Here is a 57,671-nt window from a genome sequence, read left to right as displayed (position 1 = left end):
AGTACGACCAGACCCGTGGCCGTGGCCGCTCCGGCATGATCGACGAGTACGCGCTTCAGGAGAAGTCCAGGCGGCTCAAGGAAGGCAAGAGCGGCCCGTGGAAGCCGACGAGCAGTGAACTCGAGCACGCCGAGGAAGTGGCGATGGACACCGATCCAGACAATTTCGACCCGCCGCAGGTGCTGCGTGCACCCCATTCGGTGCGCCAATGGTTCCGTGTGGTGTCGTGGGTGCTCATCGTGGTTTCGGCGATCCTGTTCTTCGTCGTCATGTGGATCCCGAACCGCCCCATGTGGTCCATCATCACCATCGCCGCCGTCTTCGGTGCAGGCGTGGTGAGCCTGTTCTTCACGGCCGGAGACCCCAAGAACAACCCGAACCTGGACCAGAACGGCACCGCTGTCTGACCGGTCGGCCCCATAACCGACCGATGGCCGGCTCCTCTCAGCAGCGGGGGAGCCGGCCATCGTAGTTGGTCAGCCGTGGTGACGGGCGTGATGCACCGTCACCGGTGGCGCATCACTTGAGCGCTTCGAGCTTGGCGAGCACACGGTCGACGTGGCCCTTGTAGTCGACGTCGTATTCGGCGTCTTCGATTGTGCCGTCGCCATTGATGATGAAGGTGGAACGGATCGGCGTGTATGCGCGCTTGCCGTCCTTCTCCGACTCCTCAACGGTGCCGTAGAGCTTGTGGACCTCGTATTCGGGGTCGGACAGCAGCACGAAGTTGAGGTGTTCCTTCTCGCGGAACTCCTGCAGCGGGCGCACATCGTCACCCGACACGCCGATCACGGTGTAGCCGGCGGCCTCGATGCGGTTGAGATTGTCACGGAAGTCGCAGGCCTCGGTGGTGCAGTACGAGCTCATGGCCTGCGGGTAGAAATACAGCACAATGTTCTTGTGCTTGAAATCGGCGAGTGCATAGTGCTTGTACTCGTCGGATTCCAGTTCGAAGTTCGGTGCGGTGTCGCCTTTAGCCAGGCGAATGGGCTTAGTTGATTCACTCATGACCTCCACGTTAGCCCTCGTGCTCGTGCTACCGTGGAAGAATACGCGTTGGGAGAATACCATGGTGGATGGGAGCGGCATATGACAGTCGGGAACACGGCGGGCGTACAGGCTGCATTGCGGTTGCAGGGCGTGGAGTTGCGCCGCTACGGGCGCACGATCCTCACCGAGGTCGACCTCGAGGTGCCCCGGGGCGGCAAATGGGTGCTGTTCGGCCCCAACGGCATCGGCAAATCGAGCCTTGTGCAGATGATGGCCACGCGCGCGTTCCCCTCACGCGGCACGGTCGATGTGCTCGGCCGCAGGCTCGGCAAGACCAACGTGTTCTCATACCGCCATCTCATCGGATTGAGTTCCGCGGAACTCGCCCGCGCCTTCCCGCCCAGCGAGGATCCGCTCGACGCGGTCGTCACGTCGCTGACGGCCACAACCGGCCGCTGGCGTGACCAGTACACCGATGACGAGTATGCGCAGGCGCGTGCGCTCATGCGCCGGTTCGGCATCGACTATTTGGAAGGCAAGGCCATGCGCGCGCTTTCGGAAGGCGAACGCACGCGGGTCATGCTGTGCCGCGCGCTCATGGCCCGTTCCGAACTGTTGATTCTTGACGAGCCGACGACCGGGCTCGACTTGGGCGGCCGGGAGATCACACTGCGCGCGTTGGGGCAGATTGGGCGGGACGACCCCGAACGCACCGTCGTGCTCGTCACCCACCGTCTTGAGGAGATTCCACGTGGGTTCGACCATGTGGCGATCATGGGGCGTTTGAACGGCAGCGAAGCGGACGCACACGCCGCACAGGGCGACGGCGCCGACCCGGCGCCGGGCACGATCGTGTATGCGGGCGCCTTGGGCCAAGGGTTCACCGATGCGCGTCTGAGCGCGGTGTTCGGCCTTGACCTGCACGTACGCCACGACGACGGCCGGTGGAGTGCCGTGGCACGGTGAGGGGCGCCCCGCACCGTGGCGTGTGCCGCGGTCGTGTAAGCTGGGGCGGTGGTGTGCCGCCGCGCGCCAACCATCACAGAACGGTAAGGAGTCAGCATGCGTCGAGGGCCGTTGCAGGCAGGGGAGAAGGTGCAGTTCACCGACCGCAAGTCGAACAAGATCACCGACCAGTTGATGCCGGGCGGGTCGACCCAGACCTCGCATGGGCTGATTCTGCACGACGACGTGATCGGCTCTCTTGAGGGGAGCGTCGTCACAAGTGTGACCGCGAAACGTGAGGCGCAGATCAACGCGGAGCACCCTGAACGCGATGCGGGCAAACCGTGGAAGGGCACGCGGGCGATCGGCGGATGGCAATTCACGGTGATGCGCCCGCGGCTGGCGGACTACGTGCTGTCCATGCCGCGCGGCGCGCAGATCATGTACCCCAAGGACATCGCACAGGTCATCCAGCTCGGTGACATCCGCACCGGCATGCGCGTGCTGGAATCCGGCGCGGGGTCGGGCGCGATGAGTCTCAACCTGCTTGACGCGGTCGGCCCCGACGGGCAGGTGACGACGATCGAACTGCGCCCCGAATTCGCGCGCGTCGCCGAGGCGAACGCGACGCTGTACTATGGGGCGCGCCCGCAGTGGTGGACGTTGCTCGTCGGCGACTTCGATTCGCGGGCCGCCGGATTGCCGGAACACTGGTTCGACCGCATCGTGCTCGACATGCTCGACCCGTGGAACCGGCTTGACGCCGCATGGCGTGTGCTCGCGGCGGGCGGCGTGCTCACCGCATACGTGACGACGACGACGCAGATCTCCCGACTCGCCGAGGCGTTGCGCGCCTCGAACCAGTGGACCGAACCGCAGATCATGGAGACGCTCGAACGCAACTGGAAGGCGCAAGGACTCGCGATTCGCCCCGATCACCAGATGATCGGCCATACCGGGTTCCTTGTGGTGGCGCGGGCCATGGCGCCGGGCGTGGACGCGCTGCGCAAACAGGACCGCGCCACGAAAGACACGACGAGCGACATCGACGCCCTGAGCCCGCAGGAACGCGAACGCATGTGGGAGGACCTCGAACTGCGCGACATCTCCGACCGCAAACTGCGCAAGGTGCTGCGCGACCTGGACGCGCAGGTGCGCGCCGTGCAGGCGGATGATGCCACGGCGCCGGGCGATGCGGTATAGTGGCGTTCCAGTACGACCACCCAAGCGCAGCAAGGACGGGAACGCCAATGGCTTCGAACCTCAAGAGCATCGCCAAGCAGGCGAAGGACTACAAGTACATCCTGTTAGTGATGCGGCACGCGAAGACCGAACCGTTCAACGCGCACGGCGATTTTGAACGCTGCCTGCTCGACAAAGGGCTCAAGCAAGCCAAACGTGTGGCCAAGGGGCTCAAGGGCATGGGGCTCGTGCCCGACGCGATCGACTGTTCGAGCGCAGTGCGTGCCCGTCAGACGTGCGAACGCATGCTCAAGGTGTTCGGTGACGACCCCAAGGTGCATTATTCGAAGGCGTTGTACGCCGACGGCATGCAGGCGGTGTTCGACGCGCTCGCCAATACGAAGGACAAGCGGCATACCCTCATGGTGCTCGGCCATGAGCCCACCGTGTCGATGGCCTGCCAGTGGCTCGCCGGTAAACGCAGCGACCCGGGCATGCTCGACCTGTTGAACCTTGGTATGTCCACCGCGTGCGTGGCCGTGTTCGGCTCGGAGGCGCCGTTGCGCAAATGGGGTGTGCATGAGGCGGAGCTCATCGCGGTGCTCAGCCCCAAGGATTTCGACTGACCACCACAGGGTATAGGCTGGGCGGCCGAATACGAACGCCGTTATAAGCTCAGGTTATGGCGATATCTCAATAACCGCTATGGCCTCCTGCAAGATTTCGCATGTCCCACACCGGTTTGTTTGGTAGCGTAAAGCACGTTGCAGTTGAAACCACCCCCTGTTGGAGGCATCATGAGCGTATTGACGTCGATTTCCGGGTTCCCGCGCGTGGGCAGGAACCGTGAACTCAAGAAGATCATCGAAGCGTATTGGAAGGGCAACGCGACCCTCGACGACGTGCGTGGCGTGGGCCGTGAACTGCGCGCCGAGCATTGGAAGCTCGAACAGGCGGCCGGCATCGACCTGCTGCCGAGCAACGATTTCAGCCTCTACGACCAGATGCTCGACACGGCGATCCTGCTCAACGTGATCCCCGCACGGTACCGCCGCCTGTCGTTCAAGGAGCCGGAGGAGACGCTGTTCGCGATGGCGCGCGGCTACCAGGGGGAGCGCGGCGACGTGACCGCCCTGCCGATGAAGAAATGGTTCACCACGAACTACCATTACCTCGTGCCGGAGTTCGACGAGGCGACCGAAGTCAAGCTCAACGGCAGCAAGCCCTTCGACGAGTATGAGGAAGCGAAGGCGTTGGGCTATGAGACCAAGCCCGTGCTGATCGGCCCGTACACGTTCCTCAAGCTCGCCCGCAACAGCGAGGCGCAGGAACTGGACATCGACGAAGGCCTCATCGACGCGGTCGCCGGCGTCTACGCGCAGGTCGTGCGCCGGTTCGCCGATCTGGGCGCCCAGTGGCTGCAACTGGACGAACCGTATCTCGTCATGGACAAGAGCGACGCGGACGTGCGCCTGTTCAAGGCCCTGTACTCGCGCATCCTGCCGGCCCGCGAAGACCGTGTGAAGATCCTGCTCAACACATATTTCGGCAATATCGCCGACATCTACGAGACGGTGAAGCTGTTCGAATTCGACGGCGTGGGCCTCGACCTGGTGGAGGGACGCGACGAGAACCTCGCCGCGGTGCACCAGCATGGCGTCGCCGCACGCACCACGCTGTTCGCCGGCGTGGTCAACGGCCGCAACATCTGGCGCAACAACTACGCCACCAGCATCGGCCTGGTCGACGCCCTGCGCCAAACGACCGACCGTGTGGCCGTGGCCTCCGCCTGTTCGCTGCTGCATGTGCCGTTCAGCACGCAGGGTGAAGAGGCACTCGGCGAGGATGTGCTCAAGCATTTTGCGTTCGCCGCGGAGAAGCTCGACGAAGTACGCCAGATCGCCGACCTGGTGGAGCTCGACGACGACGCCAAGCGCGCGTCCAGTGCGCTCGCAGCCAACCAGCTGCTGTTCGACGGCAGCCGTGTGGCGCGCGACGAGGCCGTGGCCGCCCGTCTGGCCGCGTTGAGCGACGCCGACTTCACGCGTCTGCCGGCGCGCGCCGAACGCCAGCGCGCCCAGAAGGAGGCGCTCGGCCTGCCGGCGCTGCCCACCACGACGATCGGCTCGTTCCCGCAGACCAAGGAGGTGCGTGCGGAGCGTGCGCGCCTGCGTAAGGGGGAGATCAGCCAGGACGAGTACGACGCGTTCATCCGTGGCCGGATAGACGAGGCGATCCGCCAGCAGGAGCGGATCGGCTTGGACGTGCTCGTGCACGGCGAGTTCGAACGCAACGACATGGTGGAGTATTTCGGGCAGAACCTCAATGGGTTCCTGTTCACCAAGAACGCGTGGGTGCAGTCCTACGGCACCCGTTGCGTCAAACCGCCGATCGTGTGGGGCGACGTGTCGCGCGCCCAGCCGATCACCGTGGCGTGGAGCACGTACGCGCAGTCGCGTACCGACAAGCCGATGAAGGGCATGCTCACCGGCCCGGTGACAATCCTCAACTGGTCGTGGCCGCGTGAGGACATCTCCAATGAGGAGCAGACGCAGCAGCTCGCGCTGGCGATTCGTGACGAGGTGCTCGACCTGCAGAACGCGGGCATCACGATCATCCAGATCGATGAGGCCGCGCTGCGTGAGAAACTGCCGTTGCGTCGCTCCGACTGGCATGCGAAGTACCTCGACTGGGCGGTGCCGGCGTTCCGTCTGGTGCACTCCGCGGTGGAACCGACCACGCAGATCCACACGCACATGTGCTATTCGGAGTTCAACGACATCATCGAGGACATCGACGCGATGGACGCGGACGTGATCTCGTTCGAAGCCTCCCGCGGCGACCTCGTGGTGCTTGACGCGATCCATGACGCACAGTTCGAAACCGAAGCGGGCCCGGGCGTCTACGACATCCACAGCCCGCGCATCCCCTCCACCGACGAGATCGAGGAACGCATCGGTGAGATCCTCGACAAGATGGACGTGGACAAGGTGTGGATCAACCCCGACTGCGGTCTCAAGACCCGCGGCAACGCGGAAACCTGGCCGAGCCTCGAACACATGGTCGAAGCCGCGCGCCGTGTGCGCGCACGCCTGTGACCGCACCAGACCACATGACCCCAACTCGGGCCGTGGACGGGCGCATCTGACACGCCCGTCCACGGCCCGAGCCGCAAGACCCCCAGACCGCATGCCATATCATTCGTAAGAAGCGAGAGACGACGATGACCATTTTCTCGTTGGAGGTGTTCCCTCCCAAACGCACCGCGCCGGTAGGCACGATCTACGACACGCTCGACGGATTGACCGGGTTGAGCCCGCACTTCATCTCCGTGACCTACGGCACCGGCAAAAGCGCCGACCGCACCGCCACCGCGCGCATCGCCCACACCGTGCGCGCCGAATACGGCATCCCCGCCGTGGCGCACCTGACCGCCCAATACCTCACCGAAGACAGCGCCGAAGAGGCGCTCGCCATGTTCGACGAGGCGAAGGTGGCCGGCGTGCTCGCCCTGCGCGGCGACCGCAACCCGGACCGTGAACCGGCCGGCGTGTTCCACTACGCGAACGAACTGACCGCGTTCATCCGCGAACGCCGCCCCGACATGAAGATCTACGGCGCCTGTTACCCCGAAAAACACCCGCAGGCCGACACGTTGGACCACGACATCGACAACCTCAAACGCAAGGTCGACGCCGGTGCGACCCACCTCATCTCGCAACTGTTCTACGACAACAGCGACTTCCTGCGTTTCCTCGACAAAGCGCGCGCCGCGGGCATCACCGTACCGATCGAAGCGGGCATCATGCCACCGGTCAACGCACGCTCCGTACGCCACATGGCCGGCATGTGCTCCTCGAAGATCCCCGAACGGCTCGCCACATTGCTCGACCGTTGGCAGGACGACCCGAACACGTTGAAAACCGCCGGCATCCTCTACGCCTCCGAACAGATCAACGACCTGCTGGCCCGCGGTGTGGACGGCATCCACCTGTACACGATGAACCATCCGTGCGTCACCCGGCGCATCTGGGCGAACGTGCAGGACCTGTTCGCCTGAACCCGTAACCCGCCGCGTCACCAAACCCCTGTACATTGGAACGGTATGGAAGCCAACAGCACACACACCGTGAGCACCCGAGACATCATCCATGCGGGATTCCAGGAGATTGGGCGCGCCAAAGAACGCCTGAACGCCCTGGGCGAGCAGACGGGCGGCCGTGTGGACCCGCCGGCGTTGCTGGCACGCCTCGCGCACAGCATCGACCCCGACACCGCGCTCGCCAACCTCGCCGGCATCATCCAGGTGATGCCCGGCGAACCGCTCACGTCAATCCTGGACGACGGGCCCGCACTGCAACGGCTCATCGACGTGCTCGGCGCCTCCAATGCGCTCGGCGTGCTCATGCGCACCCGCCCGGACCTCGTCGCGGCGGCCACCGCCGACCCGGCCCGCACCGTGATGGTCACCGCCGCCGAACGCCGCACGCAACTACTCGACGCGGTCGGAGCGGACAGTGCAGGCACTGCGGGCAGTGACGGGCCAGCGCAGGAATCCTCCCTGCCCCTCGCGCAGGCGGCGAGCGCCCTGCGCCGCGCATACCGCGAACAACTCGCCGCGATCATGGCGCAGGACGTGGTGGCCGATGACCCCATCGACATCCAACCCACGATCAGCCGTGAACTGTCCGCCCTGACCGACGCCACCTTGGAGGCGGCGCTCGCGATCGCGCGCCATGAGGTGCAGGGCAGTAGCATGGTGCGCTTCGCGATCATCGGCATGGGCAAGCTTGGCGCGGGAGAACTCAACTATGTGTCGGACGTGGACCTGATTTACGTGGTGGAGCCGGCGCAAGATGATGTGGACAACACGGTGCTCACGCGCGTGGGCACCAAGATGGCCACCATGATGCAACGCGTCTGCCAGTCGGTGATCGCCGGTGTGGCCGAACCCGCCCTGTGGCAGATCGACGGCGCGTTGCGCCCCGAAGGCAAGGATGGCCCGCTCGTGCGCCGCTTGGAGTCGCATCGCGCCTATTATGAGCAGTGGGCGCAGAACTGGGAGTTCCAGGCGTTGCTCAAAGCGCGCGCCGTGGCCGGCGACGCCGCATTGGGCCAGGAGTACATGGATATGGCATCGTCGTTCGTGTGGACGGCGGCGAGCCGGGAGAATTTCGTGAACGACTGCCAGCGCATGCGTGAACGTGTGGAGAACCTCATCCCCGCCAATCTCAAGGACCGCGAGATCAAACTCGGCCGCGGTGGCTTGCGCGACGTGGAGTTCACCGTGCAGATGCTGCAGCTCGTGCACGGGCGCACCGATCCCGCATTGCGCACCCGCTCAACCCTGAACGCGTTGCAGGCATTGTCCGAAGGCGGGTATGTGTCACGCGTGCAGGCACGGCAGTTGAGTTGGGACTACCGGTTCGAACGCGTGCTCGAACACCGCCAGCAGATGTGGCAGCTCAAACGCACCCACCTGTTCCCCGACCTGGGCGCCGGCAACGACGGGGGACTCGAGAAGAAACGCACCCTCAACACCGACGAACTCAACCAGAACCCCGAACTGCACCGGCTGGCGCGCGCCGTGCACATGCACCCCGAGGAGCTCGTCGAACACTACGATGAGACACGCCAACAAGTGCGCCACCTGCACAACGACATCTATTACCGGCCCATGCTGCCGATCAGTGCGACCTCACCAGACGAATCGGTGGCGTTGAGCGAAGAGGCCACGCTCGAACGCTACGAGGCGATCGGGTTCGCCGACCCGCAGGCCGCGTTGCGCCATGTGCGCGCCCTGACCGACGGTGTGACACGCGCCGCGAAGATCAACCGCATCCTCCTGCCGGCGGTCCTGCGCTGGCTCGGGGAAGGGCAGAACCCCGACATGGGCCTGCTGTACTGGCGCACCCTCGAAGAGCACTTCGGCGGCGAACACGAATACCTCGGCTTCCTGCGCGACTCGCCGTCCGCTGCGCAACGCCTGTGCCACGTACTGTCCAATTCACGCTACCTAGGTGACGCACTCAACAAATCATTGGAATCTATCACATGGCTCGGCGACGACGCCCAACTGCACGCCCGCTCACGCGCCAGCCTCGACACCCAATGCACGGCGATCATCGACCGCCACTCCCACGCCGCCAAAGAAGCGGCCACCGCCTTGCGCGCCCTGCGCCGCCACGAGATCGAACGCATCGGACTGGGCTGGATGAGCGGCGTCGTCTGGGGCCCCGAAATGCTCAACGGCATGACCGACGTATATGACGCGATCCTCGACGCCGCGCTGCGCTGGTCCATCGCCGGCCAAATGCGTGAAGACAACGTGCAGGAGGCGCCCGCGGCCATCGCCATCATCGCGATGGGCCGCTACGGCGGGCGCGAAGTCAACTTCAGCTCCGACGCGGACGTCATCATCATCTACCGCCCCTCCGGCGGCGCCGACGACCAGAGTGCGAACCGGTTCGCCCGCAAAGTCCAGGAACAACTGCGCATGCTCGTGCAAGGCCCCATCAGCCTCGAACCGAAGATCGAACTCGACATGGACCTGCGCCCCGAAGGCAAGAACGGCCCACTCGTGCGCTCCTACGCGTCATGCGAGGAATACTACCGCTCATGGTCCAGCACATGGGAACGCCAAGCCCTGCTGCGCGCACGCGCCGCAGCCGGCGACATGGCGCTCGCCAACGACTTCCTGACACACATCGCCGACCCGCTGCGCTACCCGGACCGGGCCCTGACCGACGAGGAGATCGGGCAGATCCGCAAGCTCAAGGCGCGCATGGAAGCCGAACGCCTGCCGCGGGGCGTGCGCCGCGAACGGCACCTCAAACTCGGCAAAGGCGGGTTGAGCGACGTCGAATGGACCATCCAACTGCTGCAACTGCAACACGCGCACAACGACCCGGACCTGCGCGTCAACTCCACCACGGCGGCATTGGGCGAGCTCGTGGCCGATGGCGTGATCTGCGAAGAAGACGCAGATACCCTCGGCGAAGCATGGCAGATGTGCACCGACGCGCGCAACGGTAACTACCTGTGGAGCGGGCGCGCCAACCAGGCGGACATCCTGCCCACCGACGTGTATTCGCTCGGCGGCATCGCCGTCTACCTCGGCTACGACGCGAACCACGGCCAACGATTCGAAAACGACATCCTCGCCGTGATGCGCCGCGCCCGAGAAGTCACCGACCGCCTCTTCTACGGCATCGAACCATGAGCCGTTGGCCCCAGCATTCGGTCACCGATTCGCCACAGGGGTGGCATACGGTTATAGTTGGTGAGGTCAAACATGGCCACCTTGCCATACGAGCGAAAGGTGAACCGTTGGATATGCATTCGCACACGCCGGCTGAACAATCAATGGTGGGCATGAGCGTCATCACATTGGACGATCTGTCCGTAGCGAACATCACAACCCTGCTCAACAAAGCCAGATACATCGACACCCACCGGCGCGAAGTCGCCCACACATGCGACGGCCGGGTGCTCGCCACCCTCTTCTACGAACCCAGCACCCGCACCCGCCTGAGCTTCGAAACGGCAATGCTCAGGCTCGGCGGCCAGGTCATCGGCTTCGCCGGCGCGCAACTCGCCTCCGTCACCAAAGGCGAATCCATCAGCGACACCCTCAAAACCGTCTCCAACTACGTGGACGTCGTCGCCATCCGCCACCCCAAGGAAGGCGCTGCCCTTGTCGCCGCCGAAGCCGCTTCCGTGCCGGTCATCAACGCCGGCGACGGCGGCCACATGCACCCCACGCAGACCCTCGCCGACCTCGCCACCCTCCAATCACGCTTCGGCCGTGTCAACGACCTGACGATCGGCCTGTGCGGCGACCTCACCTTCGGACGCACCGTCCACTCCCTGATTGAAACCCTGTGCCGGTTCGGCAACGTGCGCTTCATCCTCATCTCACCCAAGGAACTGCGCACACCCCAATACGTGCTCAACCGCATCAACGCCACACCCAGCTGCTCCTACGAGGAAGTCAGTGACCTGACCTCCGTCATCGGCGACCTCGACGCCCTGTACATGACCCGCGTGCAGAAGGAACGCTTCTTCAACGAAGACGACTACCTGCGCCTGCGCGACACCTACATCCTCGATGAGGCGAAACTCGCGCTCGCCAAACCCGATATGGCGGTGCTGCACCCGTTGCCGCGCGTCAACGAGATCGCCAAGGACGTCGACAACGACCCGCGCGCCGCGTATTTCGAGCAGGTCAAGAACGGCATGCTCATGCGCATGGCGTTGGAAAGCTCCGTGCTGGGAGACACCCTGCCCGGTTTTGACGCGTTCGAGAACAAGGAGGTCGCGGCCTGATGGAAGTCACCAGCATTCAGGACGGCATCATCATCGACCATGTGCCGGCGGGCACGGCGCTCAAGGTGCTGGATTATCTGAGCATCAATCCGGCGTCCACGAAGCTCGCGCTCATCATGAACACCGATTCGCACCGGTACGGCACGAAAGACATCATCAAGATCGAGGACCCGGACACGGCGATCGACCTTGATGTGCTGGGGCTGGTGGCGCGATCGGCGACCGTGGATGTGATCCATGGCGGCCGGATCGTCGACAAGATGACCCCCACGCTGCCCGAACGCGTCGTCAACGTGATCACCTGCGTCAACCCGCGCTGTGTGACGACCACGGAGCCCGGCATCGATCAGGTATTCTACCTCGACCGCACGGATGGCGAGGCGTACCGTTGCCGTTACTGCGATGAGGAGGCCGAGTTCTGATGGCAGTCACCTTCACCAACATCCGTGTATGGGACACAGGCGAGCGCATCGACCTGATCGTGCCCGACGAAACCCGGGATGTGGCGCTGGATGCGTCCGCGCTCACCGTGGCGCCGGGCCTTGAGGACCCGCATGTGCATTTCCGCGACCCGGGCCAGACGTACAAGGAGTCGATGGTCTCCGGGTGTGCGGCCGCGGCATCCGGCGGCTACACGAACGTGCTCATCATGCCGAACACCGTGCCGGCGATGGACGGGCAGCGCGTGCATGAGGGTGAGCCGGGCGCCCAGGAGATCCTCGACGCAGGCTGCAGCAATGTCATCGACTACCTGCAGCACTATGAGCAGATCCACGATGTGACGCTGCCGGTGCGCTATGAGCTGTGTGTATGCGCGACGAAGGACCGTGCGGGCAAGGTGCCGAGCGATCCGGCGGACTGGGCGTGGTATATGCCCGACCATGACGGTGAGAAGGACGCCGCGCAGATCGCCCACCCGGTCACCGCGATGAGCGACGACGGGGCCGCCGTGCCTGCGCCAGTGTTGCGCGCCGTGTTCCAGAACGTCAAGGATACCGGATTGTATCTGATTGAACACTGCGAACACCATGATGTCGGCGCCGTCAACGAGGGTCCGGTGTCGCGGGTGCTTGGCGTGCCGGGCATCCCGGAAGACACCGAGCTGGCGATTGTGCAGCGCGACATCGATCTGGTGCGCGAAACCGGAGTGCACGTGCACTTCCAGCATGTGAGCACGGCGATCAGTTTCGACGCGATCCGCCGCGCGAAGGCGGAAGGCCTGCCGATCACCTGCGAGACCGCCCCGCACTATCTGGCGCTCAACGACGAGGCGCTTCTCACATACGGCACGCTCGCGAAGATGAACCCGCCGTTGAGGAGCGAACAGGATCGGCAGGCCACGATCGCGGCGATCGCCGACGGCACGGTGGACATGATCGCGACCGACCATGCGCCCCACACGCTCGACGAGAAACGTCTCGGGTTCCTTGAGGCGCCGAACGGCATCATCGGCCTCGAATGTGCATTCGGCGTATGCCACAGGATCCTCGTGGACGGCGGCTACATCAGCAATGAGCGGCTCATCGAATTGATGGCGCTCAACCCGGCGTCCCTGATGGGCCGGCATTCGACCGACATCGCAGGCCTGCTCAACACGAGTTCGACGTGCGCCACCACACGCACCCTCGACCTCGCCGCGACCGAGCACCCCGAATCCAATGACCTCGTCATCCTCGGATTGGACGACGAGTGGACCGTCACGGCGGACGAATTCCAATCCAACGCGCGCAACACGCCATTCGACGGCTGGCAGGTCACCGGACGGCCGTACGCGACGATCATCGGGTCACGGCTCGTGTTCACCCGCCTGGACGCGCTGGACTGACCCAAGATACAGCCGGCGCATAAGGCCGGCGATACGGACGAAGGAGCAGTATGGACCATCTCATTGAAGCCATCGAATCCAAACAGAACCCCAGCGTCGTGGGCCTCGACCCCACACCGGCGCTCGTGCCGGCGCAGGTCATGGGCGCCTACGCCGTCGAAGCCGGAGAATACGTCGAAGACGATGACGACAACCTCGCCGCGACCGGCGCGGCCGCCGCCTACTTCGAATTCAACCGCGCCATCATCGACGCCGTCGCCGACATCGTCCCCGCCGTCAAACCACAGATCGCGATGTATGAGGCGCTCGGGCCTGCGGGCATCGACTGCTATACGATGACCTGCCAGTATGCGCGTGAAAACGGCCTCTACGTGATCGGCGACATCAAACGCGGCGACATCGGGTCGACCGCCGCCGCCTACGCGAAGCACCTCACCGGCTTCAACGGATCGGACGTGTGGCATGAGGACGCCGTGACCGTCAACCCATATCTTGGTTCAAACGGCATCGAACCCTTCACCGCCGCCGCGCAGGAAGCGGACCGCGACCTGTTCATCCTCGTACGCACGTCCAACCCATCCAGCGCACAGATCCAGGAACTCGAACTCAACGGCGGCACGCGTGTCTATGAGCATGTGGCCGACCTCGTCGAGCAGTGGGGCGCGGACACGATCGGGCGTTTCGGTTACTCACGCACCGGCGCGGTCGTCGGCGCTACCCATCCTGAGGAAGGTGCTGCACTGCGCGCGCGCATGCCGCACACCTTCTTCCTCGTGCCCGGCTACGGCGCGCAAGGCGGCACCGCGCAATCGGTCGCCGGCATGTTCGACCGCGACGGCTCCGGCGCGATCGTCAACTCGTCGCGCGGCATCATCGGCGCATGGCGCAACGACCCGCGGTACAGCGAGAGCCTCGAACCGGAGACCGCGCTCGAGATCGTCGCCGACAACGCGCGCGCAGCGGCGGAGGACATGCGCGACCAGTTGCGCGTCGCACTGGCCTGACACACGGAAAGATGCGCAACCACCGATTATCAGCAGAGCAGAAGAAAGAACAAGGAGACCCATGCCAACCACAGCGTTTTCCCACACAGTGGAACAGGCCGAGCAAGCCGGCCGCATGCCCACGAGGCGCACTGTCACCGTCACCGACGTGCACGAGCTTGCGCCGGGCATTGTCCGGTTCACGTTCCGTGACGAGTTCATCGCGCGGAACGTCAAACCCGCGCAGTTCGTCAACCTGTATTCGAGCAACCCACAGCATCTGATGCCGCGCCCGTTCGGCGTGAGCGACGTGGACGGCGACAAGGTGAGCCTCATCTTCGCCGTCGTCGGCTACGGCACCGAGGAATTCGCCACGCTCAAGGCTGGCGACCATGTGGATGTGCTCGGCCCGCTCGGCAAACCTTTCGACATCAGCGCCGACGCCGACTATCTGCTCGTCGGCGGGGGATTGGGCATTCCACCGCTGCTCGAAACCGCGCAAGCACTGGCCGGGCGCGCCGACTGCCGTGCGCTCGCCGTGCTCGGCTACCGCAGGGAGCATTTCGCCGATGTGTATGCGGCGAAATACGCGGACGAGGTGCACAGCATCGACGAGTCGGAAGGCAATGTGCTCACGCTGCTCGAACGCCTGTGGCCCAAGCTGCAGGAGGGTGGCCGTGAGCTCATCATCCTGTCGTGCGGTCCGACGCCGATGATGAAGGCGGTCGCCGAATGGGCGGCGAAGCGCGGTGTCGACGCGCAATTGTGCATGGAGCAGCGCATGGGCTGCGGGTACGGCACCTGCGTCGCCTGCACGGTCGACACGCGCGACGGACGCGAGAAGGTGTGCGAGGCCGGCCCGGTCTTCACCGCACACCAGCTGGGATGGGACAACAAGTGAGGGAAGACACCGTGAACATCGAACAGGAACTCAACGAAACCCCGACGAATCTGTACGCCCCGCACGAATGGCGCCACGGCACCGTGGTGGCCGGCGTACCGTGGAAGAATCCGGTCGGCACCGCCTCGGGCACCTTCAACGTGGACGCGTGCGGCCAGTTCTATGACGTCGCCCAGCTGGGCTCGGTCACGACGAAGGGCGTCTCACCGGTCGAATGGCTCGGCAATCCGGGCGTGCGCACGGCGGAAAGCCCCGCCGGCACCGTCAACGCGGTCGGCCTGCAGAACCCCGGCGTCGACCATTACCTCGAATACGACCTGCCGAAACTCAAGGGGCTCGGCGCGACCGTCGTCGCGAACGTCGCCGGCCATTGCGACGACGATTACGCGCAGGTCGTCGAGAAGCTCGCCGATTCAGCCGCGGACATGCTCGAGATCAACGTGAGCTGCCCGAACGTGACGCATGGCGGCATGTCCGTCGGCACCGACCCGGTCGCATTGGGGCGCCTGATGGACCGTCTGCGCCCGATGACCAACAAGCCGATGATCGTCAAGCTCACGCCGAACGTGACCGACATCGCGGCGATCGCACGCGCGGCAGCCGAGGGTGGCGCGGATTGCCTGTCGATGATCAACACATTGGTCGGCATGCGCATCGACATCCGCACCGGTGAGCCAATCATCGCGAACCGCACCGGCGGCGTGTCCGGGCCGTGCGTGTTCCCCGTCGGGCTCGCATGCGTGTGGCGTGTGCGCGCGGCATTGCCGGACATTCCGATCATTGGCATCGGCGGCATCGACTCGGGTGAAAAAGCACTCGAATACCTGTACGCGGGCGCCAACGCCGTCGAGGTCGGGGGAGCGGCGCTCTACGACCCGACCGCGCCGATTCGCGTGGCGCGCGAACTCGAGGAACTGCTCGACGCGCGCCCCGAACTGACCGAAAAACTCGCGAAGGGCGACACGTGGCGCTGAGCCGCGCGCCCGGCACACCCATGATTGTTAGGAGACAGGATGTTTGATTCACTCGACCATCGATTCACCAAGTTCCTCCTCGAGTCGAACGCGCTCAAATTCGGCGACTTCACGTTGAAGTCCGGCCGCCGGTCGCCGTATTTCATCAACGCGGGCGCGTTCGACGACGGCAAGAAGATCGCCACGCTCGGCGGCTTCTATGCGGAGAAGATCCAGACCGAGATCGACAACGAACAGCTGCCGATCCGTATCGACACGATCTTCGGGCCGGCGTACAAGGGCATTCCGCTCGCCGTGGCCACGTCGATCGCGCTCGAACTCAACTACGGTGTGACCGTCGGCTACACCTTCGACCGCAAGGAGAAGAAAGACCACGGCGATGGCGGCACGATGGTCGGCAAGCCGCTCGAAGACGGCATGAACGTGCTGCTCGTGGACGACGTGATGACCGCGGGCACCGCAGTGCGCGAAGTCGTGCCGAAGCTCAAGGCGCAGGCCGACGTCAACATCGTCGGGCTTGTGCTCTCCGTCGACCGCATGGAGAAGACGAAGGGTAGCGACCTGTCCGCTGTGCAGGACGTGCAACGCGAATTCGGCTTCCCCGTGCTCGCGATCGCGAACGTCAAGGAGATCTTCGCCGCCGGCCGCCAGCTCTCCACCGCCGAAGGCGTCCCGTATGTGACCGACGAGATCGCCGGCGCCGCGGAGGAGTACCTGACACAGTACGGGGCATGAGCGGACAACCCGCAATACTGACATACGTTCATCATGGCCCGTACGGCTCATCGCTCCATTGGGAACGAGCCGTGCGGGCTTTTGCCATCACTAAACCATGGGGCAGAACAATGGAAGCCGATATCGCACTCTACGACGTACTCAAGGGGTTCGACGGCGAAACAAGCTAATGCACCGGTTTCATCTATATTGCTGTCCATCATCAGCACCGTATTCGCAGACAGCCGATGGAACCCCCGTTTGAACTCAACGACACCGAACCTGCAGTATTCCACGGAGACCAAGGAGGACGCAACGGTGCCATTCATGCACCAACGGTGTGAGGACGTCTCCTATCTATGCGATGAGACCTTCGGATGGGAACGCGTGGATATCCCCTTCGACGATGACAGCGAGCTGCGCATAGTCCTGCCCGACCCAGAGACCCTCGAGACATTGGTGCACGACCCCATAGCACTGCGCCGAGCGTTCAGCACAGAACTGGCGGAGACCATCCCGCAGGAAGACAAGCAGGAACTCACCGGCATGGACAGGCTCAAAGCCAAACTCGCCGCACGCAAGAACCCCACAAGCATGCCCATCTATGCCAACACGGTCACCGCTACAGTGGCATTGCCCCGGTTCGAAATCGACAGCGCCATCAACGCAAGAACACTGGTCGGCATCCTGCGTTCATTGGGCATCACCGATGCATTCGATCCCACATGCGGATTTCTCTGGTATATGCGAAGGGGCGCTCGCCATCAGCGGCATCATGCAGGGCACGCACATCGAAGTCAACGAGCATGGGGCGCGAGCCGCCGTGTACACAGGCATCGCCGTGGCAGGCGCAGCACCACAATGGGGCCCTGAAATCACCTTCACCGTGGACCGCCCATTCATGTATGCACTCATGACACGAGACCGACTGCCATTGTTTGTCGGAGCCGTACGCAATCTGTGATGGCCAACGAGATATTGCCGATTACTAGAGCATGGTCGCTGTCATACTGTCAATGCTACATTCCATACCTGTGGGTTTCGTTTTCCCCTTCTCCTATACGATAGCAACCACTGACGCATATCCATACACCTGAGAAGGACCCACATGATCCGCATCATGACCCCCGACGACTACGATGCCGTACACGCATGCTGGATGGCATGCACCTGCATGGGACTCAACACCATCGACGACTCACGCGAAGGCATCATCAGATACCTCGAACGCAACCCCAACACCTGCTTCGTCGATGAGCAAGAGGGAACAATCACCGGCGCCATCCTCGCAGGACATGATGGACGACGTGGATATATCTACCACACCGCCGTCACCCCCGCATACCGGCACCAAGGCATCGGCACCGCACTCGTCAACGCCGCACTGCATGCGCTCGCGAACGAAGGCATCATCAAAGTCGCACCCTCGTCGCCTTCTCACGCAACGATGCAGGCAACGCCTTTTGGGAGCGCCTCGGCTTCACTGCGCGCGGCGATCTGACCTACCGCAACAAAGCCCTGTGCTCCATCACTCGCATCGACACATGAAAACGCACCGATCTGCATGACAGCCAAGTGAACTTATCCGCACATGAGCATAGAAGTACTCGACACCAAGCTAGCTTGACAAAATGTATCCTGTAGAATACATTTAACCCATGGAGATTCGTACTACTGAGCAATTCGATAAATGGTTCCGCAAGTTGCGGGACCGCAAAGCAAAAGCCAAAATCAGCGCACGGCTCAGACAATGCGAAATCTCCGACCATATCACTGGAGATCATCATGGCATCGGCGGTGGCATAAGTGAAATGAGATTCCATTTTGGACCGGGATATCGTATCTACTACACCGTTGACAATGATGTGCTTGTTATTTTACTGATCGGAAGTGGTAAAGACGATCAGTCCAGAGGGATTGCCGAAGCGAGAAAACTTCTTGCTTTATATCGAGGAGAATAAAATGACGCTTAAAACCACCAAATGGGATGTTACGGAATATCTTGATAATGAAGAGGATATCGCCGAATACCTCAACGCAGTAATCGAATTGGACGATCCTGCGTTGCTCCAAGCTGCTATTGGTGATGTTGCCAAGGCGCAGGGGATGACGAAAATCGCCAAAGATGCAGGCCTAGGCAGAGAAAGCCTATATAAAAGTCTGAGTGCACAAGGCAATCCTTCTTTCACGACCATATTGAAAGTACTGCATGCTCTCGGTACAAGAATCAGCATTCAACCAGAACACGCTATCTGACTTTGGTATGCATCGTGCACGTGATGCATGCCAAAGAGAGAAAAGATGGCCTAAACGGTGTCTCTTCCCCCTCAGGAAACAGGGGGTGGGGAAGAGTGAGCCCTATGCGCAGTGTACGCACTCAATCGCGCTCGTACACCATCACATCCGCGTTCGTGTTGACCAGGGTCACGAGCTGCTGGAGCGGTTTGACGAACTGCCTGCCCAATGGTGTCAGGGCGTATTCGACCTGAGGGGGAGTGGCGTGCTGTACGACGTGCCTGCGTACCACGCCGTAGCGTTCCAGATACTTGAGCGTCTGTGACGCCATGCGCTCACTGATGCCGCCGATATGCCGTACAAGCTCGCTGAACCGCAGGGGATGGTTGGCCAACGCGAGGATGATGAGCAACCCCCATTTTCCGCTGATTGTTGATAGTGCGAACCGTGTGGGGCAGGTTGTGTTGAAAATGTCGATTTCTTGCATGGGACGAGTGTAGCATGTGCACTATCAAGAAGTATGGTACTTACGAAAAGTAAGCATTAAACCACAACCCACCACCGCCACACCACAAGCGCACAAAGCAAACAGCATAGAGAGTAGGTTCGTTTTATTCTCTTCTTATATAATTATTAATAATCTGTTTATTCATCACTCCGACAGGATTGTATACCCGTGCTCGGCGATGACCTCCTTGAGCTTGTCCAAGTAGATCTGGGCGGGGTGGGAGAGCTTGGCGCGTTCGTTGGTGATCCAGCCGAGCAGCATCGTCTCGTCGGACTCCAACGGCACGGTGACGATGCGCTCGTTGTTGAGGTCGCCGTTGTCGATGCCGGTGCAGACCGTGTACCCGTTGAGGCCGATGATGAAGTTGAGGATCGTCGCACGGTCGGTCACATTGATCTGCTTGGGCGCATAGTCGGGCCACACCGCCTCTTCGGCGAAGTAGAAACTGCCTTCGTTGCCCTGCTCATACTGGATGAACGGGTAGGGCTTCAGGTCTTCCATCGTCAGTTTCTTCTTCATCGCGAGCGGATTGTCGCGCGAGATGAACACGTGCAGGGGAGCGCGGAAGAGCGGGTGGAACTCCAGATGCTTTTCGCGCAGCAGTTTGCCAATCACCTGCTTGTTGAACTCGGACAGGTACAGGATGCCGATGTCCGAGCGCATGTTCGCCACTTGGTTGATGATGTCGCGCGTCTGCGTCTCGCGGATTGTGAACTCGTATTCGTCGGAGCGGAACGAGTTGATCATCTTCACGAACGCCTCCACCGCGAACATGTAGTGCTGTGTGGAGACCGAGCACAGTTGTTTGCGCGGCTTGGCGTTCTTGTAGCGTTCCTCGAGCAGTGCCGCCTGGTCGAGCACTTGGCGCGCGTAGGTGAGGAACTCCGCGCCGTCCACGGTTAGCGCGATGCCCTGCGAGGAGCGCGTGAAGATCTCGATGCCCAGCTCGTTCTCCAGTTCCTTGACCGACGAGCTCAGCGCGGGTTGCGAGATGTACAGTGCACGCGAGGCCTCGTTCATCGACCCGCATTCCACGATTTTCACGATGTATTTGAGCTGCAGTAGTGTCGCCATGGTGTTTTCCCCTGTTCTGCGGTCAACTGTCGGTCAGTGTTCGCCCAACTGCACGCCGAGCGCGGCGAGGTCGCGGCGCGCCTGTTGTGCGTCGGTGAAGCGGCGCGCATGCCAGCCCGAGTCTGCAGCGCCTTCGACGTTCTTCTGGGTGTCGTCGAAGAACACCGTGCGCGCGGGGTCAAGCCCGAAGCGAGCCTGTGCGAGCTCGTAGATGTCGCGGTTCGGCTTGCGCAGTTTCTCCACGCCGGAGACGACCGTGCCGCCGAGCAGTGCGTCGAGCTGCGGGAAGCGCTCGAACGCATAGTGGAACGTCTCGCCTGACCAGTTCGTCAATCCCCAGACGCGCACGCCGCCCTGCGTCAGGTCGCGCAGCAGTTCCTCCGCGCCCGGAATCAGGCGGGGGAGCGCGTCGCCATAATGCGCGATGTAATACTCGAAGATGCGCGCGATCTCCTGCCCCTGTTCCGCGACGACGCGCGGATAGACATCGGCGAAGTCCATGCCCGAGTCCATGTCGTCCTCATACCGGAAGAACCCGTACGGGTCGTCGTCCGCGGCGATGCGGTCCACCAGTTCGGCTGGGTAGTGGCCGTCGAGCGCCGCGCGGCACTGCCAGTCGATGAGCACACCGCAGAAATCGAACACGACGTCGGTGATGGGCTGGGGTGAGGTCATGGGCCGGCTCCTTGTGTTGTGGTTGGGTCGGGAATGCACGCCGATCACCGGCGCGCCCATCACACAGTGTAGCGTCTTGCGCCCCGTTCGCTCAACGCCCGGACCGTGATATGGCAATGGTTGGGTATAGCAAAAAGAGGTAGCCGGATGATGGTTGTTCCTATACCCCGGCTACCTCCGCTCAAGTCGCGCGGTCAGACCGCGTCGAGCACGTCGAGCATCTGCGAGACGTTCTTCTTGCCGAACTCGATCGCCTCACGGCCGTGGCGGCGCACGACGATGCACGGCACGCTCATCACGTCGTAGCGTTCCTTAAGCTCGGGGAAGTGCGCCAGGTCGTACGCTTCGGCGCGCACATTGCTGTTCAGCGCGGCGATGCGTTGCGCCGCGCGCACCGTCTCCGGGCACATCGTGCACGTGAGCGAGACGAGCAGCATGATCTCCACGGGGTCATGGATCGCTTCGATGTGTTCGCGTTCGTCGCCGATCAGCGGCTGGCCGGGGCCGGCGGCATTGTAGATGCCGAGCACGAACGAATGGAACTCGTGCCCGGTGGGCACGCCATGGAACGCGATGCCGGTGGATTGCAGCATGCCGGAGTCGTCGCGCACCATCAGGCGCACCATCGGCGTGGCGTAGGGCAGCGGGCGGTCGTAGTCCACCGCGCCGCGCCCATTGGCCGAGAGCTCCTCGACGGTCTCGCTGATCGACTCGAGCTTGCCGTCGCTCAACGAGACGAGCTCGTCGATGAACGACTGCAACTGGTGCGACAGTTCCGTGCGGTCGAGCTGGAGCTGCAGCGTGACCGGACGCCCCATGCGCGCGAAGACGACCTTGAGTTGCGCGATCACATCGTTCGTGAACACCGCACTCACCGGATGCTCGGCGTCGGCCTGCGGGCTCGTGCTCGCGGCCGGCGCGGGCGTTGTCTGCGACGGCGCGCCGGCCTCACCCTGCGCCTCACGGCGCTGGTACGGGGTCGACGTCGGCGCCTGCGGTGTGATGCCGGTGCGCGTGCTCGCTGCGGCGGCGTATTCCTCCGCATGCACTGCGGCGATGGCGCCGTCGGCGGTCGCGGTCACGACCTGCCGTAGATCCTTGACGCGCAGGTCGCCCGCGGCGAAGACGCCGGGGACCGACGTGCACAGCGCGGCGTCGGTCACCACGTAGCCGTTGGGGTCGAGCTCCACCACGCCGCGCACGATCTGCGTCTGCGGTTCGTAGCCGGCGAACACGAAGACGCCGAACGTGCCGCCGTCCTGCGGCTTCCACACGCTTGTCTCGCCGGTGTGGGCGTCTTTGAGCATCGCTTCGGTGAGACCTTTTGCCCCTGCGGTGACGCCGGCGAGTTCGGTGCCGTAGCGCACGGTGATCTTTGGATCGTCCTTGGCGTGCTGGGCCACGGCGGCGTCGCAAGTGAAGTCGTCTTCGCGCACGAGCACGGTCACCGCGCGCGCATAGCGTCCCAGGAACACGGATTCCTCGGCCGCGGCGAATCCGCCGCCCACCACGAGCACGTCTTTGCCGGTGAAGAACTCGCCGTCGCATGTGGCGCAGTAGGCCACGCCACGGCCGGCGTATTCCCGCTCGCCCGCGAACCCGATCTTGCGCGGCGCTGCGCCCATCGCGAGCACGATGGCGAAGCATTGCACGTCACCGCGCGTGGTATGCACGGTTTTGATGTCGCCTTGCGCGTCGATGCCGGTCACAGCGCCCATGCGCAGTTCGGCGCCGAAATCCTGCGCCTGTTGGCGCATCGCGGCGGTGAGTTTGCGCCCGTCGGTCATCGGTACGCCCGGGTAGTTCACCACTTCGGATGTGATGGTGATCTGTCCGCCGAAATCCGCCTGTTCGATGATGAGCGTGCGGTAGCGTGCGCGCGCTAGGTACATGCCGGCGGTCAGGCCTGCCGGGCCGCCGCCGATGACGACGGCGTCATACATATTCGATTGTGGGGTGGTCACATCTATCAGAGCTCACCAACGAGGTCGAGGCTCGGCTTGATTGTTTCCTCACCGGGCTCCCATTTGGCCGGGCAAACCTGATCACTGTGCTCGTAGACAAACTGCGAGGCCTTGACGCGGCGCAGGATCTCGTCGGCGTCACGCCCCACATTCGAAGAAATGACCTCGTATGCCACCACACGGCCTTCCGGATCGAGGATGAAATCACCGCGCTCGGCGAGACCGGTCGTCTCATTGTACGTATCCAGGTCACGAGCCAGCGTGGCGGTGGGATCGGCGAGCATCGGGTAGTTCACCTTGCCGATCTTCTCATTCGAATCATGCCAGGCCTTGTGCACCCACTGGGTGTCGCACGAGACAGCATAGACCTCACAGCCGGCCTGCTTGAACTTGTCATATTGGTCGGCCAGATCCTCGAGTTCCGTCGGGCAGACGAACGAGAAATCGGCGGGGTAGAAGAACAAGACCGACCAGTGGCCCAGCAGGTCTTTCTTGCTCACGTCTTGAAGTTGACCGTTGTTGTATGCAGAAACGGTGAAGTCGGTGATTTCATGTTGCAGCAATGTCATGATGCGCTCCTTACGTCAAATGAATCATGCCGTGCCGTCACACCACACCCATGTCTCATGGCAGGCATGGCCCGTACGCGGCACCTTGCACGCTTGAGTATGGCACACAAACCGGCAAAAGGGCAGGGGGCTGCAGCGTACATTCCTGTGGTTTTCCTCACAGCGCACCGCACATCATTCCCAAGGACTACATGGTGGTCAAAACCGGCCATGGGGATGATAGGCAAGCCGCATATACGCCCATACCTTGGATGCATAGCAATATCACGTCCATCATTATCAAGCAGGGGAGGCATCATGACCGGGTTCCTCGCATCCTTTTCCAAGCCGTTCCAATTGGCGGTCCTGCTGTGGCCATTCGTGTCGGTGCTGTTGACGGTGCCGGCGGCCGTCTATCTGTACCACCGCGACAACCGTCTCCGGCCTGCGAGCGTGCTTGGCGTCTATGCGTTCATGCTGTATGTGCTTGGACTTGGCTGCTTTACCATGTATCCATGGCCGCAAGATCCCACCGCCTATTGCGCCACGCACCATCTGGGTGCGCAGCTCAACCCGTTGCAGTTCATCGTCGATATCCGCACCGAAGGTATGACCGCGATTCTCCAGTTGGGTATGAACATCGTGTTGTTTGTGCCGATGGGATTCTTCCTGACCCGTTTCTTCCGGTTGCCGTCATGGGTGGCGGTCGCGGTGTGCTGCGCCACATCGATCTGCATCGAGGTCGCCCAGCTCACCGGCATCTTCCACCTCTATCCATGCGCATATCGTATCTGCGACGTTGACGATGTCATCACCAATACGCTTGGCGGCGCCATCGGCATCGTGCTGGGGCTGTGGTGCAACCGTGCATTCCCCGCACCGCTCATTGACAAGGCGGAGGTGACCGTGCATCCGGGGTTCCTGCGCCGGTGTGTCTCACTTGCCGTGGATATGGGCATTATCTATATGTGCCAGATGCTGTCGATCGTGCTGTGGTCGTATCTTGGGCATGGAGCGGTTGCCCCTGACGGGCATGCGTTCCTCGTGCTGCTCAGCGTATGGTTCGTGGTGTTCGAGGGCATTGTGCCGTGGTGCACCCATGGGCGCACCATCGGCTGCTTCCTCACCCGTATGACGGTGGAATCAGGGCAGCGCACGATGCCGCAACGTCTGGCGTTCTATGTGGCCCGCACCGCGCTGTTGTACACCCTGACGATCGGGGTGTACACATGGCGGTCACCGTGGACGTTCGTACTCGGCCTCGCCACCGTGGTCTGGTGGATTGCATGCAAACAAATGCCGTATGACGCCATTGGCGAAGACCGGAGCAGGATGGGTGGCACCGGCTGGGGCCATCAGTCCTCGTAACGCGCGGTGGTGTTGAGCAGGTCAAACGCCGAGGGCAGTGCGGCAATCACATCGCTGGCGATGATCGGATGCCCACATGCGGATTGGGCGATGTCCGGCTTCGGCTCGCCGTACAGGTGCGGCGTCTGCCATGCATGCTGGTCGCTGTGCGCCGCCATGGCCGCCGCCAAACCGTGTGTATAGACCGCGCCGGCTGCCATTTCGGCCACAAGCGTCGGGTCGTCGATCAGTTCCTGCGCCCGTTGCGCGAGCAAGGCGCCGATGATGCCGGCGAGCACATCGCCCGCGCCGGCTGTGGCGAGGAACGCCGGTGCACGTCCGCACACCAAGGTGCGCATGCCGCCATTGCCGTCAGTGCCGACGATTACCGTATAGGCCCCCTTGAGCACCACGGTCGCTCCCGTGAGCTCACAAGCGCGCTGTGCCTGCCGCAATGACTCGGCCATGATTTCGTCGCGGGTCGTCGGAGCATCGATCCGGGTGAGCAAACGGGCCAGTTCGCCGGCATGGGGTGTGATCACCACCTGCGGTGGCACATGGTCCGGAAGCAGGTCAAGCGCACCGGCATCCACCACAATTGGCGGCATGGCGAGCGCCTCGCTGTTCGCGCCGTCTTGGGTGAGGCTGTAATGGGCGAGCAGTGCGCTGATGGCGGTGCGTTGGATATCCGTGGTGTCGGCATGGTCGGTGTCCGGCACACCGCATCCGGTGACCCATGCCTGTACATGCCCTTTGCCCATCACTGCTTCAGGGAGGGACTGCAACACCAGATTCTGGGCGCGTTCGGGCCCGAGATAGCGGATCATACCGGTGTTCGAGCGTGCGGCGGCGCAGCTGGACAGTACGGCGGCTCCGGGGTATTGCGTGGATCCGGTGATGAGGCCAACCACACCACGGTTGTATTTGGCGTCTTCGACGAGGGGGATGCGCAGCGCGTTCTGTGCGTACCCGCAGTCGACTGTTTCCACGGTGGGTGTGGCATCGTCCACGTCGAAGCCGAAGTCGACTAGCACCACGTTGCCACAGGCCAGTGAGGCGGGTGGAAGCATGGCGCATGGTTTGAGCGCGCCGAACATCATGGTGACGTCTGCGGGAATGTAGGCGCCGGGGAGGGAGCCGTCGTCGACTCCTATGCCGGATGGGGTGTCCACGGCCACGACGAAGGGGAAGTCGATGGCGAGTTCGTCGTTGGGCAGGCCCAGTCGTCGTGGTGGTGTGACGGTGCGCCCAAGTACCGAGGCGATGGCCGCGGGGATGCCGTGGAGCGCTCCGGTGCCGCCGATGCCGGTCATGGCGTCGATGAGGATATGGGCTTTGCCGGCGAAGGCGATGGCATGTTCGAGCCGTTGGCCGGCTTCTCCTGCGGGGAATCCGCTGGGGCAGCCGGGGATGTCGTTGGATGGGTCGAGGGCGTAGATGTGTCCTCCGGCGTCCAGAAACGCTTCGTATGCGGCGTCGTGCAGCGTACGGCCTACGGCGATCGCGGTGACGTTCAGGCCTTCCGCGGCGAGTATCGCCCCGGTGTACAGGCCGTCTCCGCCGTTGTCTCCGGCGCCCGCGAGCACGCAGACGCGCAGGCTCGGTTCATCCCATTCCTCTTGGTCGATCACGTCGAGGATGGTTCGTGCCGTCGCATTGGCGGCCATGCGCATGAGCGGCACCTCATCGGCGAGCAGCGGCTGTTCGAGCGCGCGTACGGTCGCGGCGTCGAATGCCGCTGTGGTCAAAGTGTCGGTGTGGTCTGTTGTCTGGTCTTCCATGGGAACTGTCCTTATGTGCTGTGCGCCGGCCGTTGCCGCATTGGGTGCGCCCGGATTGGCCTGTATGCTCATTCCAACTCTAGTACCGTGCGCCTTGACGTGCGCGCTGCGTTCAGCCGATGTCAGAACCGCGTTTCCGCGGTGTGTTGCTCCCGCACTTATTCCCATAACGATAACCAGACGGATCCACGCCATACGTCCCTATAATCGCAATAGCAGTCCATCACGCCGCCGATTCACAAGGCGGCCTCGAAGAAAGGAATCACCCATGTGCACTGCGGTCCGTTTCATCGATGGCGAAGACAACATGTTCTTCGGCCGTAATCTCGATTGGTCGTTCTCGTACGGCGAGAAGGTGCTGTACACCCCGAAGGATTACAACTACCAGCCGGCGTTCAACGCCGAGGACCGCAACCATGCGGTGCTTGGTGTCGGCATCATCGCCGACGACACCCCCCTGTATTTCGATTGCGCCAACGACGCCGGTCTTGCCGTCGCCGGCCTGAACTTCCCGGGCTATGCCGAATATGCACCCGACAGCGTGAATCTTACGACCAATGTGGCCGCCTATGAGTTCCCGCTGTGGGTGGCACGCAACTTCACGTCGGTCGACGATGTGGAAGAGGCGCTCAAGAACGTCACGATCGTGGCGAAGCCGATCAACGACCAGTACCCGGTCTCGATGCTCCACTGGATCATCGGCGACGCCACGCGCAGCATCGTCGTGGAATACATGGCCGATGGCATGCATGTGTACCATGACGACATCGACGCGCTGACCAACCAGCCGCAGTTCCCGTACCACATGCAGAACCTGATCAACTACATCAACGTCGACCCGAAGCCGATCGAATCGGTCAAGTGGGGCAATGCCGACCTGAAGGCGTGGGGCGCGGGCCTGAGCGCCCACGGCCTGCCGGGCGATCCGAACTCGACGTCGCGCTTTGTGCGCGTGTCATACACGAACGCGCACTACCCGCAGCAGAAGGGTGAGCAGGACAACGTCACGCGCCTGTTCAAGACGCTGTCGAGCGCCGCGATGGTCGACGGCAATTCGATGATGTCGAACGGCCAGTATGAGAAGACGATCTTCACGAGCGGGTTCTCGGCCAACACGATGACGTACTACAAGAACACGTACGACGATCCCACAATCCGCGCGTACGCCATGGCCGATTTCGACGAGACGAGCAACCAGCTGCAGACCAAGTGATGCGCACCATGGCAGTGCATGGCGTGTGAACATCGACAAGCCAATGGGGCCCTGACCATCCACAACGGAGGTCAGGGCCCCGGCGTCTGCCCATGCACACGGTCACGCGCATCAAGTACGAATCCAAGAACAGGAGAGGGGAGCACAACCCATGAAGGAACCGACAGACACATTGCCGTTGGACGCCACGGCGAGTCAGGCACAACTCAATGCGTCAGGGGACGCCAATCCCACTGTGGTGGCCGAACAGAAACATGCTGGCGCAGCGGTGAAAGCGGCGCTCATCGCCAACATCGGGGTGGCCATCGCCAAGCTCGCGGCCGCGGTGTTCACCGGATCTTCCTCGATGCTCTCCGAATCCGTGCACTCCATCGCCGACTGCTCGAACGAGATTGTGCTCATCATCGGCGACAAGGTCTCCAAACACAAACTCAATTCAGAGCACCCTTTCGGCTGGTACCGCACCAAATACCTCGCGTCATTCGTTGTGGCGACACTGCTGTTCTTCGTCGGTGGCTTCTTCTCCACGTCCGAAGCCATGAAGAAGATCATCGCCGTCAACGACGACCCGGCGCTCCAGAACGCCAACCGCATGGAACTGGTCGTGGCCCTTGTGGTCGTGGTGATCAGCGCCTGCCTCGAATGGTATGGCCTGCACCAAAGCATCAAGGAAGCCAATGAGCGCATGAAGCGCACCGACACCCCGAAGATGGGCATCTTCAGGTTCTGGAAACGCACCAAGTCCGCCGAACTCGCCTCGGTTATCATGGAAGACACGCTGGCACTCATTGGTCTGGCGTTCGCCTTCATCGGCATCGGATGTGCGATCATCTTCGACAACGAGCTGTTCGACGCGATCGGCGGCCTCATGGTCGGTCTCCTGCTGGTCGTCGGCTCACTCGTCCTGGCCTACAAGTCCGGGTCGCTGCTCATCGGCGAATCGGTGACCCCGGACACCCGCGAACGCATCGTGCGGGCGGTCGAACAGACCGACGGCGTGGAGAGGCTGATCAACATGCAGACCGTGCACATGTCGGAAGACAACATCCTGCTGTGTCTCAAAGTGCAGACGTCCAAGCTCGACCGTGACTACGATGTGCAGACCGTCGACAAGATCGAACGCAATGTGCGCACGGCGCTGCCTTGGTTCAATTTCGAAATCTACGTGGAGCCCGACGTGCTGCGCGTCAACAGGTAGCCGCCGGGCCGATGTGCTACTCTTCGGCGACGAGCTCCAGGTACGAATCGTTCCACAGGTCCTCGTCGCCGTCGGGCATGAGCAGCACACGCTCCGGACGCAACGCCTCGACCGCCCCCTCATCGTGGGTCACGAGCACGATCGCGCCCTCGTATTTCGCGATGGCCTTGAGGATCTCCTGACGCGAGGCCGGGTCGAGGTTGTTCGTCGGTTCGTCGAGCAGCAGCACGTTGGCGCGCGACGTGACCAAGGTGGCGAGCGCCAACCGCGTTTTCTCGCCGCCGGAGAGCACGTGGGTGGGTTTGAACGCGTCGTCGCCGGAGAACAGGAACGATCCCAGGATCGAGCGTGCTTGGGTGTCGTTGAGTTCCGGGGCAACGTTGCGTAGGTTGTCCAGCACACTCACCCCCATGTCGAGGGTGTCGTGCTCTTGGGCGAAGTAGCCGATTTTGGCGCCGTGACCGTATTCGACCTCGCCGGTGTCGGGCTGTTCCAAGTGGGCGAGCAGGCGCAGCGTGGTGGTTTTGCCTGCGCCGTTGTAGCCGAGGATGACGACCCGGGAACCTTTGTCGATGGCCAGATTGACACCGGCGAACACGATGTTCGACCCGTAGGCCTTCGAGATGTCCTTCGCTTCGATGGGGGTGCGACCGCAGGGGGCTGGTTCGGGGAAGCGGATGTCGGCGACTTTTTCGCGTTTCTGTGCGGTGGAGGTTTCGGAGAGAAGCTTTTCCGCTCGGCGCATCATGTTCTGCGCGGCCACGGCCTTGGTGGCCTTGGCGTGCAGGCGGATGCCCTGCTGCATGAGGCGTTCGGCTTTCTTCTCCGCCACTTCGCGTTCACGTCGGCGGCGTTCCTCGTCCACGGCGCGCTGGTGCAGGTAGGCGGTCCATCCGAGTGAATACATGTCGATCTGGCCGAGTTGTGCGTCGAGGTGCCAGACCTTGTTGACCACTTCATCGAGCAGTTCGGTGGAGTGGGAAATCACTAGAAACCCGCCATCGTACTGTTTGAGGTAGCCGCGCAGCCATTCGATGGAGTCGGCGTCCAAGTGGTTGGTGGGTTCGTCGAGGATCAGGGTGTCAGCGTCCGAAAACAGGATGCGCGCCAGTTCGATGCGTCGGCGCTGGCCGCCGGACAGGGTGCCCAGGGGGCGGCTCATCACCTCCTGGGGCAAGCCCAGGCTCGAGGCCATGGCCTGTGCTTCGGATTGCGCGGCGTAGCCACCGGCTTTTTCGAAATCCTGCATCGCCGTGTCGTAGCGGTTCATCGCTTTCGTCATCACATCCGGATCGGGGTCGGTCATGTCCCGTTCCGCTTTGCGCAAGCGTGTGATGATGGTGGCGATGTCGCGGGCGCTCATCATGCGGTCGAGTGCGGTTTGCTGCGGGTCTGCGGCATGGGTGTCCTGCGGCAGGTAGCCCAGTTTGCCGCTGACGCGCACGGTGCCCGCGGTGGGCAGCAGATCACCGGTGATCACGCGCGTGAGGGTTGTCTTGCCTGCGCCGTTGCGGCCGACGAGGCCGATCTTGTCGCCTTTGCTCACGTGGAAGTTGGTGGGGTGCAACAGGGTGCGTGCACCGATCTGGATCTCGAGTCCCTGCGCTTCGATTGGCATGCTTCACCGTCTTTCCTGTGCTGTGTGCTTGGAGTGTAAGGCCTGTGACGAATGGTGCGCCGGATGTCGTAATCGGCGCCGTACGCATGGTTGCGCCGCCGGCCGCCAACGCACCGCAGACCATCATATGCGGTGCGTTGGTCTTCGTCCAACGCCGTCAACCACCGGCGTACGGTAGGCGTTCCAGTCAATGCGCGCACGGTACGCGGTGATCAGGTCGCCGAGGGTGGCCGCGGCATAGGCGGGGCTTGTCGACGGCAGTGCGGTTGCAGGAAGCGTAATGCCTTGCTCGGCCAGGTTCGGCTCGCAATAGCGGTGGTACAGTGCGGTGGCTTTCGCCCCGCACGTGTAGATGTGGTTGATCTGGGAGCCATTGATGATGGGTGCCAGATCGCTCGGCACCACATTGCGGATGCTCGCGTCGCTGGCATTGCGAATGTCGCACGATTCGATCGCGTCCCATAACGCGATGCGGTGGCGCAACGCGAAGGCACGCCTGGATTGCACCGAGAGGCCCACGCGGTCGGTGGGGTCGGCCCGATCGGCGAACAACGCTTCCATAACCGGCCAGAACCGGTTGCGCGGATGCATGTAGAAGAACCCATGGCGGCGTGACGCAGGGCTGGCCATGGTGCCGAGGAACAGGATGCGTGACGCGTGGTCGTACAGTGGGCCGAACCCATGGTCGACCCGCTGCAGGCCTTCCCCATGCTCGGTCACTGGCGTGGCCCCTCATGCGTCGGGCCACCCTGATAATCCTTGGTGGCGGGGGATCCCATGCTGGTGAGGCGGGGGGAGATGCGAGCCCATGGAATGTACATGAACACCGCGGCCGCAGTGGCGAGCGCGATACCCAGCACTGCGGTGATCTTGGAGACGTCCATGAGGCGGATCGCCACGCCGACGACGGCCCACAGGGTGACGAGGCCGAAGATCCAGTCACCGAACCTATAGCGTGCAAAGCAGGCGAGTGCGAGCAGGAGCACAATCACCACAATGGTGGTGATGGACTGTGCGGTTGTGGGGATGGCGCCGTCTTTCGAGACGTAATATGTGGCGGCGCGGGCGATGTCGGTCACACATTCCACGAGGAGCCATGACCCCCACAATGAGAACGGCGCCCAATCCCACAGACTGTGGTGCTTGTTGCGGCGGGTGAGGAACCACAATGCCCAGACGAGTGCGGTCTGGATGAGCACAAGCGATATCGCCGAGGGGTAGTTCTGGTTGTGCCATGCGAAGATCCAGCCGATTTCCACGCCTGCTGTGACGATGAACAGCAGCCCCATCAGGGTGAAGGGGGTACGGCCCAGCCGTTTCGCCTTGCGACGGCCGTTGCCGATGCGGATGAGCCAGATGGCGAGCAGCGCATAGATGGGGATCCAGATGAGCTGCACATAGCGGTCGGGAGCGAACCAGGAGAACACGGTCGCGCGCGAATCACCGGGGGCGAGGTGCACAAGCACACCGCATTGCGCGAGCGCGTTGACCACGACCATCGCGAGCAACACCACCCATGCGACGATGACCTCAATGTCGTGCCGGGCGGCGTGCTCCTCCTTCTTCGCCTTCGTCTCGTTGGACCGGGAGGTCGTTGCGGGCGCGGTTGGCGTGGTGGTGTCGTCCATGGCGGGTGGCACCGGAGGGGCGGCGGGCGGTTCGTCCTGCACGGGGGTGGTGTCTGGTTGCATGTCTTGGGTCATATCCGCTCTCCTCCCATGCGCGTGCGGCGCACTGTGTTGGTGCCGTGTGGCTTGGTATCTTCCAGAGTAGACGGTGGCGGCCGGGCGTACGGGCGTGGGGCGCGCGTTTTCGCAATTGGATTCAGCCCCGCGCGCACTTTGCCCGTCAAACGGCACGGTTATCGAACAGGTGTTCGATTTTTTGCGTGTCTTGTTGTATCCTTGACACGCGGACCATCATGGTCGCACCATCTTTCGGCTTGGAGGAGACGAATGGCAACAGCATTTGAGGCGCGCGCATCCGAACCCATCATCGAACGGGTGATGTCGAGCGATTCGTTCCTGGGCGCGGAGCTCGCCAAGGCGCCGCTGCGCGAACAGCACGGCTCACTGATCGCGGACATCAGCCACCTGCCCAGCGACCTCAAGATCGTGATCCAGGGTGCGCGTGAACACAACCTCAAGAACGCGGACCTGGAGTTCCCACGCAACCGCATGGTCGTCTTCACCGGCCTGTCGGGGTCGGGCAAATCGTCGATGGCGTTCGACACGTTGTTCGCCGAGGGCCAGCGGCGCTACGTCGAATCCCTGTCTGCATACGCACGCCAATTCCTCGGCCAGATGGACAAACCGGACGTCGATTTCATCGAAGGCCTGAGCCCGGCCGTCTCGATCGACCAGAAGACGACGAACCGCAACCCCCGTTCCACCGTGGGCACCATCACCGAGATCTACGATTACCTGCGCCTGCTGTTCGCGCGCACCGGCGTGCCGCACTGCCCGGCGTGCGGGGCCGAGGTGAGCGCGCAGACGCCGCAGCAGATGGTCGACCGCCTGCTCGCCAACCCCGAGCGCACACGCTTCCAGATCCTCGCGCCGGTCGTGCGCGGGCGCAAAGGCGAATTCGAAGACCTGCTCGAACTGCTGCGCGGCGACGGCTATGCGCGCGCACTCATCGACGGTCAGATGCGCCAACTGTCCGACGACATCACGTTGACGAAGCAGAAGAAGCACACCATCGAGGTCGTCGTCGACCGCCTCGTCATCAAAGACGGCATCCGCCAGCGCCTCACCGACTCCGCCGAAACGGCGCTCAGGCTCGCCAACGGGCTCATGGTCGCCGATTTCGTCGACCGCAACGAGAACGACCCGCTGCGCCGCGTGCCGTTCTCCGAACACATGGCATGCCCGAACGGGCACACGCTCGAACTCGACGAGATCGAACCGCGCACGTTCTCATTCAACGCACCCTACGGCGCATGCCCCGAATGTACCGGACTCGGCTTCAGCCTCGCGATCGACCCCGAGCTCGTGGTGCCCGACCCCGACAAGACGCTCAACGAAGGCGCGATCGAACCGTGGATGATGACGAAAAGCACCGGCGATTACTACCGCCATCTGCTTGAGGGCCTCGCCTCAGAACTCGGCTTCGACCTGGACACCCCGTGGAAGGACCTGCCCGAAGAAGTGCGTCAGGCCATCATGTACGGCAAGGACTTCAAGGTCACCGTCTCGTACCGCAACCGTTGGGGGCGCATGCGCGAATACTCGACCGGGTTCGAGGGCGTGGTTCGGTCGCTCATGCGCCGGCACGAGGAGACCGATTCAGAACAGCGCAAGCAATACTACGAATCGTATATGCGCGAAGTGCCGTGCGCCGTGTGCCACGGCAAGCGGCTCAAGCCCGAGGTGCTCGCCATCACTGTGGAAGGCAAATCGATCGCCGACGTGTGCGACATGTCCGCCGAGCGTGGACTCGCCTGGATCAACGAACTCGACCTGAGCGGCGCCAAGGCGCAGATCGCGGGCGAAGTCGTCAAGGAGATCCGCGCACGCCTCGGATTCCTCAACGACGTAGGCCTCAACTACTTGACGCTTTCGCGCGCCGCGAAGACACTGTCGGGCGGCGAAGCGCAGCGCATCAGGCTCGCCACGCAAATCGGATCAGGCCTCGTGGGCGTCATGTACGTGCTTGACGAACCCTCGATCGGCCTGCACCAACGCGACAACGCGCGCCTGATCGACACCCTGCACCATCTGCGTGACCTGGGCAACACGCTCATCGTCGTCGAACACGACGAAGACACGATCCGCAGCGCCGACTGGCTCGTTGACATCGGCCCGGGCGCAGGCGAACACGGCGGCGAAGTCGTCTATTCCGGCCCCGCCGATCACCTCGTGGACGCCACGCGTTCCATCACCGGTGACTACATCGCCGGCAGGCGCCGCATCGAAGTGCCCAAGAAGCGCCGCAAGACACGCACAACCAAACAGCTCACCGTGGTGGGGGCGCGCGAGAACAACCTCAAGGACCTGACCGTGCGGTTCCCCTTGGGCGTGATGACATGCGTGACCGGTGTCTCGGGGTCCGGCAAATCCACGCTCGTCAACCAGATCCTCTACCCGGTGCTCGCCGACAAGCTCAACGGCGCACGCATCGTGCCCGGCAAACACACACGTGTCGAGGGCGTGGACCAATGCGACAAGGTGATCCACGTCGACCAGAACCCGATCGGACGCACACCACGGTCGAACCCGGCCACCTACACCGGCGTGTGGGACAAGATCCGCACCCTATTCGCCAAGACCCCCGAAGCGCAGGTGCGCGGTTACGGTCCGGGCAGGTTCTCGTTCAACGTCAAGGGCGGACGCTGTGAGGCGTGCCATGGTGACGGCACATTGAAGATTGAGATGAATTTCCTGCCCGACGTGTATGTGGAATGCGAGGAATGCCACGGCAAGCGGTACAACCGCGAGACACTCGAAGTCAAATATAACGGTAAGACCGTCGCCGACATCCTCGACATGCCCATCAGCGAGGCCGCCGAATTCTTCAAGGCATATCCGGCGATCTCACGGTATCTGGACACCCTCGTGCAGGTGGGCCTGGGCTACATCCGCTTGGGACAACCCGCCACCACACTGTCGGGCGGCGAATCGCAGCGCGTCAAACTCGCGACAGAATTGCAGCGCCGTTCCACCGGCAAGACCGTCTACATTCTCGACGAGCCAACGACCGGCCTGCACTTCGAGGATGTGAACAAACTGCTCGTCGTGCTGCAGGGTCTGGTGGACAAAGGCAACACGGTCATCGTGATCGAACACAACCTCGACGTGGTCAAATCCAGTGACTGGATCATTGACCTGGGACCGGAAGGCGGCGAAGGCGGCGGCACCATCGTGGCCGAAGGCACCCCCGAGCACGTGGTGCAATGCGACGCTTCGTGGACGGGTCGGTTCCTTGAACCACTGCTCAAATGACCCAAGCGGCAACGTAAGGAGAGTCCGTGAGCGTTTTCGAACGCCATGCGCCAGACTCCTGGCAAGACATGGCACACGACCTAATCGCCAGCATGCCCGCGCAGGACACGAGCGGCGGCACCAATGCCAACGGGGCGCCACTGCTGGGCGACACCCGCGACCTGTTCCGTCCACGCACCGGTGACATTCCCGCACAGCCCGGCGTCTACAAGTGGCGCGACGGGGAGGGCCGCGTGATCTACGTGGGCAAAGCGAAGAACCTGCGCAACCGCCTGACGAACTACTTCCAGCCACTGCACCAACTGCACCCGCGCACCCAGACCATGGTGCTCACCGCGCGGTCGCTCGAATGGACCGTGGTCAGCACCGAACTCGAGGCGCTCACCTTGGAATACACATGGATCAAGGAATTCGACCCGCGGTTCAACGTGGTGTTCCGTGACGACAAAACCTATCCTTACCTTGCCGTCTCCGTGGGCGAGGAATACCCCCGCGTATGGGTCACCCGCAGCCGCAAACGACGCGACACCCGATATTTCGGACCCTACGCCAAGGTGTGGGATCTGCGCAAAAGCCTGGACCGCCTGCTGCGCACCTTCCCCGTGCGCACCTGCACGCCCGCTGTGTTCCGCAAAGCGCGCCTCACCGGACGCCCATGCCTGCTTGCCTCGATTGGCAAATGCTCAGCGCCATGCGTGGGTCGTATCGACGCCGGCGCGCACCGGCGCATGTGCGAACAACTCGTAGGCGTATTGACCGGCCGTGTGGGCAAATCGTACATCGCCCAACTCACCGCGCAGATGAAGGAGGCGAGCGCCGACCTCGATTTCGAGCGTGCGGCGCGGTTGCGTGACGACATCCAGATGCTCAGCACTGTGATGGAGCAGAACGCGGTTGTGCTCGATCAGGATGTGGACGCCGATGTGTTCGGCTTCGCCACCGACGAGCTTGAAGCGTCCGTGCATGCGTTCTTCGTACGTTCGGGCACCATCCGGGGTGAACGCAATTGGAGTGTGGAACGCGCCAACGAAGTGGACGACGGCGAACTGATGGCCGATCTGATTGTCCAAGTGTATTCCGAGCTGACGCATGAGGCGGCCAGCACACCGCGTGCGGACGCACCGGAAGACGGAGGAGCGGCGCAAGGCGCATCCCCGTCGCTCATCATCAACGAGCAACGCAACGCCATCGCCGATTCGCAGCAGATCACCGCGACCGATGTCACCGCACGCGCCCAGGCCACGCGCGCCCGTACACGCCACATGGAGCAGACCGGTCGCGCCGACCTGCTCGAACCGGTGGCTCCGGTGCCCCGGCAGATCCTGCTGCCGTTCCCACCGGCGCGCACCGAGGAGCTGGAGCAATGGCTGTCGGGGTTGCGTGGGGGAGCGGTCTCAATCACCGTGCCGATGCGCGGCAACAAGAAACAGTTGCTCGACCGCGCCGACCAGAACGCACAGCAGGCGTTGCAACGCAGCAAGATGAGCCGCATCAACGACATCGGCACACGCACCGCGGCCATGAACGATGTGGCACAGGCGCTTGGACTGGACCAGGCCCCATTGCGCATCGAATGCTACGACATCTCCAATACCGTGGGAGGCGCGTTCCAAGTGGCGTCGATGGTGGTGTTCGAAGACGGCATCGCCAAGAAATCCGAATACCGGCGGTTCGCGATCCGCGGCGACGACGGCGCCGGCGCGCTCGATGACCTTTCCGCACTGTACGAGACGTTGACGCGCAGGTTCAAACACGGCAACATCGCCGGCGACAGCGGCGAAAGCCTCGACAATGAGCGGCGAGCTGGCGGCCAGCCCGCCGATGGCGATGTGGTGCAGCAGAACACCAACCGCAGGCATTTCGCCTACAAACCCAATCTTGTGGTGGTCGACGGCGGCAAGCCGCAGGTCATGGCGGCGGCACAGGCCTTGGCTGATTGCGGTGTGGAAGACGTGGCGGTGTGCGGTTTGGCCAAGCGGCTCGAAGAGGTGTGGGTGCCGGACGATGACTACCCGATCATCCTCAAACGCACCTCCGAAGGCCTCTACCTGCTGCAGCGGGTGCGTGACGAATCCCACCGGTTCGCCATCACCTACCATCGGCAGGCACGCCGCAAAGGCGCGCTCCGGTCGGCTCTCGACGACATTCCGGGCATCGGCCCCGCCTATCAGAAGCGTCTGTTGGCGTATTTCGGTTCGGTGCGCGCCATGCGTGAGGCCAGTGTCGAGGAACTCGAAGCGGTCAAAGGCGTCGGCCATGCCAAGGCGCAACGCATCCACGACGCATTGCACGGAGGGGCGCGAAACACCGACCCCACGCAGCGAGAAGCCGTGCAGAGTGCGGCCGGTGCCGGTGATAAGGTAGGGTAGCGCGGGCACGAAGAAGACGGGAGGCCGCATGCCATTCGAACACCACACGCCCCATCGCCACTGCGCCGTGCTGGGGCAGCCCATCGCGCACTCACTGTCACCTGTGTTGCATACCGCCGCATACCGGGCCATGGGCTTGGACGATTGGGACTACCGCAGCATCGAGGTGGGGCAGGACGATCTGGAACCGTTCTTGGACTCGTTGGACGACACCTGGGCGGGCCTGAGCCTGACGATGCCCCTCAAACGCACCATCCAGCCATACGGTGAGCCATCGAACCTATGGGCGAGGGAACTGGGGGTGGCCAATACGGTGGTGTTCGACGGCACCGGACACAACCACGCCCTGAAACTGTTCAACACCGACGTCTACGGCATCGCACGCGCCTTCGAGGAAGCGGAGAATCGCCAGACACAGACCGGCGCCGCCGCGCACACCCACCGCACCGCGGTCATTCTCGGCAACGGCAACACCGCCACGTCGGCATTGGCCGCATGCGCGATGATGGGTGACGTAGCCGATGTGGTGGTGGCCGCACGCCACCCCGACCGTAATCCCGGCCTCGCCGCATGCGGAGAGCGCCATGGCATGTCGGTACGTCTCGTGCCGTTGGCGGATTGCATACCGGATTTGGCGGCGGCGGATGTGGCGGTCAACACCATTCCCGCCCATGGTGCCGACGTGGTGGCCCAGGCACTGCTCGATGCGGGCGTGGACGTGCACGGTATGCTGCTCGATGTGGTCTATGACCCCAGGCCCACGGCGCTCATGCGCGCGTGGCGGAAACGTGGCGGCATCGCGATCGGCGGCGAGGAGATGCTACTGTATCAGGCGGTGGCCCAAGTGCTGCTGATGACGGGCCACGCCCAATCCGAGGACTTTGACCATTGCAGTACGCGCACACAGGACCGCACGTTGGAGACCGCGATGCGCGCCGCACTGGAGGAGGCACTATGACATCTACCGCACCCATGGGGCAGCCGGCGTTGGCCAAGGAACCCGAGGCAACCGCGCCGGCAGAAGGGTTCGAGGTCATGCTCATCACCGGCATGAGCGGTGCGGGCCGGTCGCATGCCGCCCACAGCATCGAGGACATGGGGTGGTATGTGGTCGACAACATGCCGCCACAGCTCATGGTGCCGATGGTCGACATGATGACCGCGTCACCCAGCGGCGTGCACCGGCTCGCCGCTGTCATCGACGTGCGATCGCGCGATTATTTCGCCGACTTGTCCGCCATGCTGAGCCATCTCGATGATCTGGGCGTCAAAACGCGCATCCTCTTTTTGGACGCCGACGACGAGGTGCTGATCAAACGCTTCGAATCGGTGCGCCGCCCGCACCCGTTGCAGCACAACGGCCGGCTCATCGACGGCATCCGCGAGGAGCGCGCCCTGCTGGAGAACCTCGAGGAGCGCGCCGACATCGTGATCGACACGAGCCATCTGAGCATCCACCAGCTGTCCACGAAACTGTACAATGCACTCATGGGATCGGGCCCGACCACCGTCTCGGTACACATCTTCAGCTTCGGGTTCAAATACGGCATTCCGATCGACGCGGACTTCGTGGCGGATGTGCGCTTCCTGCCCAACCCGTTCTGGGTGCCGCGCCTGCGTGAGCTCAACGGCAAGGATGCGCCGGTGAGCGAATACGTGCTGTCAAGCGACGGCGCCACGGAATTCCTCGACGCCTACGAGAAGGCAATCGAGATCGCCGTGAACGGGTATGCGCAGGAAGACAAGCATTATGTCACCATCGCCATCGGCTGTACCGGCGGCCAGCACCGTTCGGTCGCCATGAGCGAGGCCTTGGCCGAACGATTGCGCGCGCACGGCCTTTCCGTGAGTGTCTCCGCCCGCGAACTCGACCGAAAAGAAGCACAATAACCCCATTTTGTCAAATCCCAATCCACATTCGGCGTTGTCCAAGTCGTTCGGTATCACGGAACTTCGGTGGGATGACGCGACACGCCGAACACCACCCCATTCAGCCAGAACCAACAGGAGGATCCCTTGGCGCTTCTCGATGAGGTAAAAAGCGAGCTGTCCGAAATCGACGGGGAGATGGCCGCGGCACAGAAGGCGCAAGCCACCGCCATGCTTCGTTTCGGCGGCGGTCTGCGCAAGACCGAGAAGGGCATCATAGTCCAAGCCCAATTCGATTCCCTGGAAGCAGCCCGTTGGCTGCAACATGCCATCAAGCATCAGTATGGCCATGATTCCATCCTCAACGCCGTCGACCGCCAGACCCCCAACGGTCCGGTGCGCCGGTACCTCATCACAATCGACCGCGGCGGCGTGGCCCTCGCCCTGCAATGCGGCCTGCTCGACCGCCACACCCATCAAGTGGTGGGCGGACTGCCCAAGGAGATCACGAGCGGCAACATCGCACAGGTCAAAACCATTTGGCGTGGGGCTTTCCTTGCACATGGCGCCCTGTCCGACCCGGGCAAGGCCAGCTATCTCGAAGTGATCTGCCCGACCGACGAAACGGTCATCGACCTGACGAGCGCCGCACGCCGTCTGGGCATCAGCGCACAGGCACGCCAGCTGCGCAGCTCGCGCCGCGTGACGCTCAAGGACCCCGATGCAATCGAGCGCATGCTCATCCTCATGGGCGCACCGCGTTCGGCACGCGAATGGACCGGCAAGCGTTCCGACGGCGAAGCCCGCGGCAAAGCGAACCGTTTGGCCAACTTCGACGACGCCAACATGCGCCGCAGTGCCAAGGCCGCGGCGGAAGCCTGCGAAAAAGTGCGCCACGCCTTCGCGATCCTCGGTGACGATGTGCCGGAGAACCTGCGTGCGGCAGGCCAGCTACGCCTTGACCATGGTGATGCGAGCCTTGAAGAACTCGGCCGCCTCGCCAATCCACCCATCACGAAAGACGCCGTGGCGGGCCGCATCCGCCGCCTGCTCCAGCTCGCCGACAAGGTGCAGCGGGCGCAACAGGAGTCATGACCGGCCAGCATCCGGTGCCATGCACGGGCTCAGCACAGCGGTTGCTTTGTCAGCGAACGCGGTGTGTTGTTTCTTTCGGGCGCTAAGATGCATAACTGGTGGCTTACTACAGCCGTCGCACATGTGGCGGCGTGAAAGGATAACGAATGAAGACACTTAAGGATCTCGGAGATCTCAAGGGCAAGCGCGTTCTGGTGCGCGCCGACTTCAATGTTCCGCTCGATGGCACGACCATCACCGATGACGGTCGTATCAAGGCTGCGCTGCCCACCATCGAAGAGCTGCGCAAGGATGGCGCCAAGGTCATCCTCATGGCCCATCTGGGCCGCCCGAAGGGCAAGGTCGTCCCCGAACTGTCCCTCGCGCCGGTCGCCAAGCGCCTGAGCGAACTGCTCGGCTGCGACGTGGTGCTCGCCAGCGACACATATGGCCCCGATGCGCAGGCGAAGGTCGCCGCGATGAACGACGGCGACGTCGTGCTGCTCGAAAACGTGCGTTTCAACCCCGAAGAGACCAGCAAGGACGAGGCCGAGCGCGCCGAGTACGCCAAGAAGATCGCCGCGCTGGGCGACGTGTTCGTCTCCGACGGTTTCGGTGTGGTCCACCGTGCACAGGGCTCCAACTACGATGTGGCGGCCGATCTTCCGGCGGCGGCGGGCCTGCTCGTCGAAAAGGAAGTCAAGGCGCTGTCCAAGGCGACCGAGAACCCGGAGCGCCCGTTCACCGTGGTGCTCGGCGGCTCCAAGGTCTCCGACAAGCTCGGCGTGATCGAGAACCTGCTCGACAAGGCCGACCGCCTCGTCATCGGCGGCGGCATGGTCTTCACTTTCCTCAAGGCCAAGGGCTATGAGGTCGGCACGTCGCTGCTCGAAGAGGACCAGATCGACAAGGTCAAGGGCTACATCGAGACGGCTGAGAAGAACGGCGTCGAGCTCGTGCTCCCGGTCGACATCGTCGTCAACAAGGGCTTCCCGGCAGGGGACACCCCGATCGACCCGCAGGTCGTGCCCGCGGACCAGATCCCGTCCGACATGATGGGCCTCGACATCGGCCCGGAATCCTGCAAGCTCTTCCACGACAAGATCGTGGACTCCAAGACCGTGGTGTGGAACGGCCCGATGGGCGTCTTCGAGATCCCGCAGTTCGCCAACGGCACACGTGCCGTGGCCCAGGCGCTCGTCGACGCGACCGCGAACGGCGCGTTCACGATCGTCGGCGGTGGCGATTCCGCGGCAGCCGTGCGTAACCTCGGCTTCCCGGAGGATGGCTTCTCGCACATCTCCACCGGCGGCGGCGCTTCCCTCGAGTTCCTTGAGGGCAAGGAGCTTCCCGGCCTGAAGGTGCTCGACTGATTCTGAACCGTTTCCCGGCGCGCGCCACCAGCCGGTGGCGCGCGCCGCGTTCGTACATCCGTTCCCGCACACAGACATCGAGGAATCCTATGGCATCCGCACGCACACCCATGGTGGCTGGCAATTGGAAGATGAATTTCGACCATCTCGAGGCCACTGCTTTCGTGCAGCGGTTCGCGAAAAACCTCCGTTCCCACCATTTTGATTTCTCGCGGTGCGAGGTGGCGCTCTTCCCCTCATTCACGTCGTTGCGCAGCGTGCAAGTGCTTGTGGAATCCGAAAAACTGCGCATCAAATACGGGGCCCAAACCGTCTCGGTCACCACACAGGGCGCCTTCACCGGCGATGTCTCCGCGGATATGATCGCGCATCTGGGCTGCAGCTATGTGATCGTGGGGCACTCGGAACGCCGCAAATACCATCCCGAAGACGACGCCAACATCGTCGATCAGGTGCGTGCTGTGCTCGCCGCCGGTATGCAACCAATCCTGTGCGTAGGTGAAAGCCTCGAAGAACGCCGCAAAGGCATCGAACTCGACTTCGCCGTGGGGCAGGTGCATGATGTGACACGTGACCTTTCCGACGAAGAGGCAGCCAAACTCATCATCGCATACGAACCCGTCTGGGCGATTGGCACCGGCATGGTGGCTACACCCCAATCCGCGCAGGATGCGGCGCAAGCGTTCCGCGAACATCTGCGCGCCACGTTCAACGAGCATGTGGCGCAGGCCGTACGTGTGCTCTACGGCGGTTCGGTGAGTTCCAAGAACGCGGTGGAGCTCATCACCGAGCCGGACGTGGATGGATTCCTCATCGGAGGGGCCGCGCTGGACGTCGATGAGCTCACTCGCGTCTGCACGCTCACATTGGCGACAACATCTTCACACAAATAGCGGGTATTTCTCACGCCCATGCGCTATTGTGTAATACGGAAAATGACTTTGTTGGAGGTACACCTGTGTCCGCTTTAGCTGTAACCAAGCTGGTGCTGCAAATCATTCTTGTCGTGCTCAGCCTGCTGCTCACCCTGCTCATCCTCATGCACAAGGGCAAGGGCGGCGGCCTGTCCGACATGTTCGGCGGTGGCCTGACCCAGAACGCCGGATCCTCGGGTGTGGCCGAAAAAAACCTGAACCGCTGGACGGTGATCATCGCCCTCGTGTGGGTGGCGATCGTCATCGCCCTCGGCCTGTTCGCCAAGTTCGGCATCGCCTGATCCCGACTGCATGCAACGACCCATGGCCACCTGAAACATGGTGGGACCATGGGTCGTTTCGTATCCAGACCACACCACCAGCCAATAGGGGAGGGGCTTCCACACCATGCCTCACACACCATTCGTCATCGCCGACCTCGACGGCACACTGCTCCACGACGCCGAACGCTTCGAAGACCGCGCCCTCTCGGCACACACAATCGAGACGGTGCACGCTGTACGCAGCCGGGGAATTCCTGTCGTCGTCGCTACGGCACGTCCGGTGAGCACCGGTCTGTCCATCGTGCAAGCGCTGCACGCCGACGCATGCATCTATCTCAACGGCGCACTGATTGATTTCGATCCCTCACAATCCGACTACGCATCACTCACCGGACACAAGCCATCGTCACCGGGCAGCCTTGTCAAAAACGGATTCGACTCGCAGCGCGCCTGCCAAGTGTGCCGCGCGATGCTGAGCATCATGCCCGACCTGGAGGTCGGCATTGTCATGGATGACATACGATACACGAACTTCGACGTGTCACGGTATTGGACAACCCAAACATGGCAGTACACTGATTTCCGTGACGTGCCTCACGGCATAGCCGACAAGATCATCATCTTCCCGAGAGCCGAACAGACCGAGCTGTTGCACGAGCTCATCCCGGATGACTTCGCCGTGCATGTGTCGGAAGGACGGCTGTGGATGCTCATGGCGCCACATGCCAACAAAAAGGATGCGGTGCAAACCCTATGCGACCAGTGGGGGATGGATGTGCAACAGGCCACCGCATTCGGCGATGACATGGTCGATATCGGCATGATGAACCTCAGCGGCACCGGCGTGGCTGTGGCCAATGCCAATCCAGCCGTGCTCCACATCGCCGATGAAGTGTGCCCGTCGAACAACGATGACGGCGTGGCGCAATGGCTTGAACACAACATGTTGTAAATTGAACTTCAGTATGTGGTCCCCGAAGTGTTCAGCGTTGAACAATTCGGGGACCGCACTGAACCTTTCTACCATTATATTGAACATACAGTATTGAACATATAGTCATCCATATATGTTCAATACATAATCAATATGCACACCACCGCCTGCATGGTATGTTCAACGCGTGGTATACTCGGCACTATTGTTGTTGCACTGAACACACGAGAGGGGAGCGGCAGTGACCGATCGATTCACGCAACGCCTCAACCAAGCAATGGATCTGCGCAACATACGGCAAAGCGACTTCGTCAAGGCCGCACATGCCCACGGCATCAAGCTGGGACGCAGCCACATCAGCCAGTATGTACACGGCAAGACCAAACCCCGCCCTGACATAGAACATTTTCTGGCGGCTGTGCTCAACGTGGACGCGAGATGGCTTGCCGGGGAGGACGTGCCCTTCGACGACCATCCAGCCACGTTATCTGATATACAGACAGATATTGAACATTCACCGTCAATGTTCAATGCATCCAGTTTGAACACCACTCCACATGTTCGACAGAATGCACCCCGCAACTTTGAACAATCAGTGGCAGACACCCCATCACACTATCAGGCACATATGGAACAGGAGCACAGGATGGAACCACAATTCGACGCCAATGTACAGGACCCTTCATTCACCGATGTGCCCGCAACCGTGACCCCCGGTTCCACCACCGCGCACACACGGAGGACGTTCACCAAATCGCATAAGCTCGACAACGTGCTCTATGATGTCCGCGGCCCGGTCGTCAACGAGGCGGCGCGCATGGAAGCGGCCGGCATGCACGTCATGAAGCTCAACATCGGCAACCCCGCACCATTCGGCTTCCGCACACCGGATGAGGTCGTGTATGACATGGCGCAACAGCTCACGGATACCGAGGGGTATTCGGCGTCGAAGGGCCTGTTCTCCGCCCGCAAAGCGATCATGCAGTACGCGCAGCTCAAGCATCTGCCGAACGTCGGCGTCGAAGACATCTACACGGGCAACGGCGTGAGTGAACTGATCAATCTGAGCATGAGCGCGTTGCTCGACAACGGTGACGAGGTGTTGCTGCCCGCACCGGACTACCCGCTGTGGACCGCATGCGTCACGCTGGCGGGCGGCAAGCCGGTGCATTATGTGTGCGATGAGCAATCGGAGTGGTACCCGGACATCGACGACATGCGCGCGAAGATCACCGACCGCACCAAGGCGATCGTCATCATCAACCCCAACAATCCCACCGGCGCGCTCTACCCGAAGGAGGTCCTTGAACAGATCGTCAGCCTGGCACGCGAACACCAGCTGATGATCTTCTCCGACGAGATCTACGACCGGCTTGTCATGGACGGCCTTGAACACACATCGATCGCTTCGCTCGCCCCGGACCTGTTCTGCGTCACCTACAGCGGACTGTCCAAATCGCACATGATCGCGGGCTACCGCATCGGTTGGATGATCCTCTCCGGCAACAAGGCGATCGCGAAGGACTACATCGAGGGCATCGACATGCTCACGAATATGCGCATCTGTTCAAACGTGCCCGCGCAATCCATCGTGCAGACCGCGCTCGGCGGACACCAGAGCGTCAATGATTATCTGGTGCCCGGCGGCCGCCTCTACGAGCAGCGCGAATACATCTATGAGGCGCTCAACGCCATCGACGGCATCTCCGCCGTCAAGCCAAAGGCCGCGTTCTATATCTTCCCGAAGATCAACACGAAGAAGTTCAACATCCACAACGACGAACAGTTCGCCCTCGACCTGCTGCACGACGAAAAGCTGCTCATTGTGCAAGGCACCGGTTTCAATTGGAAGGATCCGGACCACTTCCGCGTCGTCTATCTGCCGCGTGTCGAAGTGCTCAAGGGCGCGGTGGAGAAGATGACGAATTTCTTCAGTTATTATCGTCAATAGACGCAGGCACCGCAGCCATACCAACCACAAGGATCGGAACACCAGCATGACGGAACCGAGTATCAGCGGCCAGGACCAGGCGATTCTCGAACTGCTCGAGAACGACGCCCGGCTCAACGCGCAGGACCTCGCCGACATTCTCAATGAAGACGCCAAGGATGTCGCACACGCCGTACGCCGCATGGAGGACCAGAAGATCATCTGCGGCTACCATACGGTGATCAACTACAACAAAGTGCTGCGCGACGAGCGCATCATGGCGTTCATCGAAGTGGATGTCTCGCCGATGAAGGACCAGGGTTACGACCACACCGCGGCCCTACTCGCGAAATACCCGGAGATCGATTCGCTGTATCTGATCACCGGCGACAACGACTTCATCTGCCTTGTCCAAGGGCGCACGATGTTCGAGGTGTGCCAGTTCGTGGCCGACCGCATCGCCGTCATGGAGCATGTGCAGAGCACGAAGACCCTGTTCGTGCTCAAGCAGTACAAGCAGTCCGGCGTGCTCACCGGCGCGGCCCGCACGGCCAACAGCGAGGGACGATTGGTGGTGAGCTACTGATGAAATCCATCAACCGGACCATCGAACACCTCAAGCCCAGTGGCATCCGCAAATACTTCGATCTGGCGAACGCGATGGAGGGCGTCATCTCCCTCGGCGTCGGCGAGCCGGATTTCGACACCCCATGGCATATCAGCGCGAAAGCGGTGGAATCATTCGAAGACGGGCACACCCACTACACGGCGAACCGTGGCCTGATCGCGTTGCGCAGGCAGATCGCGAACTATTACCGCAACCGCTACGGCATCGCGTATGACCCCGACTCGGAGATCCTTGTCACCGTGGGTGGCTCGGAAGCCGTCGACCTGTGCTGCCGCACGCTGATCAACCCCGGCGACGAAGTGATTGTGCTCGACCCGAACTATGTGGCCTACGAGCCCGCGATCCTCATGGCCGGCGGCGTGCCAGTGCGCATTCCGCTGACCCAGGAGCACGATTTTAAGCTCCTGCCCGAAGACCTCGAGCGTGCGATCACCGAGAAGACGAAAGCGATCATCGTCAACTTCCCATCGAATCCGACCGGGGGCGTGATGACCCGTGAGGACTATGCCCGATTGGTCCCGATCCTCAAGGAATCCGGCATCTACATCATCTCCGACGAGATCTATTCCGAACTCGTGTTCGCAGGGGAGTTCTGCTCTCCTGCAAGCTTCGACGAGATTCGAGACCAAGTGCTCGTGATCAATGGCTTCTCGAAGGCATTCGCCATGACCGGTTGGCGCCTTGGCTACCTGTTGAGCAATCCTGAGTTGAGCGGACAGCTGACGAAGGTGCACCAGTTCGTCATCATGTCAGCGCCCACCGCAGCGCAATACGCGGCGATTGAGGCACTCGAGCATGGCATGCCGGACATCGCGGGCATGTGCAAGGAATACGAGGCGCGCCGCAACCTCATCTGCGCACGCCTGAACCGCATGGGATTGACGACCAATGTGCCGAACGGCACATTCTATGTGTTCGCGAACATCACGTCATCAGGGTTGTCATCCGACGAATTCTGCGTACGGCTGCTCGAAGAGCAGAAGGTCGCGATTGTGCCGGGCACCGCGTTCGGTGAGTCCGGCGAGGGCTTTGTGCGCATATCCTATGCGACGAGTATGGAAGACATCAAAGAGGCGTGTGCACGCATCGACGCGTTCCTCGAAACGCTGCACAACGACTGACCACACTGCGTCAGCATCAAGAAAGGGGACCGGCATGATGCCGGTCCCCTTGAGGACTATCTAGGATTCAATGAATCCGAATGGTCTCAGCCGTTGACGCGGTCGATGCCGGCCTGCACGTCGGAGAGCACGGAGTCCCAGGACTTGATGAAGGCGGCGACGCCGTCAGCCTCAAGCTTGTCGGTGACATCCTTGAAGTTCACGCCGACTTCGGCGAGGTCGTTCATGATGTCGTGCGCTTCGTCGTAGTTGCCGGAGACGATGCCCAGCGTGGCGTCGCCGTGGTCTGCGACAGCGAGCAGGGTCTTCTCAGGCATCGTGTTGACGACGTCCTTGGCCACGAGCTCGTCCACGTACTTGGTGTCGGAGTAAGCGGCGTTCTTGGTGCCGGTGGAGGCCCACAGCGGACGCTGCTTCTTGGCGCCCTTGGCTTCGAGCTCGGCCCAACGGGAGTCCTCGGCGAACTTCTTCTCGAAGAGTTCGTAGGCGAGTCGGGCGTTGGCCACAGCGGCCTTGCCCATGAGGCCCTTGGCCTCGAGGGAGCCGATCTCCTCAAGCTGCTTGTCAACAGCGGTGTCCACGCGGGAGACGAAGAACGAAGCGACGGAAGCGATGTGCTCCAAGTCGTGGCCGTTGGCGGCGGCCTGGGCAATGCCCTCGATGAAGGCGTCGATGACCTGCTCGTAACGCTCGAGCGAGAAGATCAGGGTGACGTTCACGGAGATGCCCTTGGCCAGGGTGGCGGTAATCGCCGGAAGGCCTTCGAGGGTCGCCGGAATCTTGATCATCGCGTTCTTGCGGTCGACCTTCTCCCAGAGTTCCTCAGCCTGCTTCTCGGTGGCTTCGGTCTCGTGGGCCAGACGCGGGTCGACTTCGATGGACACGCGGCCGTTCACATAGTCGGAGGCTTCGGCGACCGGCTTGAAGATGTCGCAGGCGTTGCGCACGTCGGTGGTGGTGAGCTCGCGGATGGCGGTCTCAACGTCGACCTTGCCGAGTTCCTTGAGCTGTGCGTCGTACGGGCCGACCTGGCTCAGGGCCTTCTGGAAGATGGACGGGTTAGTGGTGACGCCAACCACGTTGTCGTTCTTGATGAGCTCTTCGAGGTTGCCCGACTCGATGCGGGTGCGGGACAGGTCGTCCAGCCAGATCGACACACCGGCGTCCGAAATTGCCTGAGTGGATGCAGTCATTTGTTTTCTCCTACTGTTTGTTGGATGAAATCTTGGGGGGTTGCCCATGGAACCGGCCATGGGCAAAGGGGAGGGGCCGTGTGGCCCCTCCCGTACAGCTGTGGTTCAGCGCGCAGCTTCGATGGAGGCCTTGGCGGCTTCCACCACGTGCTCGGCGGTGATACCCAGATCGATCATGTTCTGGGTGCCGTCGCCCTGCAGGCCGAACTGCTCGATCGAGACCGGCTTGCCATAGGTGCCAAGGTACTTGTACCACGGCTGAGCCAGACCGGCTTCGACGGAGACGCGGGCCTTGACGGAAGCGGGGAGGACGGATTCCTTGTAGTCCTCGTCCTGGTCCTCGAACCATTCCATGCAGACCATGGACACCACGCGGGCCTTGACGCCCTCATCGGCCAGCTTCTTGGCAGCTTCGACAGCCCACTGAACTTCGGAACCGGTGGCCATGATGATCACGTCCGGATCGCCTTCGGTGTCGACGAGGATGTAGCCACCCTTCTTGACGCCTTCCTTGGCCTTAGCCGCGGTCTCGGCGAGGGTCGGCACGCCCTGACGGGTCAGCACGAGGGCTGCCGGCAGCGTGTTGTCCTTCTCGAAGAACGCACGGTAGGCTTCGGCGGTCTCCCACTCGTCGGCCGGGCGCACGACTTCGAACTGCGGGATGGCGCGGAACGAATCGAGGTGCTCGATCGGCTGGTGGGTCGGACCGTCTTCGCCCAGAGCCACGGAATCGTGGGTCCAGATGAAGAGGTTCGGAATCTCCATGAGGGCGGCCAGACGCACGGCGGCACGCTCGTAATCGGCGAACTGGAAGAAGGTGCCGGAGAACGGGCGGGTGTCGGAGCCGAGCAGGATGCCGTTGGTGATGCAGCCCGAGGCGAACTCACGCACGCCGAAGTGCAGCTGACGGCCGTAGATGGAGCAGTTCGGCCACTGGGTGGTGGCGTACTTCGCCGGGGCGAAGGACTGCGCGCCCTTGATGTTGGTGTTGTTGGAACCACCGAGGTCGGCGGAGCCGCCCCACAGTTCCGGCATCACGGCGGCGACCGCGTTGAGCGCAGCGCCGGAAGCCTTGCGGGTGGCGACCTTGGAGCCGACTTCGAACGTCGCCTCCAGATCGTCGATGGCCTTGTCGAAGTCCTCAGGAAGCTCGCCGGCCTTGATGCGGTCGTAGAGGGCCGCCTTGTCGGGGTTGGCGCTGCGCCACTGGGCGAGGGCCTCATCCCATTCGGCATGGGCCTGAGCGCCACGCTGGGCGACCTCACGGGCATGGGCGAGGGCTTCTTCGTCGATTTCGAAGGTCTTGGCCGGATCGAAGCCGAGCACCTTCTTGAGGGCTGCGACGGCTTCGTCGCCGAGGGCCGAACCGTGCGAGGACGGATCGTTGGTCTTGCCCGGCGTCGGCCATGCGATGAGCGTGTCGACCTTGATGAAGTGCGGGCGGTCGGTGACCTGCTCGGCCTTCTCGAGAACCTTGGTCAGGCCTTCGATGTCTTCCTTGTAGGAGCCATCGGGCTGGATGAAGCTGATCTCGTCGGTGTACCAGCCGTAGGCCTCGTAACGCTTGAGCACGTCCTCGGCGAACGCGATCTTGGTCTCGCCTTCGATCTGGATGTGGTTGGCGTCGAAGATGACGAACAGGTTGCCCAGCTCCTGGTTGCCCGCGAGCGAGGAAGCCTCGGAGGAAACGCCTTCCTCGACGTCGCCTTCACCGCAGATGACCCACACCTTGTGGTCGAACGGGGACTTGCCGGCCTCGGTGTCGGGGTCGAGCAGACCGCGCTCGAAACGCTGGCCATAGGCGAAACCGACGGCGGAGGCGAGGCCCTGGCCCAGCGGGCCGGTCGTCATCTCGATGCCCGGGGTCAGGCCGACTTCGGGATGGCCCGGCGTACGGGTGTCCTTGCCACCACGGAAGTACTTGAGGTCATCCAGCGTCAGGCCATAGCCCGAGAAGTACAGCTGCACGTACTGGGTGAGCGACGCATGGCCGCCGGAGAGGATGAAACGGTCACGGCCGGCCCAGTTCGGGTCGCTCGGATCGTGCTTGATGAAACGCTGATACAGGGTGTAGGCGATCGGAGCCAGCGAAATCGGGGAGCCGGGGTGTCCGGAGCCCGCCTTCTGCACGGCGTCAGCGGAGAGGACCTTCGCCATCTTGATGGCGCGCTCGTCCAGTTCAGACCAGGTGTTATCGGTCATAGGTGATCTACTTTCCTTCCAATACTTCGGGCAGGGGGGAGCCCGGCTGTTTGCCGGACCACCGACGCCCTTCACATTGCCTTTTCATACTAACCGCCATAACCGACTTCATGGCGCGGTTTCGTCGCGTTCGCGCGCGTCTTGGCACCGCGGCCGGCGTTGGGGCTCAAGCGTACAGGCCCATGAAGGGCTTGTCGGGAAAAGTTCTCCCATCGCTATAACTAGCACTCCATGACCAAGAGTGCTCATACAATATCGAAAAGACCATCGTTTACGCGCGCGCCGCGCTGTTCGCTTCGCACGACACGCAGAACACAGCATATAAAGCAAAGGAGGCATGGCGATGACCCAGACACGTCGCATGCAGGTGTTGCGCGCCGTCGTCGAGGATTACATCCGTTCGCAGGAGCCGGTGGGCTCGTCGGCGCTCATCGCACGGCACAACCTCAAGGTGAGTTCGGCCACGATCCGCAAAGACATGGCCGCGTTGGAAGACGAGGGGTTCCTGACCCAACCGCACACCTCCGCCGGCCGTGTGCCGACCGAACGTGGGTACCGGTACTTTGTGGATTCCCTGTCCGAGCTTGTGCCATTGACCGAACCACAGCGCGAAGCCATCCGCACATTGCTCGACGGTTCCGTGAACCTGCAGGACGCACTGCAGCGGTCCGCCAGACTGCTCGCCCGGTTCACCGGCCAGGTGGCCGTGGTGGCCTCGCCGGCGCTGTCGAAGGCGCGATTGTGGCATCTGGAGGTCATCGCCGTCTCGTCGACCTCACTGCTCGCCGTTGTGGTGACCGACACCGGCCGTGTGGCCCAGCATATCCTCACCGTGCCGCACCTGCCCGACGGGCGGCATCTGCAGGAATTCTGCGACGCAGTCAACGCCCGCTGCAGTACGCAGACACTGCGGCGCGCAGCGCGCACAATCCGCGCGATGCACGCAGATGAGACGTATGCGGACCTGAAAGGACTGCCGAACCGACTTGCGGACGCGTTCGAGACGATGGCGGATGAGGAACGCACGAACGAGCTGTTCGTGGCGGGCGTGTCCACGCTCGCGCACCAACATGACTCCGTGCAGGATCTGACCCCGCTGTTCGATGCGCTCGAGGAACGCGCAGTGCTCATGCATCTCATGAGCCAGCTGAGCACTGCGGGCGACGCCAACGGTGTGGGCGTCGCGATTGGATCGGAGACCAACAATCCCGATCTGGCCCACGCGGCCGTCGTCTCGGGCGGATACGGCAGGACGACGCCATACGGCGGCCCGGACGCCGTGGACAAGACAGGGCAGGAACCCATTGCATTTGTGGGATCCATCGGCCCGACGCACATGAATTATGAGATCGCGATGGCCGCCGTGCACGCAGTGGCCAGATACCTCACCGCACTGGTCTCGAACAACGACATGGAAATCACCCGCTGATACGCCATACGTGCGCCGTATCATCAAGACATCGACCATTACCGAAGCTAACCGAGAGGAACAACGCCATTGGCTGCTGACTACTACGAGACCCTGGGCGTGGAGCGCACGGCCAGCGAAGAGGACATCAAACGCGCCTACCGCAAGATGAGCCGCAAATACCACCCGGACATCGCAGGCCCTGAATTCGAAGAGAAGTTCAAAGAGGTCAATACGGCCTACGAAGTGCTGTCCGATCCGGACAAGCGCAGGATGTACGACGCGGGGGTGGACCCCAACGACCCCAATGGCAGAGCTGGCGGGTTCGGCGGCTATGGAGGGTTCGGCATGGGCGACATCTTCAGCCAGTTCTTCGGCGGTGCGTTCGGCGACGCCGCGGCAAACGAGCCGATTCCACGCGCGCAGCCGGGCCGCGACACACTCGAATCCCTGACCGTGGACCTGCAGATGGTCGTCTTCGGCGGCACGCAGAACCTCACGTTCTCCACGCTCGGCACCTGCGCCAACTGCGAAGGCACCGGTTCCGAGCACGAGGAGCCGCCGGTCACCTGTGACGTGTGTCACGGCCGTGGATTCGTGCAGAAGGTCGTGCGTACGATGCTCGGCCAGATGATGACGTCCGCCCCGTGCGAACATTGCGAGGGCCACGGCACGATCATCGTGCACCCGTGCACGGTCTGCCATGGCCACGGCCGTGTGCCGACGTCGCGCACGATCGGCGTGCCGGTGCCCGCAGGCGTGGATTCCGGCACCCGCATCCGCCTCGCGCACGAAGGCGAGGTCGGCGAATGCGGCGGCGAGGCCGGCGACCTGTACGTGGACATCCGCGTGCGCAAGGACGAGCGGTTCTCCCGCGAAGGCGACAATCTGCATTGCTGGATCCAGGTGCCGATGAGCTGGGCCGTGCTGGGGCACACCATCGACGTCAGCACATTCGACGGCGACCGCCAGCTGGAGGTGCCGGCGGGCTGCCAGCCCGAGGAAACCATCACGCTCGACGGTCTGGGCGTCACGCATCTGCAAAGCAAGGGCGAGCGCGGTGATCTGGTGGTGCACATCAACGTGCTGATCCCCACCAAGCTCAATGATCGCGAACGGGAGCTCATCGGGGAGTTCGCGCAGCTGCATGACGCCAAGGCGTCGACCGTCTCGCAGAATTCCAAACCGGCGGCGCCGCAGAAAAAGGGATTCTTCGGCAAGCTGAAAGACGCCCTCGGTTGAAGCGCGCGCCGGCGCCGGTGATCGCCGGTAACCGCGCATAACAGTGGCCGTGGTTTCGGTATCGCCCGAGACCACGGCCACTGTTGTATATATGGTTCAGCCGAGCAGCGAGCGGCACATCTGCCGGTATTCGCTCACATAGCCGCCTCCGAAGAACACGCAATGGCCCGCGATGGGGTACAGCTGCCAGAGCGTAGTGCGTTCCTGATATCCGGCCTTCAACGGGTGCACCGACTGGTAGCCTTCGGTGATCTCGGTCAGGTATGACATGCCGAAGAGATGCAGCATCGCCAGGTCCTCTTCGCGGTGGCCGCCATGCGCGGCCGGATCGATCAGCACGGCCTGCGTGTCGCCAGTGTCATTGGTCCACATCACGTTGCCGCTCCACAGGTCCCCGTGCACGCGCGCGGGACGGTCGGAGGCCGCACGCCCCAGCAGTTCAGGCAGTGCGTCGATGACGCGCTGGGTGAGGTCCATGTCCGACTCGCGAAGTGAACCGCGTTCAATGCCGAGTTGGACCATGGGGCGCAAGCGGCCTTCCGCCAAATATGTGGCGGGGTCGGTCCATGTGCCGGTGTCCATCGGCACTGGATCCTGCAGCGGCCCGAAGTAGCAGGTGCCGTCGTATCCTGCAGGGGCGGAGCCGAAATACGGGGCGCCGGCGTCATGCATATGGGCGAGTTCCGCACCGAACCGGAAGGCGGCGTCAGCTGTGGGGGAGCAGGGGGAGACGCGTTCGATATCCAGATAGTCCCTGCCCCATTCGAAGACCTTGACCACGCGCGGGCCACCTTGGGATTGCGCTTCGCCAAGCCATTGCAAGCCCCTGCCTTCACACTCAAAGAACCCTTGCGGGGCAAAGGCCCGACTCTTGCGGTACACTGCTTTGCTCATGTCATCTCCTTGCATACTGGCCGTACGGCTGTATAGCCCATCGTAAAACGGGCAGTGTATTCGTTGCGCTACAGTAAAGCGTGGTAGCAATCACCGATCACACACAATTAAGGGGATTCATGAATTTCTTCCAAGCGATATTCCTCGGATTGGTGCAGGCGTTGACCGAATACCTGCCGGTCTCGTCCAGCGCGCACGTCCGCATCGTCGGCGACCTCATGTTGGGCAGCGACCCCGGCGCCGCATTCACCGCGATCATCCAGATCGGCACCGAACTCGCGGTGCTGCTGTACTTCCGCCACGACATCTGGAACATCCTCAAGAACTGGTGCATCTGCCTGGCAGGCAAGAATGGCAAGGATTGGAAGCATCGTCTTGGCGAAGGCAACAAGGATGCACGCCTCGGCTGGTACATCATCATCGCCACGCTGCCGATTGTTTTCGCCGGCCTGCTGTTCCAGGACGCCATCGAAAACACGCTGCGCAACCTGTGGATTACCGCGGCCATGCTGCTCGTGTTCGGCATCATCCTGTGGATCGTCGACGACAGGGCACCGCAGGTGAAGACGATCGACGATATGACCACAAAAGACGCCGTGTGGTACGGCATCGGCCAGATGCTCGCGCTCATCCCGGGCGTGTCGCGTTCGGGTGGCACCATCACCTTCGGCCGCGCCATGGGCTACACGCGTGAGGCCGCGGTGCGCTGCGCCTTCCTCATGGCCATTCCCGCCGTGTTCGGCGCCGGCATCCTCGAAGCCGTCAAGGCCGTCAAGGAAGCCAATGACCCCACCGTGAACGCCATGTTCCCGGGCTGGGGCGCCACCATCGCCGCGACGGTCGTGGCGTTCGTCGTGGGCTACATCGTGATCATCGGATTCCTCAAGTTCGTCTCGACGTTCTCATACAAGGCGTTCGCCATCTACCGCATCGCGCTGGCGGTCATCGTGGCGATCCTGCTGCTCACCGGCGTGCTGCAGCCGCTCGAAGGCATGGCGCTCGGCGGCAACGCGTGACGTTGTGCTTGGCAAAAGTGAACGGCCCGTCCCGATTCTTCCGATCGGGACGGGCCGTTCACTTTTGCCAAGCAACGAATCATGCCATCACAAGGCGGCGAAGACGCTTACGGGAGATCACGCAGATACGCCTCGGCCTCCTGCACGAGTTGCTCCACGGCGGGGGCGCCGGACGAAGCGATGGCACGGGCATGCTGTTTCATATCATAGTCATGCTCAAGCTGGTCCACATAACCATCAAGGTCCGCGTTGTTGCGCACCATCACATCGCAATGCGCACGCCACTGGTCGGCCTTGCCTTCCAGCTCCTGCGCTTTGAGGTAGAGGCCGACCACCGACGCCAGCTGCTGAAACAGTTCCAACGTGGCCTGCGGACACGGCTCATTGCCACCAAGGTACTGGGGGACCGACACCCAGATGGATGTGGTGTCGAAGCCCTCTTCGATGGCCATCGCATCGATGATGTGCGGAATGCCGATGGGGCCGTTGTACTCGCTGTCCGGATCGGATTGCACGCCATCCACGCTCACGTCGATCGGCAGATCGCGCGTATGCGGGCATTCGGCGAACATCGATCCCAAGGTCACGATTCTGCTCACGTCATATTGCTTGGCGAAGTGCAGCGTCTCACGCACATAATCCATCCACCGGTAGTTCGGTTCCGGGCCAAGCTGCGCGAGCAAGTGCAGGTCGTCGGTGACCGCGATGTCATAAAACACGGTCTGGGGCCACAGGATGCGGCGTGTACCTTGAATCACACATTGCATGGGACGCGACGTCTGGTAATCGTAATACCCATCGCGGCTGATGTGCCCCACTTCAAGGGAGCGGTATTTCGACACCAGATGGCGAATGACGTTGGTCGCGCTCTGGCACGCGTCGTTCCACCCGTCAAACGCCGCAACCATAACGTATTTCGGTCTGGTTCTGTGCTCATACATGTCTACAACTGTATCCCTTGCGCTGTGACGGAATCGTAAAGATTAGCCGCTGGTGAATGACCGCAATAATGCTGCGCTTGAGGCAAGCATATTTTTCCCGACGCGGGGCGCTCTTCCCCGCGTCCACATGCTGACATGGGCCGCCAGTCCGGAAGCTTTCCTGCGCGTGGGCACATTGCCGGTGTTCGTCTAGACTGACTCACAACAAAAGCGCGGAATACCGGCGCGACACGCCGTATGTTGCACATTTGGAGGTTGTGGTTTATTGTAGTGACTCGTGCTCAGGCAGAGGAAATCCTCTGCGGAACATATGCGGACATAGCTTAGTTGGTA

Annotated in this window: 50 protein-coding genes, 1 tRNA gene and 1 pseudogene (2 of these 52 only partly in view); 38 read left to right on the top strand and 14 right to left on the bottom strand. The window is 62.5% G+C overall.

What is annotated here, in order from left to right; genetic code table 11:
- Positions 1–407, top strand: the 3' portion of a protein-coding gene (locus BPSG_RS04235) for a tripartite tricarboxylate transporter TctB family protein (protein WP_026643116.1). Its footprint begins 52 nt before the window's first position; 407 of the gene's 459 nt are visible here — the last part of the coding sequence; its start codon lies beyond the left edge, outside the window; the stop codon is at positions 405–407.
- A 112-nt stretch (positions 408–519) separates the two neighbouring features.
- On the opposite strand, the gene BPSG_RS04230 is transcribed toward BPSG_RS04235, so the two are convergent.
- A complete protein-coding gene (locus BPSG_RS04230) occupies positions 520–1,008 on the bottom strand; it encodes a peroxiredoxin (RefSeq protein WP_026643115.1) in 489 nt (162 codons plus the stop codon).
- 81 nt (positions 1,009–1,089) lie between these two features.
- Here BPSG_RS04230 and BPSG_RS04225 point away from each other — a divergent pair, with 81 nt between their 5' ends.
- The 18 genes and pseudogenes from BPSG_RS04225 (at position 1,090) to BPSG_RS04150 (ending at position 19,098) form a co-directional block, all read left to right on the top strand.
- The gene (locus BPSG_RS04225) at positions 1,090–1,956 is read left to right on the top strand and encodes an ABC transporter ATP-binding protein (RefSeq protein WP_026643114.1); all 867 of its coding nucleotides are present in this window, start codon (positions 1,090–1,092) and stop codon (positions 1,954–1,956) included.
- 96 nt (positions 1,957–2,052) lie between these two features.
- Entirely contained in the window at positions 2,053–3,138 is a 1,086-nt protein-coding gene (locus BPSG_RS04220; RefSeq protein ID WP_026643113.1) for a tRNA (adenine-N1)-methyltransferase, read from the top strand.
- A gap of 47 nt (positions 3,139–3,185) precedes the next feature.
- Complete coding sequence (locus BPSG_RS04215; protein WP_026643112.1) at positions 3,186–3,743, top strand: SixA phosphatase family protein; 558 nt, start codon at positions 3,186–3,188, stop codon at positions 3,741–3,743.
- Positions 3,744–3,914: 171 nt separating this feature from the next.
- Complete coding sequence (metE, locus tag BPSG_RS04210; RefSeq protein WP_026643111.1) at positions 3,915–6,215, top strand: 5-methyltetrahydropteroyltriglutamate--homocysteine S-methyltransferase; 2,301 nt, start codon at positions 3,915–3,917, stop codon at positions 6,213–6,215.
- A gap of 101 nt (positions 6,216–6,316) precedes the next feature.
- On the top strand, positions 6,317–7,177 hold the full coding sequence (metF, locus tag BPSG_RS04205) for a methylenetetrahydrofolate reductase [NAD(P)H] (RefSeq protein ID WP_257467799.1): 861 nt from the start codon (positions 6,317–6,319) through the stop codon (positions 7,175–7,177).
- Positions 7,178–7,222: 45 nt separating this feature from the next.
- A complete protein-coding gene (locus tag BPSG_RS04200; RefSeq protein ID WP_026643109.1) occupies positions 7,223–10,339 on the top strand; it encodes a bifunctional [glutamine synthetase] adenylyltransferase/[glutamine synthetase]-adenylyl-L-tyrosine phosphorylase in 3,117 nt (1,038 codons plus the stop codon).
- A gap of 143 nt (positions 10,340–10,482) precedes the next feature.
- Positions 10,483–11,445 (top strand): aspartate carbamoyltransferase, encoded by a 963-nt coding sequence (pyrB, locus tag BPSG_RS04195; protein ID WP_026643108.1) that lies wholly within the window; start codon positions 10,483–10,485, stop codon positions 11,443–11,445.
- Positions 11,445–11,867 carry an aspartate carbamoyltransferase regulatory subunit gene (locus BPSG_RS04190; RefSeq protein WP_026643106.1) on the top strand — a complete coding sequence of 141 codons (423 nt, stop codon included), beginning with the start codon at positions 11,445–11,447 and terminating at the stop codon, positions 11,865–11,867. The genes pyrB and BPSG_RS04190 overlap by 1 nt, the downstream gene beginning before the upstream one ends.
- Positions 11,867–13,270, top strand: a complete 1,404-nt coding sequence (locus BPSG_RS04185) for a dihydroorotase (protein WP_026643105.1) — start codon at positions 11,867–11,869, stop codon at positions 13,268–13,270. Before BPSG_RS04190 ends, BPSG_RS04185 begins: the two co-directional genes overlap by 1 nt.
- A gap of 50 nt (positions 13,271–13,320) precedes the next feature.
- Positions 13,321–14,274 carry an orotidine-5'-phosphate decarboxylase gene (gene pyrF / locus BPSG_RS04180; protein WP_026643104.1) on the top strand — a complete coding sequence of 318 codons (954 nt, stop codon included), beginning with the start codon at positions 13,321–13,323 and terminating at the stop codon, positions 14,272–14,274.
- Positions 14,275–14,335: 61 nt separating this feature from the next.
- Entirely contained in the window at positions 14,336–15,154 is an 819-nt protein-coding gene (locus BPSG_RS04175) for a dihydroorotate dehydrogenase electron transfer subunit (RefSeq protein ID WP_026643103.1), read from the top strand.
- Positions 15,139–16,128: a dihydroorotate dehydrogenase gene (locus BPSG_RS04170; protein ID WP_051591923.1), complete on the top strand. Its 990-nt coding sequence runs from the start codon at positions 15,139–15,141 to the stop codon at positions 16,126–16,128. Before BPSG_RS04175 ends, BPSG_RS04170 begins: the two co-directional genes overlap by 16 nt.
- A 39-nt stretch (positions 16,129–16,167) precedes the next feature.
- Entirely contained in the window at positions 16,168–16,863 is a 696-nt protein-coding gene (gene pyrE, locus BPSG_RS04165; RefSeq protein WP_026643101.1) for an orotate phosphoribosyltransferase, read from the top strand.
- 33 nt (positions 16,864–16,896) lie between these two features.
- Positions 16,897–17,553, top strand: a pseudogene (locus BPSG_RS04160) (serpin family protein); the annotation flags it as partial.
- Positions 17,447–17,806 (top strand): serpin family protein, encoded by a 360-nt coding sequence (locus BPSG_RS08940; RefSeq protein WP_129895922.1) that lies wholly within the window; start codon positions 17,447–17,449, stop codon positions 17,804–17,806. The pseudogene BPSG_RS04160 and the gene BPSG_RS08940, both read left to right, overlap by 107 nt.
- Before the next feature lie 144 nt (positions 17,807–17,950).
- Positions 17,951–18,343 carry a GNAT family N-acetyltransferase gene (locus tag BPSG_RS04155; RefSeq protein ID WP_236822922.1) on the top strand — a complete coding sequence of 131 codons (393 nt, stop codon included), beginning with the start codon at positions 17,951–17,953 and terminating at the stop codon, positions 18,341–18,343.
- Positions 18,344–18,500: 157 nt separating this feature from the next.
- A complete protein-coding gene (locus BPSG_RS08410) occupies positions 18,501–18,803 on the top strand; it encodes a type II toxin-antitoxin system RelE/ParE family toxin (protein WP_080699166.1) in 303 nt (100 codons plus the stop codon).
- Position 18,804: 1 nt separating this feature from the next.
- Entirely contained in the window at positions 18,805–19,098 is a 294-nt protein-coding gene (locus BPSG_RS04150) for an addiction module antidote protein (RefSeq protein WP_026643099.1), read from the top strand.
- Between the two features lie 121 nt (positions 19,099–19,219).
- Here BPSG_RS04150 and BPSG_RS04145 read toward each other — a convergent pair whose 3' ends face one another.
- From BPSG_RS04145 to ahpC, 5 genes are all read right to left on the bottom strand, one after another.
- The gene (locus tag BPSG_RS04145) at positions 19,220–19,564 is read right to left on the bottom strand and encodes a winged helix-turn-helix transcriptional regulator (protein ID WP_026643098.1); all 345 of its coding nucleotides are present in this window, start codon (positions 19,562–19,564) and stop codon (positions 19,220–19,222) included.
- Between the two features lie 165 nt (positions 19,565–19,729).
- Positions 19,730–20,659 carry a LysR family transcriptional regulator gene (locus BPSG_RS04140; RefSeq protein ID WP_026643097.1) on the bottom strand — a complete coding sequence of 310 codons (930 nt, stop codon included), beginning with the start codon at positions 20,657–20,659 and terminating at the stop codon, positions 19,730–19,732.
- Positions 20,660–20,692: 33 nt separating this feature from the next.
- On the bottom strand, positions 20,693–21,334 hold the full coding sequence (locus BPSG_RS04135) for an HAD family hydrolase (protein ID WP_026643096.1): 642 nt from the start codon (positions 21,332–21,334) through the stop codon (positions 20,693–20,695).
- Between the two features lie 194 nt (positions 21,335–21,528).
- Positions 21,529–23,277, bottom strand: coding sequence for an FAD-dependent oxidoreductase (locus BPSG_RS04130; protein WP_033502353.1), 1,749 nt, complete (start codon positions 23,275–23,277; stop codon positions 21,529–21,531).
- Between the two features lie 26 nt (positions 23,278–23,303).
- Complete coding sequence (gene ahpC, locus BPSG_RS04125) at positions 23,304–23,867, bottom strand: alkyl hydroperoxide reductase subunit C (protein ID WP_026643094.1); 564 nt, start codon at positions 23,865–23,867, stop codon at positions 23,304–23,306.
- Between the two features lie 297 nt (positions 23,868–24,164).
- On the opposite strand from ahpC, the gene BPSG_RS04120 reads away from it, so the two are divergent.
- A complete protein-coding gene (locus tag BPSG_RS04120) occupies positions 24,165–25,214 on the top strand; it encodes a VanZ family protein (RefSeq protein WP_051591920.1) in 1,050 nt (349 codons plus the stop codon).
- Here BPSG_RS04120 and BPSG_RS04115 read toward each other — a convergent pair.
- Positions 25,202–26,974 (bottom strand): bifunctional ADP-dependent NAD(P)H-hydrate dehydratase/NAD(P)H-hydrate epimerase, encoded by a 1,773-nt coding sequence (locus BPSG_RS04115; protein WP_026643093.1) that lies wholly within the window; start codon positions 26,972–26,974, stop codon positions 25,202–25,204. The two genes, BPSG_RS04120 and BPSG_RS04115, sit on opposite strands and share 13 nt — an antisense overlap.
- Positions 26,975–27,242: 268 nt before the next feature.
- Between BPSG_RS04115 and bsh the strand changes: the two genes are divergently transcribed.
- Entirely contained in the window at positions 27,243–28,187 is a 945-nt protein-coding gene (gene bsh / locus BPSG_RS04110; RefSeq protein WP_026643092.1) for a choloylglycine hydrolase, read from the top strand.
- Positions 28,188–28,338: 151 nt separating this feature from the next.
- A complete protein-coding gene (locus tag BPSG_RS04105) occupies positions 28,339–29,385 on the top strand; it encodes a cation diffusion facilitator family transporter (RefSeq protein ID WP_080699165.1) in 1,047 nt (348 codons plus the stop codon).
- A 16-nt stretch (positions 29,386–29,401) separates the two neighbouring features.
- Here BPSG_RS04105 and BPSG_RS04100 read toward each other — a convergent pair whose 3' ends face one another.
- The 3 genes from BPSG_RS04100 to BPSG_RS04090 form a co-directional block, all read right to left on the bottom strand.
- Positions 29,402–31,003 carry an ABC-F family ATP-binding cassette domain-containing protein gene (locus tag BPSG_RS04100; protein ID WP_026643090.1) on the bottom strand — a complete coding sequence of 534 codons (1,602 nt, stop codon included), beginning with the start codon at positions 31,001–31,003 and terminating at the stop codon, positions 29,402–29,404.
- 123 nt (positions 31,004–31,126) lie between these two features.
- Entirely contained in the window at positions 31,127–31,723 is a 597-nt protein-coding gene (locus tag BPSG_RS04095; RefSeq protein ID WP_033502354.1) for a DNA-deoxyinosine glycosylase, read from the bottom strand.
- Positions 31,720–32,706, bottom strand: a complete 987-nt coding sequence (locus BPSG_RS04090; RefSeq protein ID WP_051591919.1) for a hypothetical protein — start codon at positions 32,704–32,706, stop codon at positions 31,720–31,722. The genes BPSG_RS04095 and BPSG_RS04090 overlap by 4 nt, the downstream gene beginning before the upstream one ends.
- A 303-nt stretch (positions 32,707–33,009) precedes the next feature.
- Here BPSG_RS04090 and uvrA point away from each other — a divergent pair, with 303 nt between their 5' ends.
- The 12 genes from uvrA (at position 33,010) to BPSG_RS04025 (ending at position 48,442) form a co-directional block, all read left to right on the top strand.
- Positions 33,010–35,946: an excinuclease ABC subunit UvrA gene (gene uvrA / locus BPSG_RS04085; RefSeq protein ID WP_026643089.1), complete on the top strand. Its 2,937-nt coding sequence runs from the start codon at positions 33,010–33,012 to the stop codon at positions 35,944–35,946.
- Between the two features lie 68 nt (positions 35,947–36,014).
- A complete protein-coding gene (uvrC, locus tag BPSG_RS04080; protein ID WP_080699187.1) occupies positions 36,015–38,315 on the top strand; it encodes an excinuclease ABC subunit UvrC in 2,301 nt (766 codons plus the stop codon).
- 28 nt (positions 38,316–38,343) lie between these two features.
- Positions 38,344–39,273, top strand: a complete 930-nt coding sequence (locus BPSG_RS04075; RefSeq protein WP_026643087.1) for a shikimate dehydrogenase — start codon at positions 38,344–38,346, stop codon at positions 39,271–39,273.
- A 14-nt stretch (positions 39,274–39,287) separates the two neighbouring features.
- A complete protein-coding gene (gene rapZ / locus BPSG_RS04070; protein ID WP_026643086.1) occupies positions 39,288–40,205 on the top strand; it encodes an RNase adapter RapZ in 918 nt (305 codons plus the stop codon).
- 126 nt (positions 40,206–40,331) lie between these two features.
- Positions 40,332–41,279, top strand: a complete 948-nt coding sequence (whiA, locus tag BPSG_RS04065; RefSeq protein ID WP_026643085.1) for a DNA-binding protein WhiA — start codon at positions 40,332–40,334, stop codon at positions 41,277–41,279.
- A 146-nt stretch (positions 41,280–41,425) separates the two neighbouring features.
- Positions 41,426–42,631: a phosphoglycerate kinase gene (locus BPSG_RS04060; protein WP_022857536.1), complete on the top strand. Its 1,206-nt coding sequence runs from the start codon at positions 41,426–41,428 to the stop codon at positions 42,629–42,631.
- Between the two features lie 89 nt (positions 42,632–42,720).
- Entirely contained in the window at positions 42,721–43,524 is an 804-nt protein-coding gene (gene tpiA, locus BPSG_RS04055) for a triose-phosphate isomerase (protein WP_026643084.1), read from the top strand.
- A gap of 65 nt (positions 43,525–43,589) precedes the next feature.
- A complete protein-coding gene (secG, locus tag BPSG_RS04050) occupies positions 43,590–43,847 on the top strand; it encodes a preprotein translocase subunit SecG (protein ID WP_022857534.1) in 258 nt (85 codons plus the stop codon).
- A gap of 106 nt (positions 43,848–43,953) precedes the next feature.
- Entirely contained in the window at positions 43,954–44,781 is an 828-nt protein-coding gene (locus BPSG_RS04045; protein WP_026643083.1) for an HAD hydrolase family protein, read from the top strand.
- Positions 44,782–45,040: 259 nt separating this feature from the next.
- Complete coding sequence (locus BPSG_RS04035; RefSeq protein WP_414133097.1) at positions 45,041–46,714, top strand: aminotransferase class I/II-fold pyridoxal phosphate-dependent enzyme; 1,674 nt, start codon at positions 45,041–45,043, stop codon at positions 46,712–46,714.
- Between the two features lie 46 nt (positions 46,715–46,760).
- Positions 46,761–47,279 carry an Lrp/AsnC family transcriptional regulator gene (locus BPSG_RS04030; RefSeq protein WP_026643080.1) on the top strand — a complete coding sequence of 173 codons (519 nt, stop codon included), beginning with the start codon at positions 46,761–46,763 and terminating at the stop codon, positions 47,277–47,279.
- Positions 47,279–48,442 (top strand): pyridoxal phosphate-dependent aminotransferase, encoded by a 1,164-nt coding sequence (locus BPSG_RS04025; protein ID WP_026643079.1) that lies wholly within the window; start codon positions 47,279–47,281, stop codon positions 48,440–48,442. Before BPSG_RS04030 ends, BPSG_RS04025 begins: the two co-directional genes overlap by 1 nt.
- 86 nt (positions 48,443–48,528) lie before the next feature.
- Here BPSG_RS04025 and tal read toward each other — a convergent pair whose 3' ends face one another.
- The gene (gene tal / locus BPSG_RS04020; protein ID WP_026643077.1) at positions 48,529–49,635 is read right to left on the bottom strand and encodes a transaldolase; all 1,107 of its coding nucleotides are present in this window, start codon (positions 49,633–49,635) and stop codon (positions 48,529–48,531) included.
- Positions 49,636–49,740: 105 nt separating this feature from the next.
- Positions 49,741–51,837, bottom strand: a complete 2,097-nt coding sequence (gene tkt / locus BPSG_RS04015; RefSeq protein WP_022857528.1) for a transketolase — start codon at positions 51,835–51,837, stop codon at positions 49,741–49,743.
- 343 nt (positions 51,838–52,180) lie between these two features.
- Between tkt and hrcA the strand changes: the two genes are divergently transcribed.
- Both hrcA and dnaJ read left to right on the top strand, forming a co-directional pair.
- Positions 52,181–53,266, top strand: coding sequence for a heat-inducible transcriptional repressor HrcA (gene hrcA / locus BPSG_RS04010; protein ID WP_026643076.1), 1,086 nt, complete (start codon positions 52,181–52,183; stop codon positions 53,264–53,266).
- A gap of 69 nt (positions 53,267–53,335) precedes the next feature.
- Positions 53,336–54,487 carry a molecular chaperone DnaJ gene (dnaJ, locus tag BPSG_RS04005; protein ID WP_026643075.1) on the top strand — a complete coding sequence of 384 codons (1,152 nt, stop codon included), beginning with the start codon at positions 53,336–53,338 and terminating at the stop codon, positions 54,485–54,487.
- 96 nt (positions 54,488–54,583) lie between these two features.
- Here dnaJ and BPSG_RS04000 read toward each other — a convergent pair whose 3' ends face one another.
- Positions 54,584–55,381: a fructosamine kinase family protein gene (locus BPSG_RS04000; protein ID WP_026643074.1), complete on the bottom strand. Its 798-nt coding sequence runs from the start codon at positions 55,379–55,381 to the stop codon at positions 54,584–54,586.
- Positions 55,382–55,500: 119 nt separating this feature from the next.
- On the opposite strand from BPSG_RS04000, the gene BPSG_RS03995 reads away from it, so the two are divergent.
- Positions 55,501–56,397, top strand: coding sequence for an undecaprenyl-diphosphate phosphatase (locus tag BPSG_RS03995; protein ID WP_026643073.1), 897 nt, complete (start codon positions 55,501–55,503; stop codon positions 56,395–56,397).
- Between the two features lie 107 nt (positions 56,398–56,504).
- Here BPSG_RS03995 and BPSG_RS03990 read toward each other — a convergent pair whose 3' ends face one another.
- The gene (locus BPSG_RS03990) at positions 56,505–57,305 is read right to left on the bottom strand and encodes a PAC2 family protein (RefSeq protein WP_026643071.1); all 801 of its coding nucleotides are present in this window, start codon (positions 57,303–57,305) and stop codon (positions 56,505–56,507) included.
- 345 nt (positions 57,306–57,650) lie between these two features.
- Here BPSG_RS03990 and BPSG_RS03985 point away from each other — a divergent pair.
- Positions 57,651–57,671, top strand: a tRNA-Gly gene (locus BPSG_RS03985); it runs 52 nt beyond the window's last position.

Origin of the sequence: Bifidobacterium pseudolongum subsp. globosum (assembly GCF_000741295.1) — a bacterium.
GTDB lineage: Bacteria > Actinomycetota > Actinomycetes > Actinomycetales > Bifidobacteriaceae > Bifidobacterium > Bifidobacterium globosum.
Note: the sequence above shows the minus strand (reverse complement) of the source record. Positions and strands in the feature narration are given on the sequence as shown.

What these genes read in the sequence shown, in the direction of transcription:
- BPSG_RS04230 (WP_026643115.1), bottom strand. Translation starts at nt 1,008, where the DNA reads ATGAGTGAATCAACTAAGCCCATTCGCCTGGCTAAAGGCGACACCGCA.
- BPSG_RS04225 (WP_026643114.1), top strand. Translation starts at nt 1,090, where the DNA reads ATGACAGTCGGGAACACGGCGGGCGTACAGGCTGCATTGCGGTTGCAG.
- BPSG_RS04220 (WP_026643113.1), top strand. Translation starts at nt 2,053, where the DNA reads ATGCGTCGAGGGCCGTTGCAGGCAGGGGAGAAGGTGCAGTTCACCGAC.
- BPSG_RS04215 (WP_026643112.1), top strand. Translation starts at nt 3,186, where the DNA reads ATGGCTTCGAACCTCAAGAGCATCGCCAAGCAGGCGAAGGACTACAAG.
- metE (WP_026643111.1), top strand. Translation starts at nt 3,915, where the DNA reads ATGAGCGTATTGACGTCGATTTCCGGGTTCCCGCGCGTGGGCAGGAAC.
- BPSG_RS04200 (WP_026643109.1), top strand. Translation starts at nt 7,223, where the DNA reads ATGGAAGCCAACAGCACACACACCGTGAGCACCCGAGACATCATCCAT.
- pyrB (WP_026643108.1), top strand. Translation starts at nt 10,483, where the DNA reads ATGGTGGGCATGAGCGTCATCACATTGGACGATCTGTCCGTAGCGAAC.
- BPSG_RS04190 (WP_026643106.1), top strand. Translation starts at nt 11,445, where the DNA reads ATGGAAGTCACCAGCATTCAGGACGGCATCATCATCGACCATGTGCCG.
- BPSG_RS04185 (WP_026643105.1), top strand. Translation starts at nt 11,867, where the DNA reads ATGGCAGTCACCTTCACCAACATCCGTGTATGGGACACAGGCGAGCGC.
- pyrF (WP_026643104.1), top strand. Translation starts at nt 13,321, where the DNA reads ATGGACCATCTCATTGAAGCCATCGAATCCAAACAGAACCCCAGCGTC.
- BPSG_RS04175 (WP_026643103.1), top strand. Translation starts at nt 14,336, where the DNA reads ATGCCAACCACAGCGTTTTCCCACACAGTGGAACAGGCCGAGCAAGCC.
- BPSG_RS04170 (WP_051591923.1), top strand. Translation starts at nt 15,139, where the DNA reads ATGGGACAACAAGTGAGGGAAGACACCGTGAACATCGAACAGGAACTC.
- pyrE (WP_026643101.1), top strand. Translation starts at nt 16,168, where the DNA reads ATGTTTGATTCACTCGACCATCGATTCACCAAGTTCCTCCTCGAGTCG.
- BPSG_RS08940 (WP_129895922.1), top strand. Translation starts at nt 17,447, where the DNA reads ATGCCAACACGGTCACCGCTACAGTGGCATTGCCCCGGTTCGAAATCG.
- BPSG_RS04155 (WP_236822922.1), top strand. Translation starts at nt 17,951, where the DNA reads ATGATCCGCATCATGACCCCCGACGACTACGATGCCGTACACGCATGC.
- BPSG_RS08410 (WP_080699166.1), top strand. Translation starts at nt 18,501, where the DNA reads ATGGAGATTCGTACTACTGAGCAATTCGATAAATGGTTCCGCAAGTTG.
- BPSG_RS04150 (WP_026643099.1), top strand. Translation starts at nt 18,805, where the DNA reads ATGACGCTTAAAACCACCAAATGGGATGTTACGGAATATCTTGATAAT.
- BPSG_RS04145 (WP_026643098.1), bottom strand. Translation starts at nt 19,564, where the DNA reads ATGCAAGAAATCGACATTTTCAACACAACCTGCCCCACACGGTTCGCA.
- BPSG_RS04140 (WP_026643097.1), bottom strand. Translation starts at nt 20,659, where the DNA reads ATGGCGACACTACTGCAGCTCAAATACATCGTGAAAATCGTGGAATGC.
- BPSG_RS04135 (WP_026643096.1), bottom strand. Translation starts at nt 21,334, where the DNA reads ATGACCTCACCCCAGCCCATCACCGACGTCGTGTTCGATTTCTGCGGT.
- BPSG_RS04130 (WP_033502353.1), bottom strand. Translation starts at nt 23,277, where the DNA reads ATGTATGACGCCGTCGTCATCGGCGGCGGCCCGGCAGGCCTGACCGCC.
- ahpC (WP_026643094.1), bottom strand. Translation starts at nt 23,867, where the DNA reads ATGACATTGCTGCAACATGAAATCACCGACTTCACCGTTTCTGCATAC.
- BPSG_RS04120 (WP_051591920.1), top strand. Translation starts at nt 24,165, where the DNA reads ATGACCGGGTTCCTCGCATCCTTTTCCAAGCCGTTCCAATTGGCGGTC.
- BPSG_RS04115 (WP_026643093.1), bottom strand. Translation starts at nt 26,974, where the DNA reads ATGGAAGACCAGACAACAGACCACACCGACACTTTGACCACAGCGGCA.
- bsh (WP_026643092.1), top strand. Translation starts at nt 27,243, where the DNA reads ATGTGCACTGCGGTCCGTTTCATCGATGGCGAAGACAACATGTTCTTC.
- BPSG_RS04105 (WP_080699165.1), top strand. Translation starts at nt 28,339, where the DNA reads ATGAAGGAACCGACAGACACATTGCCGTTGGACGCCACGGCGAGTCAG.
- BPSG_RS04100 (WP_026643090.1), bottom strand. Translation starts at nt 31,003, where the DNA reads ATGCCAATCGAAGCGCAGGGACTCGAGATCCAGATCGGTGCACGCACC.
- BPSG_RS04090 (WP_051591919.1), bottom strand. Translation starts at nt 32,706, where the DNA reads ATGACCCAAGACATGCAACCAGACACCACCCCCGTGCAGGACGAACCG.
- uvrA (WP_026643089.1), top strand. Translation starts at nt 33,010, where the DNA reads ATGTCGAGCGATTCGTTCCTGGGCGCGGAGCTCGCCAAGGCGCCGCTG.
- uvrC (WP_080699187.1), top strand. Translation starts at nt 36,015, where the DNA reads ATGGCACACGACCTAATCGCCAGCATGCCCGCGCAGGACACGAGCGGC.
- BPSG_RS04075 (WP_026643087.1), top strand. Translation starts at nt 38,344, where the DNA reads ATGCCATTCGAACACCACACGCCCCATCGCCACTGCGCCGTGCTGGGG.
- rapZ (WP_026643086.1), top strand. Translation starts at nt 39,288, where the DNA reads ATGGGGCAGCCGGCGTTGGCCAAGGAACCCGAGGCAACCGCGCCGGCA.
- BPSG_RS04060 (WP_022857536.1), top strand. Translation starts at nt 41,426, where the DNA reads ATGAAGACACTTAAGGATCTCGGAGATCTCAAGGGCAAGCGCGTTCTG.
- tpiA (WP_026643084.1), top strand. Translation starts at nt 42,721, where the DNA reads ATGGCATCCGCACGCACACCCATGGTGGCTGGCAATTGGAAGATGAAT.
- BPSG_RS04045 (WP_026643083.1), top strand. Translation starts at nt 43,954, where the DNA reads ATGCCTCACACACCATTCGTCATCGCCGACCTCGACGGCACACTGCTC.
- BPSG_RS04035 (WP_414133097.1), top strand. Translation starts at nt 45,041, where the DNA reads ATGGATCTGCGCAACATACGGCAAAGCGACTTCGTCAAGGCCGCACAT.
- BPSG_RS04030 (WP_026643080.1), top strand. Translation starts at nt 46,761, where the DNA reads ATGACGGAACCGAGTATCAGCGGCCAGGACCAGGCGATTCTCGAACTG.
- BPSG_RS04025 (WP_026643079.1), top strand. Translation starts at nt 47,279, where the DNA reads ATGAAATCCATCAACCGGACCATCGAACACCTCAAGCCCAGTGGCATC.
- tal (WP_026643077.1), bottom strand. Translation starts at nt 49,635, where the DNA reads ATGACTGCATCCACTCAGGCAATTTCGGACGCCGGTGTGTCGATCTGG.
- tkt (WP_022857528.1), bottom strand. Translation starts at nt 51,837, where the DNA reads ATGACCGATAACACCTGGTCTGAACTGGACGAGCGCGCCATCAAGATG.
- hrcA (WP_026643076.1), top strand. Translation starts at nt 52,181, where the DNA reads ATGACCCAGACACGTCGCATGCAGGTGTTGCGCGCCGTCGTCGAGGAT.
- BPSG_RS04000 (WP_026643074.1), bottom strand. Translation starts at nt 55,381, where the DNA reads ATGAGCAAAGCAGTGTACCGCAAGAGTCGGGCCTTTGCCCCGCAAGGG.
- BPSG_RS03995 (WP_026643073.1), top strand. Translation starts at nt 55,501, where the DNA reads ATGAATTTCTTCCAAGCGATATTCCTCGGATTGGTGCAGGCGTTGACC.
- BPSG_RS03990 (WP_026643071.1), bottom strand. Translation starts at nt 57,305, where the DNA reads ATGGTTGCGGCGTTTGACGGGTGGAACGACGCGTGCCAGAGCGCGACC.